General features: G+C 71.2%; 38 protein-coding genes and 1 tRNA gene (1 of these 39 running past the window's edge). 26 read left to right on the forward strand and 13 right to left on the reverse strand.

Annotation, left to right across the window (positions count from 1 at the left end; translation table 11 throughout):
• Positions 1 to 2 precede the first annotated feature (2 nt).
• Positions 3 to 76: transfer RNA gene (locus tag GXP76_RS04930), tRNA-Pro, on the forward strand.
• A 112-nt stretch (positions 77 to 188) separates the two neighbouring features.
• Here the strand turns inward: GXP76_RS04930 and GXP76_RS04935 are convergent.
• On the reverse strand, positions 189 to 419 hold the full coding sequence (locus tag GXP76_RS04935; protein ID WP_242570174.1) for a hypothetical protein: 231 nt from the start codon (positions 417 to 419) through the stop codon (positions 189 to 191).
• 232 nt (positions 420 to 651) lie between these two features.
• On the opposite strand from GXP76_RS04935, the gene GXP76_RS04940 reads away from it, so the two are divergent.
• From GXP76_RS04940 to GXP76_RS04955, 4 genes are all read left to right on the forward strand, one after another.
• Positions 652 to 2,289 carry an amidohydrolase family protein gene (locus tag GXP76_RS04940; RefSeq protein WP_242570175.1) on the forward strand — a complete coding sequence of 546 codons (1,638 nt, stop codon included), beginning with the start codon at positions 652 to 654 and terminating at the stop codon, positions 2,287 to 2,289.
• A gap of 51 nt (positions 2,290 to 2,340) precedes the next feature.
• Positions 2,341 to 3,210, forward strand: a complete 870-nt coding sequence (locus tag GXP76_RS04945; RefSeq protein WP_242570176.1) for a hypothetical protein — start codon at positions 2,341 to 2,343, stop codon at positions 3,208 to 3,210.
• A 47-nt stretch (positions 3,211 to 3,257) separates the two neighbouring features.
• Entirely contained in the window at positions 3,258 to 3,476 is a 219-nt protein-coding gene (locus tag GXP76_RS04950; protein ID WP_242570177.1) for a hypothetical protein, read from the forward strand.
• Positions 3,477 to 3,707: 231 nt separating this feature from the next.
• Positions 3,708 to 4,052 carry a LysM domain-containing protein gene (locus GXP76_RS04955; RefSeq protein ID WP_242570178.1) on the forward strand — a complete coding sequence of 115 codons (345 nt, stop codon included), beginning with the start codon at positions 3,708 to 3,710 and terminating at the stop codon, positions 4,050 to 4,052.
• A gap of 58 nt (positions 4,053 to 4,110) precedes the next feature.
• On the opposite strand, the gene GXP76_RS04960 is transcribed toward GXP76_RS04955, so the two are convergent.
• Positions 4,111 to 5,202, reverse strand: a complete 1,092-nt coding sequence (locus tag GXP76_RS04960) for a hypothetical protein (protein WP_242570179.1) — start codon at positions 5,200 to 5,202, stop codon at positions 4,111 to 4,113.
• Positions 5,203 to 5,439: 237 nt separating this feature from the next.
• Between GXP76_RS04960 and GXP76_RS04965 the strand changes: the two genes are divergently transcribed.
• The 3 genes from GXP76_RS04965 to GXP76_RS04975 are packed head-to-tail and all read left to right on the forward strand — an operon-like array spanning position 5,440 to position 10,793.
• Complete coding sequence (locus GXP76_RS04965) at positions 5,440 to 6,267, forward strand: hypothetical protein (protein WP_242570180.1); 828 nt, start codon at positions 5,440 to 5,442, stop codon at positions 6,265 to 6,267.
• Positions 6,264 to 8,549 carry a bifunctional serine/threonine-protein kinase/ABC transporter substrate-binding protein gene (locus tag GXP76_RS04970; protein WP_242570181.1) on the forward strand — a complete coding sequence of 762 codons (2,286 nt, stop codon included), beginning with the start codon at positions 6,264 to 6,266 and terminating at the stop codon, positions 8,547 to 8,549. The genes GXP76_RS04965 and GXP76_RS04970 overlap by 4 nt, the downstream gene beginning before the upstream one ends.
• Positions 8,550 to 8,558: 9 nt before the next feature.
• On the forward strand, positions 8,559 to 10,793 hold the full coding sequence (locus GXP76_RS04975) for a bifunctional serine/threonine-protein kinase/ABC transporter substrate-binding protein (RefSeq protein ID WP_242570182.1): 2,235 nt from the start codon (positions 8,559 to 8,561) through the stop codon (positions 10,791 to 10,793).
• A 96-nt stretch (positions 10,794 to 10,889) separates the two neighbouring features.
• Here GXP76_RS04975 and GXP76_RS04980 read toward each other — a convergent pair whose 3' ends face one another.
• From GXP76_RS04980 to GXP76_RS04995, 4 genes are all read right to left on the reverse strand, one after another.
• Entirely contained in the window at positions 10,890 to 11,699 is an 810-nt protein-coding gene (locus GXP76_RS04980) for an SAM-dependent methyltransferase (RefSeq protein ID WP_242570183.1), read from the reverse strand.
• A gap of 74 nt (positions 11,700 to 11,773) precedes the next feature.
• Positions 11,774 to 13,426, reverse strand: a complete 1,653-nt coding sequence (locus GXP76_RS04985; RefSeq protein ID WP_242570184.1) for a SpoIIE family protein phosphatase — start codon at positions 13,424 to 13,426, stop codon at positions 11,774 to 11,776.
• 139 nt (positions 13,427 to 13,565) lie between these two features.
• Entirely contained in the window at positions 13,566 to 13,787 is a 222-nt protein-coding gene (locus tag GXP76_RS04990; protein ID WP_242570185.1) for a hypothetical protein, read from the reverse strand.
• Between the two features lie 236 nt (positions 13,788 to 14,023).
• Positions 14,024 to 14,449, reverse strand: coding sequence for a Rid family hydrolase (locus GXP76_RS04995; protein ID WP_242570186.1), 426 nt, complete (start codon positions 14,447 to 14,449; stop codon positions 14,024 to 14,026).
• Positions 14,450 to 14,577: 128 nt separating this feature from the next.
• On the opposite strand from GXP76_RS04995, the gene GXP76_RS05000 reads away from it, so the two are divergent.
• On the forward strand, positions 14,578 to 15,087 hold the full coding sequence (locus tag GXP76_RS05000; RefSeq protein ID WP_374359848.1) for a MarR family winged helix-turn-helix transcriptional regulator: 510 nt from the start codon (positions 14,578 to 14,580) through the stop codon (positions 15,085 to 15,087).
• A gap of 64 nt (positions 15,088 to 15,151) precedes the next feature.
• On the opposite strand, the gene GXP76_RS05005 is transcribed toward GXP76_RS05000, so the two are convergent.
• Positions 15,152 to 16,375: a saccharopine dehydrogenase family protein gene (locus GXP76_RS05005; RefSeq protein ID WP_242570188.1), complete on the reverse strand. Its 1,224-nt coding sequence runs from the start codon at positions 16,373 to 16,375 to the stop codon at positions 15,152 to 15,154.
• 147 nt (positions 16,376 to 16,522) lie between these two features.
• Here GXP76_RS05005 and GXP76_RS05010 point away from each other — a divergent pair, with 147 nt between their 5' ends.
• Complete coding sequence (locus GXP76_RS05010; protein ID WP_242570189.1) at positions 16,523 to 17,224, forward strand: TetR/AcrR family transcriptional regulator; 702 nt, start codon at positions 16,523 to 16,525, stop codon at positions 17,222 to 17,224.
• A 48-nt stretch (positions 17,225 to 17,272) separates the two neighbouring features.
• On the opposite strand, the gene GXP76_RS05015 is transcribed toward GXP76_RS05010, so the two are convergent.
• Positions 17,273 to 19,282 (reverse strand): beta-galactosidase, encoded by a 2,010-nt coding sequence (locus tag GXP76_RS05015; protein WP_242570190.1) that lies wholly within the window; start codon positions 19,280 to 19,282, stop codon positions 17,273 to 17,275.
• A 496-nt stretch (positions 19,283 to 19,778) separates the two neighbouring features.
• Here GXP76_RS05015 and GXP76_RS05020 point away from each other — a divergent pair, with 496 nt between their 5' ends.
• From GXP76_RS05020 to GXP76_RS05065, 10 genes are all read left to right on the forward strand, one after another.
• On the forward strand, positions 19,779 to 21,446 hold the full coding sequence (locus GXP76_RS05020; RefSeq protein WP_242570191.1) for an ABC transporter substrate-binding protein: 1,668 nt from the start codon (positions 19,779 to 19,781) through the stop codon (positions 21,444 to 21,446).
• Positions 21,447 to 21,532: 86 nt separating this feature from the next.
• Positions 21,533 to 22,516 (forward strand): ABC transporter permease, encoded by a 984-nt coding sequence (locus tag GXP76_RS05025; RefSeq protein WP_242570216.1) that lies wholly within the window; start codon positions 21,533 to 21,535, stop codon positions 22,514 to 22,516.
• 6 nt (positions 22,517 to 22,522) lie between these two features.
• Entirely contained in the window at positions 22,523 to 23,425 is a 903-nt protein-coding gene (locus GXP76_RS05030; RefSeq protein ID WP_242570192.1) for an ABC transporter permease, read from the forward strand.
• 64 nt (positions 23,426 to 23,489) lie between these two features.
• On the forward strand, positions 23,490 to 24,587 hold the full coding sequence (locus GXP76_RS05035; RefSeq protein WP_242570193.1) for an ABC transporter ATP-binding protein: 1,098 nt from the start codon (positions 23,490 to 23,492) through the stop codon (positions 24,585 to 24,587).
• Positions 24,584 to 25,726 (forward strand): ABC transporter ATP-binding protein, encoded by a 1,143-nt coding sequence (locus GXP76_RS05040; RefSeq protein WP_242570194.1) that lies wholly within the window; start codon positions 24,584 to 24,586, stop codon positions 25,724 to 25,726. The genes GXP76_RS05035 and GXP76_RS05040 overlap by 4 nt, the downstream gene beginning before the upstream one ends.
• Positions 25,723 to 26,763, forward strand: a complete 1,041-nt coding sequence (locus tag GXP76_RS05045) for a LacI family DNA-binding transcriptional regulator (protein WP_242570195.1) — start codon at positions 25,723 to 25,725, stop codon at positions 26,761 to 26,763. Before GXP76_RS05040 ends, GXP76_RS05045 begins: the two co-directional genes overlap by 4 nt.
• 344 nt (positions 26,764 to 27,107) lie before the next feature.
• Positions 27,108 to 28,709, forward strand: a complete 1,602-nt coding sequence (locus GXP76_RS05050; protein WP_242570196.1) for an FAD-dependent oxidoreductase — start codon at positions 27,108 to 27,110, stop codon at positions 28,707 to 28,709.
• Between the two features lie 14 nt (positions 28,710 to 28,723).
• The gene (locus tag GXP76_RS05055; RefSeq protein WP_242570197.1) at positions 28,724 to 30,895 is read left to right on the forward strand and encodes a glycoside hydrolase family 3 N-terminal domain-containing protein; all 2,172 of its coding nucleotides are present in this window, start codon (positions 28,724 to 28,726) and stop codon (positions 30,893 to 30,895) included.
• Between the two features lie 230 nt (positions 30,896 to 31,125).
• Positions 31,126 to 32,808, forward strand: coding sequence for a right-handed parallel beta-helix repeat-containing protein (locus tag GXP76_RS05060; protein WP_242570198.1), 1,683 nt, complete (start codon positions 31,126 to 31,128; stop codon positions 32,806 to 32,808).
• Positions 32,809 to 33,037: 229 nt separating this feature from the next.
• Positions 33,038 to 34,735, forward strand: a complete 1,698-nt coding sequence (locus tag GXP76_RS05065) for a serine/threonine-protein kinase (RefSeq protein ID WP_242570199.1) — start codon at positions 33,038 to 33,040, stop codon at positions 34,733 to 34,735.
• Between the two features lie 54 nt (positions 34,736 to 34,789).
• Here GXP76_RS05065 and GXP76_RS05070 read toward each other — a convergent pair whose 3' ends face one another.
• From GXP76_RS05070 to GXP76_RS05080, 3 genes are read right to left on the reverse strand one after another with little or no spacing between them, the layout of a single operon-like run.
• Complete coding sequence (locus tag GXP76_RS05070) at positions 34,790 to 35,269, reverse strand: SRPBCC family protein (protein ID WP_242570200.1); 480 nt, start codon at positions 35,267 to 35,269, stop codon at positions 34,790 to 34,792.
• Between the two features lie 29 nt (positions 35,270 to 35,298).
• A complete protein-coding gene (locus GXP76_RS05075) occupies positions 35,299 to 35,919 on the reverse strand; it encodes a transcriptional regulator (protein WP_242570201.1) in 621 nt (206 codons plus the stop codon).
• A complete protein-coding gene (locus GXP76_RS05080) occupies positions 35,916 to 37,061 on the reverse strand; it encodes a threonine synthase (protein WP_242570202.1) in 1,146 nt (381 codons plus the stop codon). The genes GXP76_RS05075 and GXP76_RS05080 overlap by 4 nt, the downstream gene beginning before the upstream one ends.
• A 248-nt stretch (positions 37,062 to 37,309) precedes the next feature.
• On the opposite strand from GXP76_RS05080, the gene GXP76_RS05085 reads away from it, so the two are divergent.
• A complete protein-coding gene (locus GXP76_RS05085; RefSeq protein WP_242570203.1) occupies positions 37,310 to 38,056 on the forward strand; it encodes a class I SAM-dependent methyltransferase in 747 nt (248 codons plus the stop codon).
• A gap of 681 nt (positions 38,057 to 38,737) precedes the next feature.
• Positions 38,738 to 41,467: a LuxR family transcriptional regulator gene (locus tag GXP76_RS35810; protein WP_242570204.1), complete on the forward strand. Its 2,730-nt coding sequence runs from the start codon at positions 38,738 to 38,740 to the stop codon at positions 41,465 to 41,467.
• A 49-nt stretch (positions 41,468 to 41,516) separates the two neighbouring features.
• Here GXP76_RS35810 and GXP76_RS05095 read toward each other — a convergent pair whose 3' ends face one another.
• On the reverse strand, positions 41,517 to 41,780 hold the full coding sequence (locus GXP76_RS05095) for a DUF6059 family protein (RefSeq protein WP_242570205.1): 264 nt from the start codon (positions 41,778 to 41,780) through the stop codon (positions 41,517 to 41,519).
• Between the two features lie 263 nt (positions 41,781 to 42,043).
• Between GXP76_RS05095 and GXP76_RS05100 the strand changes: the two genes are divergently transcribed.
• Entirely contained in the window at positions 42,044 to 43,138 is a 1,095-nt protein-coding gene (locus GXP76_RS05100; protein ID WP_242570206.1) for a hypothetical protein, read from the forward strand.
• Entirely contained in the window at positions 43,135 to 43,752 is a 618-nt protein-coding gene (locus GXP76_RS05105) for a TetR/AcrR family transcriptional regulator (protein WP_242570207.1), read from the forward strand. Before GXP76_RS05100 ends, GXP76_RS05105 begins: the two co-directional genes overlap by 4 nt.
• Positions 43,753 to 43,776: 24 nt before the next feature.
• Here GXP76_RS05105 and GXP76_RS05110 read toward each other — a convergent pair whose 3' ends face one another.
• Entirely contained in the window at positions 43,777 to 45,534 is a 1,758-nt protein-coding gene (locus GXP76_RS05110) for a fatty acyl-AMP ligase (RefSeq protein ID WP_242570208.1), read from the reverse strand.
• 330 nt (positions 45,535 to 45,864) lie between these two features.
• On the opposite strand from GXP76_RS05110, the gene fabD reads away from it, so the two are divergent.
• Positions 45,865 to 53,313 (forward strand): ACP S-malonyltransferase, encoded by a 7,449-nt coding sequence (fabD, locus tag GXP76_RS05115; protein WP_308354098.1) that lies wholly within the window; start codon positions 45,865 to 45,867, stop codon positions 53,311 to 53,313.
• Between the two features lie 127 nt (positions 53,314 to 53,440).
• Positions 53,441 to 57,671: the 5' portion of a beta-ketoacyl synthase N-terminal-like domain-containing protein gene (locus GXP76_RS05130; RefSeq protein WP_242570209.1), read on the forward strand. Its footprint extends 284 nt past the window's final position; only the first 4,231 of its 4,515 coding nucleotides appear in the window; its start codon is at positions 53,441 to 53,443; the stop codon falls past the right edge of the window.

The following is a 57,671-nucleotide window of genomic DNA, read 5'->3' on the forward strand; positions in this document are numbered from 1 at the left end:
AGCGGGACGTGGCGCAGCTTGGTAGCGCACTTGACTGGGGGTCAAGGGGTCGCAGGTTCAAATCCTGTCGTCCCGACTGGAGACAGTCGCAGATCAGGGCCGGTATCGGAGGAATCCGACACCGGCCCTCGGTCATTTTTGGGGACCAGCCTCCTTGACCGGCGTCAGTGGCGCCCCGGGCGAGTGCTTCAGAAGGGTCTTTCGTCTTCGGGGATCCGGACCACGATCGTGGCGCGTTTCTCTTCGGAGTCGGCTCCCTCGCGCGCGGCCCACGGTTCGTCGGAGCGCATCCAGGACGGCAGCCCGGCCGGCAGGTCGGCCTCCGGGATCACGGCCAGGTCGGAGGCGGTGAGTGCTTCGCCGTACAGGTCCAGGGGGCGTTGGGTGTCCGGAGTGACGTCGGCGCTCGGAGCGGTCAAAGCGCTGTTCCGTTGGTCGTGAGGCGTCGCATGGTGGCTTCGAAATCGGTACCGGACGCCGCCGCGCTGTCAGGGAAGGTGGGATGCAGGATGTGCGCGTACGGGCCTCCTGGTCCATACGAGGGATCGATGATGACTCAAAGTAATTCTGTGTGACTTTATGTCATTTTGGCTGTTAGGTGGCGGCACCGGTCAAAACGCCTCCGCGGAGGTCGGGCGAGAGGATGCCTGAATGCCGCCTGGAACCGACGGCCCGACGACGCACCGCTTCGCACTGCGCGGCCGCATCGTCACCCTTGACGACAACGACACGGTGCTCGACGACGGCGTCGTCTACGTCGGCGACCGGGTCATCGACGCGGTACTCCCCGCCGAGGCACCGGCTCCGCCGGGCTTCGAACAGGTGACTCCGGTCGTCACCGGCGGCACCGTGTATCCCGGGCTTATTGAGCTCCACAACCATCTGCCCTACGACGTCCTGCCGTTGTGGAACGTGCCGAAGAGGTACGGCAACCGCTCGCAGTGGGGTGGGAGCAGGAATCCGGCGTATCGCACCCTGGTCACCGGGCCGATGCGGGTGCTCGGAGAGGACCCGGAACTGATGCCCGCCGTGGTGCGCTACGTCGAGGCCAAGGCGCTGATCAACGGAACCACGACCACACAGGGCATCGCCCTGTTCAGCAATGCCGGGGCGCGCCGTATGTACCGCGGAATCGTCCGCAACGTGGAGGCGACCGGCGATCCCGACCTGCCCGAGGCCGGCTCCCGGATCGCCGATGTGGAGGCGGAGGACGCCGAGAAGTTCCTGGCGCGCCTCAAACAGCCGCACCGGCTGCTTCTCCATCTGGCCGAAGGCACGGACAGGGCGGCCCGGGAGCACTTCCTCGCCCTCAAGATCAAGGCAGGCCGGTGGGCGATCACCGAGAACCTCGTCGGCATTCACTGCGCCGGGCTCGCGGCCGAGGACTTCCGGGTCCTGGCCGACCACGGCGCCTCGATGGTGTGGTCACCGCTGTCGAACCTGCTGCTGTACGGGGGGACCGCCGACATCGCCGCTGCCCGCCGGGCTGGTGTGCTCATGGGGCTGGGTTCGGACTGGTCGGTCTCCGGCAGCAAGGGGCTCCTGGGTGAGCTGAAAGCCGCCCGGCTGGCCGCCGATGTCGGCGAAGTGGACCTCACTGACCGCGATCTGGTGGCCATGGCCACCCGGGACGCGGCCCGGATCCTGCGCTGGGAACGCGCCGTGGGTTCCCTGCGGCCCGGACTGCGCGCGGATCTGTTGATCACCGCCGGCACGGCCGACGACCCCTACACGGCACTCGTCCGGGCCGGGGACGCCGACATCCGGTTGGTCGTCATCGACGGCGTCGCCCGCTACGGACTCCGTGACCTGGTCAAGGCGTTGGCCTCCGGCGAAGAACTGGAAAAGGTGTCGGCGACCGGTGCGGGCGGCCGGGTCGTCAACCTCCACGACGCGGCCGGCGATCCCCTGGTCGCCGGCCTGACGCTGGCCGATGCCACCGATCGGCTGACCACCGCCCTGGCCGACCTGCCCGCGCTCGCCGCCCGCCCCCCGCGGCCGGCCCCGCTGACCGGGGCGCTCGCAGGGGGCGTGCGCTGGCAGCTGGCACTGGATGAACTGGCTCCGACCGGGGCCGAGTTGCGCCCACGGCTGGGCCTGTCGGCCGCCGGGCGAACCCACCCCACGGGGCCGGAACCGGGGCCGGCGACGGCAGCGGTCGGCACTCTCACACCCCTCACGCTCGACGGCCTCACCGCCGGCGCCGACAGCTCCTTCGGAGCAGTCCTGGCCCAGGAAATAAACCTGCCCGCCGACTACGGCGCCCGGCTCGCCCAGCTGCTGACCTGACCTTGTCATTCGGCGCGAACGCACCCACACCGACCGAACAGGAGCCCAGTCATGCTCATCACCCAGCTCGCTCTGGTGTCCGAGACCCACCTGATCACCCCCTCGCAGCTCAACCGGGTGGCCGCCGCCCTACAGAAACAGGCGATGCGGGACTTCTCCCCGATCTGGAAGATCCCGGCCAGCGTCGACGCCTTCGACAATCTCGACGACGTCCCGGTGGGCTACTGGCCGATGATCGTCAAGGACGACATCAACCAGGAGGGGGCGGCCGGCGTTCACCTCGACAACAACGGCCAGCCCTTCTCCCTCATCGAGTACAGCGACAGCTGGTCGCTCACCGCCAGCCACGAGATGCTGGAGATGCTCGGAGATCCAGGCGGCAACCGCCTGGTCGCTGGCAAGTCCCTCAAACCCGACCAGGGGGTGGTGGAGTACCTGGTGGAGGTCGCCGATCCGTCCGAGGCGCCGGAGAACGGCTACACCATCAACGGTCTGCTGATGTCGGACTTCTTCACGCCCAGCTTCTACGACCCGGTCGCGGCACCCGGCGTGCGCTACAGCTTCACCGGCAAGCTGGACGGGCCGCGCAAGATTCTGCCCGGCGGCTACATCAGCTGGCACGACCCGGTCAGTGACCACTGGTGGCAGCAGGTCTGGTTCGGCACCGACGAGCCCGAGTTCGTCGACCTGGGCAGACTGACGGCCCGTGCCGGAAGTCTTCGGTCGGCCATCGACTCCCGCACGGGGACGATCTCACGTATCGCCCGCAGTGGTCCGCGGTCCGATCGTTTCGCGGCCGCCCGCTCGTTGACCGCGGCGGCCAAGCAGTCCACGGCCTCCCGGGCCAGTGGGTGGCGCAGCCGGATCGACCGGCTACAGGTCGATCCGGTCATCGAGGGCACGTGGGAAGACGCGGAGTAGGAGAATGAAGCGACGTCGGCATCGGATCGCCTGAGACGGAGGGCACCGTGGCTGAGAACGAGAAGCGCGGCAAGGACCGTGCCGATGAGCTGCGCGCATTGATCGACGAGCTTGAAACCGGTACGGATCGTCCCGACGCTCCCGCCCCGAAAGGCCCCCGCGGGGAGAGCTTGCGCGAGGCCGTTCACCGTCGGATGCGCGAACTCCGTGCTCGTGGGCACGACTCGAAGGAAGAGCCGCCCCCGGACGGCGACGAGTCGACGTGACCGACGAGTCGACGTGAGCTGACGTCGTGACCGTCGGGACAGGCCTCCTGGTCGCCCTCGACGAGAACGGGGTGGATTCGAAAGGGGCGCCCACCAGCCACCCGTACCGTGCCGCCCCGCTCGACGCACGCCGAAGACGCCGGGCGTCACTCACCTGGCCGACGTCGGGCGGCTGAGCCCCGGCCTCCGCCCGACAAGAAGTCTGCTCCACAACGGTCTATCGTTTTAAACATGACGACACAAACGACACATCTCACGCATTACACGGTCCAGCGCGGTGACACGCTCAGCGCTATCGCCGAGATGTTCGGGACAACGGTCGAGAAGCTCGTCAAGTGGAACCGGATCGAGGACGAGGATCTGATTCACCCTGGTCAGCGGCTGATCGTTGCCGAGGACGACTCACCGCAGGACACCATCTACACGGTGAAAGCGGGTGACACGCTCGGCGCTATCGCCGAGATGTTCGGGACGACGGTCGAGAGGCTCGTCAAGTGGAACCGGATCAAGGATCCGGACCTGATTCATCCGGATCAGCGGCTCGTAGTCGCCAAATCGGATACGACAGCGGCATGACCGAGTAATGAGTCCATTCGAGCCTCGCGGCCACCGCGAGGCTCGACGAGTCAAGTTCTCACCCCGCCGAGGTTTGCGTAGCGCGTTTGCGCTTGTCGGCCTGCTTGCTCGGGCCTCCGACGGAGTTGAGTACGGACTGGCCCTGATTGTCGACGAACACGGTGAAGAGCTGCTGGGCATAGCCGAAAATCGCGGCCCAAGCGATGATCTGCGCCGATGAATCGAGCGCCTGGAGACCAGGGACGAACTCTCCACGCATGAGAAGCAGTCCGAGTACGGCCGTGAGCGCACCGGTCGGAAGTTTCAGCAACGCCAGCGCGACGGGAACGTTGTAGGGCGTGGATGTGCCCCTGATACGTCGCAGTGAGGTGGCTGCGGCGACAGTTGCGGCCACGAGCCCTACGAATTCGACGACGAGGTAGTCCCACCGGGATGCCACCGTGGCGTACAGGTCATCGACATCGCCCGGCGCCTCCGGACCCCCTCCGCCGTCGGCGCTCGCGGTGGGACAGACCACTCCCATGCGTTCGGGGTTGAAACAGAGGGGAACTGTCTTCGGTGACAGACCGCCGAGCAGGGCGACCGCAATGGCGACGACCGCCAGAACCGCCGCCATGCCGTAGACGATGCGAGCGAAACTGCGGACCCTGAGGGCCTCTTTCAGATGTCCCTGCCGGGCGACGGTCATCGCGTCGACGAGCACTTCCCGTTGGGCGTCGTCGAGGGTTCCCCCCGCTCGGACCGAGAGGGCGATCTCTTCGAGCTGCACCCTCCGTTCGTCGGTGACAGGAAGATGCTCCCGGACGTAGGCGACCAGGCCGGAGAGCATCGCCTTGACGTCGTCCAGCGGTGACAGGCGCAGCATGAGGTTGTGCGCGGCGTCGTAATGGGTTTGCGCGACCGCCAGGTGGGCCGCCGGGTGTTGCCGAAGGTGATCGTGGCGGAGCTGTTCCCTCGCTTCCTTCAGCTCTTTGAAGGCCTGCGCCGCCAGGGGCTGTGCTTCCGCCGGAACCTGTCCCTGGCCTGCCCTGGTCTCAAGGAGCGCTTCCAGCTCACTCACGCGCGAGCGGAGACTTTCCTTCAGCTCCCAGCTCCCCCTTTCGTATCTGCTCATCCTCCTACGCTCCCAGAAACTCGACTTGTCTCCCATATGCCGACTATGGGCGCTCCCGCCCGGCTCATGCCGCATTTCCCGGCCTGGGACCGGCCCGCGTCGGTGGCGCTCGGGTCACACCGCATGCAACCGGGAACATCCGGAGTCTTGTCCCCATCACCAGGAGAGCCGACCGAGCCGCGTCTGCCGAGAACTGGGCCCGGTTCTTGTGCGTCCCACTGGTTACGATCAGGATGGGGGACCGAAGTGCGTTGTGCGGCAGGGGAGTTCAGGGTGTACGGCAGATCCGGCCGGATACGTCACGGGGCCGCCGGTCTCGCCGTCGGAGTGCTGCTCGCGGGGTGCTCCGGAGGCGGTGACGCCCCGGACACGGACCGGGCGAAGCCCGCGGCGACGGCCTCCGGCGCCAAAGAGGCGAAAGGCGACGGCGCGGCACCGGGGCCCGCGGCCACCACCGGGCTGGACTTCTCTCCCGACGAGAGCCGCGAACCGCGGACCCGGGCCCAGGCCCTGCGGCTGGCCCGCGCCGTCGCGGCCGAGCCCCGGCGGTACGGGGCCGGGTACGTCGAGCGGAACCCGTACGAGAGCGACCCCGGCTCGCTCGCCGTGCTCGACGAGGACTGCGTCTGGCAGCGCGAACCGCTCCCGCCCTCCGTACTGACCAGCTTCACCCGCTACAGCGAACTGCCCGCGAAGGGCGGCAAGGGCCCGATCCGGATCGCCGCCACCGTCGTCGTGCACCGGGAGGTCTCCGACGCGGAGTGGGAGATGGCGCGCACCCTCGAAGAGGCGCTGCGCTGCCCCGAGCAGCAGCTCAGCCAGGACGAGCGGCTCACCGGGCTGCTGTCGGCGGGACTGCCGTTCGGTGTCGGACAGTTCTCCTCCGAGGACTCGATCTCCGAGAGCGGCGAGTACCACAGCGACGCACTCGGCGGCCCCCACCACTACATCTGGGGACAGAGCCGACTGGGCAAGGTCACGGTCTCGGCGGTCGGCAAGGGCTCCGAGGGCCACGCCCCGGAAGAGATCGATACGGCCGTCACGGAGGCGACGGGCGTCATGCTCGCCATAACCGAGGACGAGCTGGAGGGCCCGCGGTGAGCGAGCCGCTGCTGCCCACCGACCCCGCGTCGATCGGCGGCCACCGGCTGCTGGCCCGCCTCGGCGCCGGCGGTATGGGCGTGGTCTACCTCGGCCGTACGGAGTCGGGGGCGCTGGCCGCGGTCAAGGTCATCCAGGCCGAGTACGCGGACGATCCCGGCTTCCGTGCCCGCTTCCGCCGCGAGGTCGACCTGGCCCGCCGGGTGTCCAGCCCCTGGGCGGTCCCCGTCACCGGCGCGGAACCGGAAGCGGCGGAGCCGTGGCTGGCCACCGTCTTCGTCCCCGGTCCCTCGCTCGGCGAGGCGGTCGCCCGCCACGGTCCGCTGCCGGTGCGCAGTGTGCGCGCGCTGGCCAGGATGCTCGCCGGGGCACTGGGCGCGGTGCACGCGGCGGGACTGGTGCACCGGGACGTCAAGCCGGGCAACGTCCTGCTGGCCGTGGACGGCCCCCGGCTGATCGACTTCGGCATCGCCCGCGCGACCGACGAGACCGCGCTCACCTCGACCGACATGGTCGTCGGCACGCCCGGTTACCTCTCGCCCGAACAGGCCGAGGCGCGCGGCGCCGGGGTGGGACCGGCGAGCGACGTGTTCTCGCTGGGGTGTCTGCTGGCGTACGCGCTGACGGGGCGGCCCCCGTTCGGCGGCGGGACGGCGGACGCGCTGCTCTACCGCACGGTGCACGACGAGCCGGACATCGGCGCGGACGGCGCGGACGGCGCGTGGGGCGAACGGGACCCGGAGCTGCGCCGGCTCCTGCTCTCCTGCCTGGCGAAGGACCCGGCCGCCCGGCCCACGGCCGGGCGCATCGCCGCGGAACTGGCCGGGGACGCCACGCCCGAGGACGCCGAGGGCGGTGGCGGCGGCGCCGACTGGCTGCCGGAGGACGTCGTACGGGGCATCGCCGGCCGCGCGGCCGAGATGCTGGCACTGCCCGACATCGAACCGACGGCGGCGGGCGGGCCCGCCCCGGAATCCGGGGAACCGGTGACCGTGGTGACCGGTGCGGACGACAGCGGCCAACGCCCCTCCCGCAGAAGGCTGTTCGCCCTCACCGGCGGCGCGCTGCTCGCCGTCGCGGCCGGTGGCGGGGCCTGGGCCGCCCTGCGGGACGACGACTCCCGCAACGGCGAGGACACGGGCCCGCGCTGGGCCATCGGCGTCCAGGCGGACCTGTCCGGTAAGAGCAGGGCGGCCGGGCAGGCGCAGGAGCGGGGCGCCCGGCTGGCGATCGAGCGGTACAACGCCCGTGAGCCCGGCAAGGACAGACCCTTCGCACTCGCGCTGCGCACCGCCGACGACGGCGGCACCGCGCGACGCGCCCCGGACGCCGCCGAGAAGCTGATCGGCGACCCCGACGTCCTCGCCGTGATCGGCCCGACGAGCGACGCGGCGGCTGAGGCGGTCATGGGCGCGTACGACGAGGCGCTGCTGCCCGTGCTGACCGTCTCGGCCGGCGGCATGATGATGACCCGGGGGCAGCCCCGGTCCCTCGTCCACTGCCGCCCCGGCGACGCCGCGCTGTCCGTCCCCATCGCCGTCCATCTCGCCCAACTGGCCGCGAAGGACAAGGAGATGGGGCGGACGGGACTGCTCCAGGACCGTACGGCGCAGACGTACGCCTGGGAGTCCGCCACCATCACCTCGCTGCTGCTGCGCGATTCCGGCATGCCGGCCTACCCCCGTGTGATCCCGGCCGGTGTCGAGGACATGAAGCCCGTCGTCACCGACATCCTGAAGGCCGGTACGGGCTCCTTCGTCTACGCCGGTTACGCGCCGGGGGCGGCGAAGGTGGCGCGCGAGCTGGCGGCGGCCGGTTTCGACGGGCCCCGGCTGGCGTCCCAGGCCGTGCTCGACCCGGAGTTCCTCCGGCTGGCGGGGGACGCGGCCGAGGGCTGGCTGCTGACCGCCTCGTTCGTGTCCGCCGCCGACACCCCGGAGGCGGCGGACTTCACCGCCGCGTACCGCGAGCGTTTCGGGACCGCGCCGCCGTACTACGCGGCGGAGGCGTACGACGCGGTGAACCTGGTCGTCCAGGAGCTGGTGAAGGGAGCGAAGCCGGCGGCTGCGGCGAAGGAGAACGAGTCGCCCTCTCCGTCGGGTCAACAGCCGCCGAAGAGGGCCGAGTTGGTGGGTCTGCTGCGCAAGAGCACCTACCGGGGGACGACGAAGCGGTTCGCGTTCGACGCGGAGCGGGGGAGCTTCGCCGGGGACGGCGTGTTCCTGTACGAGGTCAGGGACGGCGGCTTCCGCTTCCTGGGACCCGCGCCCACCGGCGCGTAACCGGTGGCCTTGACACCGCCGAGCGGGGCGGTCCACCCCCTCAAGGCGGCCGATCCGCCCGCCGTCGGCGGCTACCGGCTCCTCGGGCGGCTCGGCGCGGGCGGGATGGGCGTGGTGTATCTGGCCCGTTCGCCGGGCGGTGCGCTGATCGCGCTGAAGGTGATCCGTGCCGAGCACGCGGCCGACCACGGCTTCCGTGTCCGCTTCCGCCGCGAGGCCGAGGCGGCGGGGCGGCTCACCGGGCGCTGGGTGGTGCCGGTCGTGGCAGCCGCGGCGCGGGAGCGCGAGCCGTGGCTGGCGACCGCGTACGTCCCCGGCCCCTCACTGGCGGAGGCCGTCGCGCTGTACGGTCCGCTGCCGCCGGAGGCCGTACGCACGCTCGGCTCCCGGCTGGCCGAGGCACTCGCCGAGGTGCACGCGGCGGGGCTGGTGCACCGCGACGTCAAACCGGGGAACGTCCTGCTCGCCCTGGACGGCCCCCGGCTCATCGACTTCGGCATCGCGCGCTCCACCGGCGCCACCGCGCTGACCGAGAGCGATGTGGTGATCGGCTCGCCCGGCTATCTCTCGCCCGAGCAGGCGCGGGCGCGCGCCGGTGAACTCGGGCCGCCCAGCGACGTGTTCTCGCTCGGTTGCGTGCTGGCGTACGCGGCGACGGGGCGGCGGCCGTTCGGCACGGGCTCGGCGGCGGCCGTCCTGTTCCGTACGGTTCACGAGGAGCCCGACCTCGACGGCGTACCGGACGGACTGCTCGACCCGCTGACGGCCTGCCTGGCCAAGGACCCGGCGGACCGACCGGGTCCGGAGGAAGTACGGGCGGCGCTGGCGGCCACCGGCGGGGCGTCGGGGAGCTGGCTGCCGGGCACGCTGACGCGGCTGGTGGCGGAGCGGTCGGCGGCGGTACTTGCGCTGCCGGACCCGGACCCGGCCCCGGACCCCGCTTCCGGGAGTACGGCCGGCTCCGGCCCGGACGCGGTCACGGTCACGGCGGCGCCCGCGGCGGCGACACCCGCACCCGCCTCCCGGCCGTCGCGGCGGCGGGTGCTGACGCTCGCCTCGGCCGCCGGGGTCGTCGCGGTCGGCGGGGGACTGGCGGCATGGGCGGCCTCCCGGCCGACGGGCGGGAGCGGCTCGGGCACGGGCGGGCCCTCCCTGCCGCGCTACGTCCTCGGTCTGCACGCCGACCTCTCAGGCCCCGGCGAAGCGGCGGGCCGCGCCCAGGAACGCGGCGCCCGGCTGGCCGTCGCCGACCACAACGCCCGCGACGACCGGCCCTTCGACCTGGCGCTGCGTGTGCGGGACGACGCGGGCGACGCGCGGCGGGCCGAGACCGTGGCGGCGGCGTTCGTCGCGGACCCCGACGTGTACGCGGTGATCGGACCGACAGGGGTCGCGGGGATCGAACCCGTCGCGGCCCGGCACGAGAAGGCGCTGCTCCCCCTGGTGACCGTCTCCTGCGACAGCGACGCGATCTCGACGGCCGACACGGAGTCGTTCTTCCAACTCCGGCCGGACGGCGACAGCATGAGCATCGGCTTCACCGCCCACCTCCTGCGGGCGCGGGACAAGCGCGGAACGGTCCTCGTCGACGACCGTGCGGCCGGCCGCACGAGCGACCGGCTCGTGGTGGACCTGACGGACCAACTGCCCGACGACGACGGCGCGACGACGACCCTCACCGTGCCCGCGGGCAGCGACGACTTCGGTCCGGTCGCCAGGGCAGCCGCGTCGGCGGACGCCGTGGTGTACTGCGGCACGTCCCCGAGCCGCGCGGCCAGCTGCGCCCGCGCGCTGGCGGAGTCGGGCTTCCGAGGCACCCGTATGGCGCGCGAACCGGTGCTCCGGCCCCCGTTCCTGGCCGCGGCGGGAGCGGCTGCCGACGGCTGGGTGATCGTGACGACGTACACCGACCCGGCGCGACTCCCCGCGGCGAAGGCTTTCGTGACGTCGTACGAGAAGCGCCACGGCCCGCGCACCGGCGAGCCGTTCAGGATCGAGCCGTACGCGCTGGAGGCGTACGACGCGGTGAACTTCATCGCACGGGGGATGCGGGAGCTGGGCGGCACCGGCGTCGAACGGGGCGCGATGGTCAGCCGGCTGAGGGCACTCACCTACCAAGGTCTCGCCAAGCGGATCGAGTTCTACGACTCGACGGGTGCCTTCGTCTTCACGAACGGCATCTTCCTGCACGAGGTGGAGAAGGGCGCGCCGCGGTTCCTGGGCCACTACGACGAGGCGACGTAGCGCGGACTGTTCTCGAACCGGGCCCGGCGAGAACAGCGACGGCGGGACCAGCGGCGAGAACAGCGCCGCGAGAACAACCGGGGCCGGGCCGCCGCTTCAGGGCTTCCTGGCGACCGCCCCGTACATGGCGATGTCGCGGCCTTCGATGCCCTCCTGCTCGGGGCCGGGGCGCCAGGTGTGGACCTGGGTGACTCCCGGCTCCTGCAACTCCAGCCCGTCGAAGAACGACGTGGTGGTGGCGAGATCGCGCAGCTCCATACGCATGTTCTGGCGCCGGTACTCCTCTGCCACCCGGTTGACTTCCTCCGGTGCGAAGTCCGCGGTGCCGATGGTCATCGCCAGATAGCTGCCGGACGGCAGCGGGTCCAGCAGCCGCTTGACCAGACGCCGGTCGTCCGGGGGCAGGATGAAGTGCATGATGCCGATCACCATCAGACCGACGGGCCGGTTCAGATCGATGAGTTCGCGGAAATCGGGACTGTCCAGAATGGCGCCGGGGTCGTGCATGTCGGCGTCCACGTAGGCGGTGGCGCCTTCGGGTGAACTCTGCAGCAGCGCACGGGCGTGGGCGAGGACGATGGGGTCGTTGTCGACGTAGACCACATGTGATTCCGGGGCCACTTCCTGCACGATCTCGTGCAGATTGGGCGAGGTCGGCAGACCGGTGCCGATGTCGAGGAACTGGCGGACACCTCGTTCCTCGGCGAGAAAGCGGGCGGCGCGGTGCATGAACCGGCGGTTCTCCCGCATATGGACGGGCAGGGCGGGCCAGTGCCGGCACATGGCGTCGCCCGCTTCCACATCCACGGGGAAGTGGTCCTTGCCGCCCAGAATGTAGTCGTACACCCGGGCCGAGTGGGCCCGTGTGGTGGCGAGTCCGCTCCGACGGTCGTTCGGCGTGTTCATGCGGCGCCTCTCTGCTGCAAGGACGGCTTGGTCGACGGTATATAGGCGCTGTTGCGGGCGCAAACGAAAGGGGGTCACGGGTCCGGCCGGACCTGGAGGGCGATGACGGCGATGTCGTCCCGGCGGTCCTGGACAGGTGGCAGAAGCCCACGGATCAGGGCCGGCAGGGGTACGCCCTCCCGGGCCAGCGCGTCGGTGTGTTCGCGCAGGCGCCGGAGATTGCTGCCGATGTCCGTGTGCGGCGTCTCCACGAGCCCGTCGGTGTAGAACACCAGGGTGTCGCCCTTCCGCAGGACCGCCTGGAAGTCGGTACGGGGGAAGGTGTCGCCGACACACAGCGGTGGGTCCGGGGCGGTGAGGCCGTGCAGATACCGCGAGGGCGCGCCGGCCGGGATCAGCAGGGGCGGCGGGTGACCGGCATTGGACAGGGTGACATGCCAGATGTCGTGCTCCTGCCGACGCAGGACGGCGTGCACCGCCGTCACCATCGACGGATCGTCGAGGGCCTGCACGACGCGGTCGAGCCGGGTCAGGGTGGACGCCGGGCTGGCGGCCGGACCGCTGTCGTAGGCGAGTCCTCTCAGCATGCTGTTGACACGGCCCATCGCGGTGGCCGCGTCAACGTCATGACCCGCGATGTCGCCGATGGACAGGGCGAGAGAGCCGGCCGAGAGCCTGATGGCGTCGTACCAGTCCCCGCCGACCTCCGCGGCCGAGTCGGCCGGATGGTAGAGCGCCGTGATGGTGAGACCTTCGACGGACGGCGGAGCGGCCAGGAAGGACTGCTGCAGCGCGAGGGCCGTGTCGCGGATGCTCTGCAGTTCCATCGTCCGGCGCAGGGGACCGCTCATCTGCTGGAAGACATCTTGCAGCAAGGCCAGGTCGGCCTCGTCCGGAGGCGGGTTGCCCCGGCAGGTCGCCATGGCCGCCAGCGCGACGGTCCGGCCGTCGACCACGACGGGCAGCAGCGCCACGCTCGTCGCACGGGCTTCCCGCAGCCAGCGGACGGAGGCGTTCGAGATCCCGTCCGCGGGCGGCCCGCCGGGCGGGAAGATCAGCAGACGCGTCTTCTTGCTCTCGATGGCCTGCCGCGCGACCGGCCCCAGCACGAAGTCGGCGTCCAGGGGAGGCAGGGAGGGCAGCCCGGGGGCGAGCCCCACACGTTCCGGCGACCCCGTGGCCGGTCCGCCCTCGGAAGGCCGCACTCCGATCTCGACGCCGTCCCCGACACGGAAGATGGCGACGGCGTCGGCGAGTTCGGGCACGACGGCCGCCGCCGTCGTCAGGAAGGCCTCGGACAGGTTGTGAGCGGCGGGCACCGCCGCCATACGGGCCAGCAGCTTCTCCCGCATACGGGTGCGCCAGCGGTCCTCGGCGTCCGTGGCGGTTCCGACCCACTCCACCTCTCCGTCCTGGTGGAGAACGGGCGCGGCGATGATCTTGATGTGACGGAAACGGTCGGGGACGCCGTCAAGCCGTACTCGTACGATGGTGTTGAGGGGGGACTGCTGCTGATGGGCCCTGCGCCACGCCCGCCGGAACCAGTCCCGGTCCTTCGGATGCACCGCGTCCATCCACGACGTCTCACCGTCGGGTTGCCACAGCTTCTCCGCGATACCGCTGTCCGACAACAGGGTGACGACCCCCTCGGACGACAGCACCCAGACAGACTGCGGCACGGCGCCCACGAGTGCTTGGTACCGCTTGAGGAGACGTTCCTCGTTCACCGCCTCCTCCTCCGCCGGGCGCCAGGGGATTACCGCCACTCATGCACCGATCATCCCTCGCATCCGGAATGTCAGCACACCCTGGCGTCTCCCGCACGGCCACTGACCTTGCCGTTCGGCCTCGGGGCAGGGCCCGCGCTCAGTCGCCGATCAGCCCGTTCAGGGTGGGCACGCTCGCGCCGAGGCCGACGAGTCCTCCGAGGACGGCGCCGGCCGTGTTGCCGGTGCTGAAGTAGGTCAGGACCCCGGCGATCGCCCCGACGAATGCCGCCGTCTGGAGGACGATGGCCGTACGGACGGGCAGAAACGGCTTCGGGTCCCCAGGTCCCGGAACGGGAGGCGGGGTCGGGGCGGTGGTCACGGGAACCCCCTTGCGCAGAGCGGTTGTCGACCTCGTTCCCCTGTCACGCGAGACAGTCACGCAGCGCCTCGGACACGGCCCGGAACTGGCGGGAGCGATGGCTTTCGACATCTCTATCGTAGCTGGCGGACCTCGGTTTCCCCGTGATCGACGCCGTGAGTCGGCGACTTCGGGAAGGCGGACGCGAGTGCGTCCTCGCGGCACCGGGGAGCCTGGCGTCGGCGTCGGGTCATGGTTCAGTTCCCGGAGCCGACGACGGCGGTGACGCGGATCTCCACGCGCATGGCGGCGAGGCCGAGGACCGTCACGCCGGTCTCGGTCCAGATCGGCGCGCGGCCGTCGAGGCGGCGGCGGAACTGCTCGGCCATGACCGCGTTGTGGTCGTCGCCGATGACGTCGTCGCCGGGTGCGACCTTGTGGTACGAGTTGACGTGGATGACGTCCTTCCATGTCGCGCCGACCGTGGCGAGCGTGCGCTCCACGTTGTCGAAGGCCTGGACGATCTCGTCCTCCAGCGAGTCGGGGATGACCAGGTCGTCATCCACCCCGGCCTGGCCGGAGATCTCGACCCGGTCGTCGACGCGGACGGCTCCGCTGTAACCGAGGGCCTGGTGCAGCTTCTCGCCGTAGCCCGGAACGATGCCGAAGGTGACGGTGCTCATGATGCTTCCTCTTCCTGTCCGCAGGGGCGCGTTTCCTCTGGGATGAGTTCACGCGTAAAGTGAGAGTAGCAAGCGATGACTTCAAGCGCAAAGTGATTGCGGACTTTGCCGGACGGGCGGGAAGATCCATGAGCAGTACGGGAGGGTCCATGAGCGGCACGGGCGGACACGAGGGCGACGAGGAGCCGCGATGGCTCGACGAGCAGGAGAAGGCGGCGTGGACGGGGCTGATCTCCCTCGTCCTGCTGCTGCCCGCCAAGCTGGAGTCGCCGCTGCGGCAGGAACACGGCCTCACCCTGTTCGAGTACCTCGTGCTCAGCCACCTCTCCGAGGCCCCGCGGCGCAAGCTGCGGATGGGGGAGCTCGCCTTCCTCGCCAGCGGGTCGCTCTCCCGGCTGTCCAACGTCGTCAAACGCTGTGAACAGCGCGGCTGGGTCGTACGGACGCCCGACCCGGCCGACGGCCGTTACACCCTCGCCGAACTCACCGACGCCGGCTTCGGCATCGTGGAACTGGCGGCGCCCACCCATCTGCGCGCCGTGCGCCGCATCGTCCTCGACTCGCTCAACACGGCCGACCAGAAGGCCCTCGCCCGCGTCGCGGAGAAGCTCCGTATCGTCCCCGACGACTTCGGCTGACGGGCCCCGCGTACGGCGCCCTGCCGGTCCCGGGCCGGCCGGCCCGGGACCGCCGCGAGCGGCGTCAGTTCTCCTCGCGCAGGCCCCAGGGGGAGCCGTACGCGGTGAGGAGTTCGAGGAACGGGCGCGGCGGCAGGGCCTCCGGACCGAGGACCCCGGCGCCGGTCCACGTGCCGTCGGCGATCAGTTCGAGGGCGACGACCGGATTGATGGCGGTCTGCCAGACCACGGCCTGGGAGCCGTACTCGCGCATCGACCACTGGTTGTCGACCACGTGGTAGAGGTACACCTCACGCACGGCACCGTCCTTGACGCCCTTGACCCAGGTGCCCGCGCAGGTCTTGCCGGTCATGCGGTCGCCGAGCGTGGCCGGGTCGGGCAGACAGGCGGCGACCACGTCACGGGGCGAGACCTGGACCGGTCCGTTCCGCCCGGGGACCGTAACCTCGGCGGTGGAGTCCAGTCCCAGCTCGTGGAGGACCTTGAGCTTGGCGATGAAGTCGTCGCCGAGGCCGTACTTGAACGTCACCCGCCGCGCGTCGACCCAGCGGGGGATCAGCAGGACCTCCTCGTGCTCCACGTTGACGCACTCCACCGGGCCGATTCCCTCGGGGAAGTCGAAGACCTCCGGCTCGCTGAACGGCGCGGTGGTGAACCAGCCGCGCTCCTTCTCGTAGACCACCGGAGGATTGAGGCACTCCTCGATGGTGGTCCAGATGCTGAAGGACGGGGCGAAGTCGTAGCCCTCGACGGTCAGGTCGGCGCCGTCCCGGACGCCGATCTCCTCGATCTCGTCGAAGAGTTCGTCGGCCGCGTACCGGGCGAAGACGTCCGACAGGCCCGGCTCCACGCCCATGCCGACCAGGGCCAGGCGGCCCGACCGTTCCCACTCGCCGGCCAGCTCGAACTGCCCGTCGCCGAGCTTCACACCGCAGCGCTCGTAGGGGTCGGTGCCGTGCGGCGACGACAGGGACATCGCCATGTCCAGATAGTGCGTGCCCGCCGCCAGGGCGGCCCGGAACAGCGGCATGACGAACCGCGGGTCGGTGGCGTTGAGCAGGACGTCGCAGCTCTCCTCGACGAGCGCCCGGCGCACCGCCTCCTCGTCAGAGGCGTCCAGGCGCCGTGCGCTGAAGCGGTCCCCGTTCTCCCCCAGCGCGGCGACGGCCGTCTCGGCGCGGGAGAGGTCGTAGTCGGCCACGGTCATATGGGTCAGGAAGTCCCGGCGGGCCGCGATCCGGGTGACGGCGGTCCCGACGCCGCCCGCGCCCACGAGCAGTACACGCATGTCGCACACCTTTCGTTCCCGCAGGCGGGCGCCTGCCGGGGTGCCCCGATGGAACGGGACGGCGCCCGCTATCGTCAACTGTGTTGGCATAAGACCGCCCGACGGGGGACGGTGGACCGGCCGACAGGGAACACGGAGAGGAACGCGATGCCGAAACAGGTGGTGCCGGAAGGGGCGCGACGCAGGCGCCGCCCGACCCGGCGCGGCTCCGTACTGTCCGAGTCACTGATCGTGCACACCGCGCTGCGGGTGCTGAAGGAGCACGGCAGCACCGGGCTGACCGCCCGCCGCCTGGGCGCCGCCCTCGGCGCCGACCCGAGCACCCTCTACCGCTACTTCGCGGGCATGGACGATCTCACCCGGGCCATCGGCGAGGAGCTCATGGGGCGGGCGCTGGACGACTGGACGGCCACCGGGCACTGGCAGGCCGACCTGCGGGCCCTCGGGCTCGCCATCCACGCCTCCTACCTCGCGCATCCGCAGGCCGCCGTCCTGACCGCCAGCCGGGTCACCGGCCGGCCCCGGGAGATCGCGGTGGACGAGGTGATCCTCGGCGTCCTGCGCGTCGCGGGCTTCCCCGACGCCACGGCGGTCCGCGTCTACCACGCCTTCATCGACGCGAGCCTGGCCTTCGCCGCCCTGGACGCCGGATCGCTGGCCCTCACCGACGAGGCCCGCGAGACGGACGAGGAGATGTGGAGCTCCACGTACGCGCGGCTGCCCGCCGACACCCATCCGCACATCGCCGCCACCGCACGGTTGCTGGCCGCCCGTATGACACACAGCGCCTACCCGGTCGTCCTGGACACCCTGCTGAACGACGCGGCGGCGCGGCTCGCGACCGCCTGACGCCGCCGGGCCCGCGCCGCGCCGCTCATGGGGGCAGCGGCGGCGACGTCACCCGCAATCCTCGGCCACCACGGCGACCTCGCCCGCCGGAACGGTGACCGTGCCGGACCGGTGGACACCCGACAGGAGGTCGACTCCCGTCGCGGCCACCCGCGCCGGGTGCCGGGTGTGGTTGACGGCGAAGAGCCAGGTCCCGCCCCCGGGGGCGCTTCGCCGGACGACCTCCACCCCGTGGCCCGCCCCCTGGACCGGGGGCGTACAGCCGGCCCGCGCGGCCCACGAGGGGAGGAGGCGGAGGAGGGACGCGGCATCCGGGCGGGTGGCGAGGTAGCGGACATTCCCGTGACGGACCACGGCCGGGCCGCCCGCGGCCGGTCCGTCGGTGAACCGGGCCTCCACCTCGGTGCCCGGGCCGGGCAGGACACGCTCGGCCCATACGCGGCCGGCCGAGCCGTCGTCCAGCTGGACCACCTGCCCGGCGGCCAGCGGCAGGTACTCGTCCACGCGCAGCCCGAGCAGGTCACGCAGTGCGCCCGGGTACGGGCCGGGGTGGACGCGGTCGTGCGGGTCGGTCAAGCCGCTGAAGGGGCCGACGACCAGATGGCCGCCGCGTGCGGCGTACTCCTCCAGGTCGCGGGCCGTGCCGGCGGACAGCGCGTAGAGCGAGGGAACGAGCAGCAGACGCTGCTCGCCGGGGGCGGGGACCAGGTCGCAGAACAGGCCGAGGGTCCACAGGGCGCGGTGCCAGTCACGGAGCACGCCGGAGTACGTCAGGTCGGAGCTGGGGCGATGGGGCAGCTCCAGGGCCCACTTGGCCTCGTAGTCCAGCAGCAGGGCGATCTCGGCCGGCGGGCAGGTGCTGCCGGCGACATCGGCGAGAGCGGCCACCGTGCCGCCGAGAGCCTTGGCCTCCCGCCAGATCCGGGTGTCCTCGCCGCCGTGGGGGAGCATCGCCGAGTGCCACTTCTCCGGTCCCCGGGTGGACTGGCGCCACTGGAAGAACATGGCGCCGTCGGCGCCCCGGGCGAGGTGGGAAAGGGTGTTGCGGGCCATCTCGCCCGGCACTTTGGCGATGTTGCGCGGCTGCCACTGCACCGCCGAGGTGGAGTGCTCCATGAGCATCCAGGGCCGGCCGTCCGCCAGACCGCGGGTCAGATCGGCGGCGAGGGCGAGATCGGCGCCGCGGTCCGGGTCCTCCGACATGAGGTAGTGGTCGTTCGACACGATGTCGACCTCGCGCGCCCAGCGCCAGTAGTCGGTCAGGCCGAGTTTGCTCGTCATGAAGTTGGTGGTGACCGGGCGGCCGGGGGAGTGGGCGCGCACGATGTCGCGTTCGGCGCGGAAGCAGGCCAGGTGTTCGGCGTCGCAGAAGCGGTAGAAGTCCAGCCACAGACCGGGAGAGAGAGCGCTGGTGCTGGTACGTGGCGGGATCACCTGCTCCCAGTCGCTGTGGCGCATGCCCCAGACGCCGGTTCCCCACCGGTCGTCGAGGGCGTCCAGGTCGTCGCCGTACTCGGTGCGCAGCCAGTCCCGGAACGCGTGTGCGGAGGTGTCGCACCAGCAAAGGGCGTTGCCGTTCGCGTACTCGTTGTTGATGTGCCACATCACCACGGCCGGGTGGTCGCCGTAGCGTTCGGCGAGCCGGCGGGTGATGCGCGCGGCACGGTCCCGGTAGACCGGCGACGACGGGCAGTACGCCTGACGGGAGCCGGGCGCGAGTGCGCGTCCGTCGGCCGTCACGGGCAGCGACTCGGGGTGGGCGTGCGAGAACCACCGCGGCGGCGCGGCGGTGGGCGTGGCCAGATCGACGGCGACCCCCGCTCCGTGCAGAAGCGCGACGACCTCGTCGAGGCCGGTGAAGTCGAAGACGTCCGGCTCGGGTTCGACCCACGACCAGGCGAAGACGCCGAGCGAGACCAGATTGACCCCGGCCTCGCGCATCAGGCGGACGTCCTCCTTCCATGTCGCCCTGTCCCACTGCTCGGGGTTGTAGTCGGCGCCGAAGGCGGGGCGCGGGACGCGGCCCCGGACGAGATGGGGTTCGCCGGGGCGTGGCATGGGTGTGAGCATGCTGCTGAGTCCTGACTTCGAGATGTCGGCGTTATCAGCTCGGCCCCGCGGGACCGTGAACGTCCAAGGAGTGGGCGGCGTGGCGTCGCCTCGTGCGGGCGACGGCGGAACACGCCGGGGGAGGGCCGCGCGACGGGATGGTGCGGGTCGGCGGACGCGCTCAACGTAGGCACGCCGCGTCGGAGTGTCAACGGGCCTGCTTTCACGAGCAGTTGGCTGCCACCCGCCCAAGTCGGACCGTGGGTGGCGGGGTTCGCCGCTGGTGGCGGCAAGTCGCCGGAGCCTGAAGCCCTGTTGGGTCCGTCATCGGACCGTGATGGCCGGAAAATCTTCTCGCCACACCCTTGACCCACCCCTGCAACGTCCGTACGTTTCCCGGTCATACGTAGAAGCAACGGCCCGTTCACTTCTCACGCAACTGCTCATACGTATGAGCATCGCGGTTGCGTCCCGCACCGCCATCACGAGGAGTCAGGAGTCAGCCATGCCCACCAGAAGAGCCTTCATAGTGCGCGCCGCCGCGGCGGCCGTCGCCGTCCCGCTCGGAGCGAGCGCGTGCACCGCGGGTACGGGCGCCGGTGGAGGAGGAGCGGGCGGCGGGGCCGGCGACACGCTCGTGTTCGGCAAGACCGACGGCGGGACGACGTTCGTCCGCAACTACAACATGTTCGGGCCCGCCACCCAGAAGTCGCCCAACGGTGAGCTGATCTACGAGCCGCTGGTGCGGATCGACTACAGCGACGGCGGGAAGGTCAAGCCCTGGCTGGCCGAGAGCATGGAGTTCGACGAGTCGGGGACCACGCTCACCGTGAAGCTGCGTGGTGACGTGACGTTCTCGGACGGCAAGCCGATGACCGCCGACGACGTGGTCTTCTCCCTGGGCATCCCGCTGGAGGACCCCACGTTCAACACCGGCGGAACCACCTACGACTCAGTCGCCAAGAAGGACGCCTCCACCGTCACCGTGCACTGGCCGAGCCCCGCCTTCAGCGAACTCGGGCAGCTGGCCTCACCCCAACTGCCCGTCGTGCCACGGCACATCTGGGAGGGAAAGAACCTCAAGCGGTGGACCAACCCCGACCCGGTGGGCACCGGCCCCTTCACCCTCACGCGGTTCGCACCCCAGCAGGTCACCCTCGGCGCCCGCACCGACTACTGGGGCGGCCGGTTCGCCCTGAAAACCTTCAAGATCATCCCGACCAGCGGCGACTCGGTGAAGGCGCAACTGCTGCGTGACGACGTGGAGTGGGCCCTCGTCGCCTGGAACGGCGCGGAGCAGGAGTACGTCGCGAAGAACCCCGAGCACCACCTGTACCAGAAGTACGCCACCGGCGGCGCGTACTCCCTCTTCTTCAACACCGCCCGGGCCCCCTTCGACAACGTCCATCTGCGGCGGGCGCTGGCGATGACCCTGCCGCGCGAGGACATCGTCACCACGCTCCAGCGCCCCGGCACGGAAGCGGGCCCCACCGGACTGGTCGACGAGATCTACGCGGACCAGATCCTCCCCGAGTACCGGGGCACGGTGCAGAAGATCGACGCCGCGGGAGCACGGAAGGAACTGGCGCTCAGCGGCTTCGAGGTCAGGGGCGGAAAGCTGGTCAAGGACGGCAGGTCCCATACCCCCAGCCTGTCGTTCAACCAGGACTTCGGCTGGGATCCGTACGCCAACATCATGGTCCGCAGCTGGGAGAAGCATCTCGGGATCAAGGTGAAGTCGACAGGTGCCCCCGGCGCCAACCTCTTCGACCAGCAGCAGACCGGCGAATTCGACCTCACCATCAGCACCACGGGCGGCGCCGGAGTCGCCGGCATCTACAGCTCCCTGAGCAGCCGGGCCTACCGCCCGCTCGGTGAGAAGGCCGCCGCCAACATCGGCCGCTGGAAGGACGACGCCACCGACGCCGCGATCGGCAGGCTCCTGGGAACCCAGGACCCCGCCGTGACGACGAGCGCCGGACACGAACTGCAGAAGATCGTCGCCGAACAGGTGCCGTACAGCCCGATCTACAACAGCTACTGGTTCATGGCGATCAACGCCGCGAACTGGACCGGCTGGCCGACCCCCGAGAACTTCTCCTACGTGCCCTTCCCCGGTCTCGGCCCCGACACCACGCTCACCCTGCTGAAGCTGAAGCAGGCCGCCAAGTGACAGCGGTGGCCCCGCCTGCCGCGCCGCCCACCGAGCCGGCCCCGCCGCCCGTACGCCGCGCCCGGGCCCCCCGCCGCTGGGGCTTCCTGGGCCGCCGGCTGGGCTTCTACCTCGCCGCCGCCTGGTCGGCGATCACGCTGAACTTCTTCCTGCCCCGGCTGATGCCGGGCGACCCGTCCGCCGCGATCGTCGACAAGCTCCAGCGCGTCAGCGGTCAGCAACTCCCGCCGAGCACACTGGAGTCGATCCAGAAGGTCTTCGGCAATCCGGACGCCAACCTCGGCCGTCAGTATCTCGACTACCTGGTCCAGCTCGCCCACGGCGATCTCGGTATCTCGATCAGCAACTACCCCACCCCCGTGAGCGATCTGCTCCGGCAGGGCCTGCCCTGGACCCTGCTGCTCGTCGGCACGACCACGGTCGTCGCGTTCGTACTCGGCACCGGCATCGGCGCGCTCGCCGGCTGGAAGGCGGGAGGCCGCTTCGACACCGTCGTCAGCCCGCTCACCACCTTCGTCTCGGCGATCCCGTACTTCTGGATGGCGCTGGTGGGACTGTGGCTCTTCGGCTTCGTGCTGGGCTGGTTCCCGCTGTCCGGCGGATACGACGCCGACCTGCCGATCGGTCTGTCCCCGTCGTTCCTCCTGAGCGTGCTGCACTACGGGGTACTGCCCGCCGCCACCATCGTCTTCTCGGCCTTCGGCGGCTGGCTGCTCGGCATGCGCAACATGACGGTGACCACCGTCCGCGAGGACTACGTGCTGCTCGCCCAGGCCAAGGGTCTCTCCAGCCGCCGGGCGATGCTCCGCTACGCGGCCCGCAACGCCGTCCTGCCGAACTTCACCGGCTTCGCGCTCGCCCTCGGCCACGTCGTCGGCGGCGCCCTGCTCACCGAGGTGGTCTTCAACTACCCGGGCGTCGGATACCTGCTCTTCACCTCGCTCCAGCAGCGCGACTACCCGGTGATGCAAGGAGTCTTCTTCCTCATCATGCTGACCGTCCTGCTGGCGAATCTGCTGGCCGACTCGGTGTACGCCCTGCTCGACCCGCGCATCAGAGAAGGAGGGTGACGGGCGTTGAGTACCGCATTCCTCTCCAGTTGGAAGGTCCGGATCGGGCTCGGCATCCTCGCCCTGTTCTGCCTGCTGGCCGTGTTCGGCCCCTGGCTGGCCCAGAGCCTGCTGGGGCTCGACCCGCGCGCCAACGACACCGGCGTCATCGCCCGGCCGCCGAGCGGTGAACACCTGCTGGGGACCAACCAGTTCGGCCAGGACGTCCTCGCCCAGGTCATCGCCGGCGCCCGCGGCTCGATGTACGTCGGGGTGCTCGGCGCGGTGGTCGGCACGGCCATGGCGATCCTGATCGGAGTACCGGCCGGATACTACGGCGGCCGGATCGACGGCGCCCTCAACTTCCTGACCAACCTGTTCCTCGTCCTGCCCGCGCTGCCGCTCATCCTGATCGTGACCGGCTACCTCCAGGGCACCGGACTCACCACCATCGCCCTGATCATCGGCTTCTTCGGATGGTCCGGCGGGGCACGTACGCTGCGCGCCCAGGCGCTCAGCATCGCGAACCGCGACTTCGTCCGGGCCATGCGGATGCTGGGTGAACGCGGCCGCCGGCTGGTCTTCGCCGAAGTGCTGCCCCATCTCACCGGCCTCATCGCGTCGATGTTCCTGCACGCGATGATCGGTGCGGTGATGGCCGAGGCGGGACTCGCGTTCCTCGGCATCTCCGACTCCTCGGCGATCAGCTGGGGAACGATGATCCAGTCGGCGCAGCAGCAGAGCGCCGTACTGCGCGGCCTGTGGTGGTGGTTCGTACCGCCCGGCCTGTGCATCGCCCTGATCGGTACGGCGGCGGCACTGGTCAACTTCGGTGTCGACGAACTGGCCAACCCCAAGCTGCGGGCCGCCCGCCCCGCGTCGGTTCGCAAGGCGAAGCGTCTGGCGCGAACGGGAGGCGGGGCCCGATGACCGTATGTCCCACGGCCCCGTCGCAGCCGACTCCCGTGATCGTCCAGCCCGGAGGTGAATCCTGATGACCGTTCACATACATCACATACAGACCGAGCGGCGCAGCCCCTCCGCGGCGCCCGCCGGGCAGGCCGTTCTGGAGGTCCGTGACCTGACCGTCGAGTACGCCACCGGCAGCGTCCCCGTACGCGCCTGTGTCGACGTCTCCTTCACCCTGCGCCGAGGCGAAATTCTGGGCGTCGCGGGGGAGTCGGGCTCCGGGAAGTCCACCCTGATCACCGCTCTGACCCGGCTGCAGCGCCCACCGGCCGTCACCACCGCGGGAGAGATCCTCTTCCACGGACGGGACGGCGCGGCGCCCGTCGACCTCGTCACGCTCGACAGCAGGCGACTGCGCCGCTACCGGTGGACGGCGCTGTCCATCGTGCTGCAGTCCGCGATGGACGCGCTGAACCCGGTGATGCGGATCGGCGCCCAGTTCGCCGACGTCCTGCGCGCCCGCGACCGCTCGTTGAGCAAGCGCGAGGCCTGGACACGGGCGGCGGAACTGCTCGCCCTGGTCGGCATCTCCGCGGACCGGGTCCGTGACTACCCGCACCAGCTCTCCGGCGGCATGCGCCAGCGCTCCGCCATCGCGCTGGCACTGGCCTGCGGTCCCGAACTGGTGGTCATGGACGAACCGACCACGGCCGTGGACGTGGTGATGCAGCGTCAGATCCTGGCCCAAGTCCTCAGACTGCGAAAGGAGTTGGGGTTCGCGGTCATCTTCGTCACCCATGACCTGTCGCTGCTGCTCGAACTGGCCGACCGTATCGCCATCATGTACGCCGGCCGCGTCGTCGAGGTGGGTGAGTCCGCCGCTCTCTACAGCGATCCGAAACACCCGTACACCAAGGGGCTGCGGGACTCCTTCCCGCCGCTGCGCTCCCCGCTGCGCACGTTGAACGGCATCCCCGGAACCCCGCCCGACCTGCGCCGTCCACCGGCCGGCTGCCCCTTCCACCCGCGGTGCGCACGGCGCACGGAAGGCTGCGACGAGCGGCTGCCGGCGCTCCTGCCGGTGGGACCCCGGCCCGGCCACGAGGCGGCGTGCCTGCTGAACGAGACCGGTCCCGGGGCCGGCGAAGAGACCGACGACGAGACGGGAGGCGAGAGGCGATGAACGAGTCCCCGCGCGCGGAAGAGCCCGCCGCACAGCCGCAGCCGCAGGCGGTTCGGGCGTCCGAGACGCAGGAGCGGCCGGAGTACGTCCTGGAGGCGCGCGACGTCTCCAAGCACTTCACCGTCCGCGGCCCGCTCGGCCGTACGTCCGTCGTCCGCGCCGTCGAGGACGCGACCGTGTCCCTGAGGCCCGGTCAGATTCTGGCCCTGGTGGGTGAGAGCGGCAGCGGGAAGACCACCCTCGCCCGGATGCTGGCCCGCTTCCACGAACCGACGAGCGGCGAGATCCTGCTGCGCGGTGAGCCCATCGGCGCCGGCAGGCGGGCACAGCGCGCCTACCACTCCGAGGTCCAGCTGATCTTCCAGGACCCCTTCGGATCGCTGAACCCGCTGCACCGTGTCCGCTACAACATCGACCGTGCGCTGCGCCTGCACCACCCCGGTCTGACCGCCGCGGGGCGTGAGCGGCGGATGACGGAACTGCTGGAGCGGGTCAGCCTCACCCCGGCCGTGGAGATCGCCGCGAAGTTCCCGCACGAGCTGTCCGGAGGGCAGCGCCAGCGCGTCGTGATCGCCCGCGCGCTCGCCGTGGAGCCCAAGGTCCTGCTCGGCGACGAACCGATCTCCATGCTGGACGTGTCGATCCGGCTGGAGATGCTCAACCTGCTCCAGCGGCTGCGCACCGAGGACGGGCTCGCCCTGCTGTACATCACCCACGACATCGCCGGCGCCCGGTACCTCTGTGACGAGATCGCCGTGATGTACGCGGGTCAGATGGTGGAGTCCGGGCCGAAGGAGGAGGTGATCTCCTCGCCGCGGCATCCGTACACCAAACTGCTCATAGAGTCCTCGCCGGACCCCGAGCGCGGCGTGGGGGACCGCGACGAACTCTTCGCGGGGGCCGACGAACTGGGTGAGCCGCCCAGTCTGATCGACCCGCCGACGGGCTGCCGGTTCCACCCCCGCTGCCCGTTCGCGATGCGGGAGTGCGCCGTCGAGGCCCCGCCGCGCACGGAGTTGGGCGACGGGCACTGGGCGAAGTGCTGGCTGCACGCCAAGGGCCGGGCCGGAGAACTCGCCGAGACGACACATGCCGCGGCGACCGCCGCCCGGCGGGAGACGCTCCAGGGGGCATCATGACAGCGCGACGGCGCGACAAGGCACCCAGCCAGGCGGACGTGGCACGGCTGGCCGGGGTGTCCCAGTCGGCGGTGTCCCGCGTGATCAGCGGGAACGCGGCGACCGCGCGTATCCCCGAGGAGACCAGACAGCGGGTCTTCGAGGCGGTCCGGGAGCTGGGATACGTCGCCAACCCGGCGGCCCGGGCCATGCGCAAGCAGCGCAACGACCTGCTCGGTGTGCACACGTTCGAGCGCGTCTTCCCGCGTGGCAGCGAGGACTTCTACTTCGAGTTCCTGCTCGGGATCGAGGAGCGGGCCGAGGAGACCGGGTTCGACCTGGTGCTGTTCACCTCTACGGGGTCCGGCGGCGGCGAGCGCAAAATCTACCGGAACGGCACCAATCGGCTCAACCTGGCCGACGGCAGCATCCTCCTCGGTGTCTCCACCGACCGCGGCGAGCTGGCCCGCCTCTGGTACGAGGGATACCCCTTCATCCACATCGGCCGCCGCGAGGTGCCCGGCGCGGAGATCCCGCAGATCATCCCCGACTACCGGTCGGCGAGCGCGCGGATCGTGGAGCGGCTAGCGCGGCACGGCCACCGGCGGCTGGGATACGTACGCGACTGGCAGCAGATGGAGCCGTACGAGGACCGCCGTCTCGGCTACGCGGAGGCCGTCGAGCGGCTCGGGCTGACCCACACCTCCCCCGACTCGGACGGCTCCGTGGCCCTCGACGGAGCCTGGCTCGACGAGGTGGCACGCGGCGGGGCGACCGCGATCGTCGTCGAGTCGGTGGGGCTCGCCCGGTCCCTGCGCGAGCAACTGGCCGTGCGCGGCAGGAAGATCCCGGACGACGTGTCCGTCGCCGTGCTGGAGGCGGCGTCCGCGGACCTGTCGGGGCAGTGGGACTCCCTGGTGATTCCCCGCGTCGAGATCGGCCGGCTCGCCGTGGACCGGCTGCAGGAGATGCTCGACGACCCCGAACTGCGCACCGGCAGCGTGCTGGTGCCCTGCCCGCTGATCACCGGCACGACGATCGCGGACGCGAGCGACTAGGGGGTGTCCGCGAAGTCCCGCCTGGCCCGCGACGCCTGGCACGGCACCTCGCCGCGTTGTCGGACGCGGCCGAGTACGGCAGGTCCATCCACAACGCCGGTCCTCCGCCTTGCGATGCACCGCACCAGACGCCGCGGGCCCCGCCCTGCGGGCGGACGGCGCTACTTCGCGGACACCCCCTAGGACTCTTCCTCGCCGGACACGGCGTAGGGCCGCGCAGCACCCGACGCCCCGAAACCCGACAGCTCCGGACGCGCCGGCTGGTGAGTGGCGCCGTCCGCCGGTCCCGGGCGCCCTGAAACCGACGACCGAACACTTTGACCGTCAGAAGGAAGGCCAGCCCCATGACAGAGATACGAACCGAGATCCTCGTCGTCGGCGGTGGACTCGGGGGCGTGGCCGCGGCCCTCACCGCCGCCCGGCTCGGCCGGACGGTGGTGCTCACCGAGGCCACGGACTGGCTCGGCGGACAGCTCACCGCCCAGGCGGTGCCGCCCGACGAGCATCCCTGGATCGAGGGCTCCGCCTGCCCGCCCGGCTACGCCGAACTGCGCCGGCGGGTACGCGACTACTACCGCCGCAACTACCCCCTCGGACCCGACGCCGCGCGGAACCCGCTGCTCGACCCCGGGCGCGGCGTCGTGAGCCGGATGTGCCACGAGCCGCGCGTGGCCGTCGCCGTCATCGAGGAGATGCTCGCCCCGTGGCGCGCCGCCGGTGCGATCACCGTCCTCACGGGTTACGAACCCGTCGCCGCGCACACGGACGGCGACCGTATCGAGGCCGTCACGCTGTACGGCGCACACGACGGACGCGAAGTCACCGTCCACGCCTCCTACGTCGCCGACGCCACCGAGCTGGGCGACCTGCTGGAACTGGCCGCGGTGGAGCACGTCATCGGCGCCGAGGGCCGCGACGAGACCGGGGAGCCGCACGCGCCCGTCACCGCCGATCCGCTCGACCAGCAGGCCGTGTCCTGGTGCTTCGCCCTGGACCACCGGCCCGGCGAGGACCACGTGATCGACCGGCCCGCCTCCTACGACCACTGGCGCACGACCGTCGCCCCGTTCTGGCCCGGCCCGCAGCTCTCCTTCACCGACATCGTCCCGATCACCCTCGAACAGCGCACCTGGGCGCTGATGGGCGCCGACCGGGAGGCCGGTGAACACTTCGACCTGTGGCAGTTCCGCCGGGTCCTGTCCCGCGACGCGTTCACGGCCGGTGCCTTCGCCTCCGACCTGACCGTCGTCAACTGGCCGCAGATCGACTACTGGGAGGCGCCGCTGCTCGGCGTCGACGCGGCGGCCCGGCAGGCGGCGCTCGCGGCCGGCCGGGAGCTGTCGCTGTCCTTCCTGCACTGGCTGCAGACCGAGGCGCCCCGCCCCGACGGCGGCACCGGCTGGCCGGGCCTGCGGCTGCGGCCCGATGTCACCGGCACCGCCGACGGCCTGGCCAAGGCGCCGTACATCCGCGAATCGCGCCGTATCAAGGCCGAGTTCACCGTCGTGGAACAGCACGTGGGAGTCGAGGCCCGGCCGCCCGGCTCCGGGAGCGAGGTGTTCCACGACAGCGTGGGCCTCGGCAGCTACCGCATCGACCTGCACCCCAGCACCGGCGGCCGCAGCTACATCGACATCGAGTCCTACCCCTTCCAGATTCCGCTGGGCGCCCTGATCCCCGTACGCGTCGACAACCTCCTGCCCGCCAACAAGAACATCGGCACCACGCACATCACCAACGGGTGCTACCGGCTGCACCCGGTGGAATGGGCCATCGGCGAAGCCGTGGGCGCCCTCGCCGGCTTCTGCCTCGAACGGGCCCTGCCGCCCCGCAAGGTCCGCTCCGACCAGACCCAACTGGCCGACTACCAGCGGCTGCTCAGCCAGTCCCTGGGCATCCGGCTGGCCTGGCCGGAGGAGATCCGCAGCCGGCCGCACCACTACTGATGAGAGGACCCGCCATGAACGGCCACGCCCACGAGTCCCGTGTCAAGGAACTCCTGGACCGGATGACCGTCGAGGAGAAACTCGGCCAGTTGCAGCAGCTTGCCTGGGCCTGGGACACCGGGCCGGGCGGCGGCGGCACCGAGGCGGCCGAGACCGCCGCCCGCCAGGGCCTGCTCGGCTCGGTGCTCAACGCCGTCGGCGCCGGGGCCACCAACGCGCTCCAGCACATCGCCGTCGAGGAATCCCGTCTCGGTATCCCGCTGGTCTTCGGCCTGGACGTGATCCACGGCTTCCACACCACCTTCCCGATCCCGCTCGCCCAGGCCGCCGCCTTCGACCCGGCGGTCACGGAGAAGGACGCCGAGGTCTCCGCCCGCGAGGCCCGTTCCAACGGCATCCACTGGACGTTCTCGCCGATGATGGACGTCACCCGCGAGCCGCGGTGGGGCCGGATCGCCGAGAGCAGCGGTGAGGACCCGTATCTGACCACGCGCTACGCGGTGGCCAAGGTGCGCGGCTACCAGGGCGCCGATCTGACCGCCGCCGACCGGATCGCCGCCTGCGCCAAGCACTTCGTGGCCTACGGCGGAGCGGAGGGCGGCCGCGACTACAACACCGTCGACGTGTCCGAGCAGCGGCTGCGCAATCTCTACCTGCCGCCGTTCCGGGCCGCCGTGGAGGCCGGCGCCGCCACCGTCATGGCCGGCTTCAACACCATCAGCGGCATCCCGGCACACGCCGATCCGCACACCCTGACCGGCATCCTCAAGCAGGAGTGGGGCTTCGACGGCGTCGTCGTCAGCGACTGGACCGGCGTCCAGGAGCTGATCGCGCACGGCGCCGCGGCGAACGAGACCGAGGCGGCACGGCGGGCACTGACCGCCGGGGTGGACATGGAGATGGTGTCCACCTCCTTCGTCGACCACGGCCGCGAACTGCTCGCCGCCGGGACCCTGAGCGCGGAGCGGCTGGACGACGCCGTGGCCAGGGTGCTCCGTCTCAAGCTGCGGCTCGGCCTCTTCGAGCGCCCGTACGCCGACGAGTCCGCGGCCCTCACCGGCCCGACCGCCGAGACGCGTGCGGCGGCGCGCGAGGCCGCCGGACGCTGCGTGGTCCTGCTGAAGAACGACGACGGTGTGCTGCCGCTCGACGTGCCGGCGCTGCGTTCGCTCGCGGTCGTCGGCCCGTTCGCCGACTCCGGTGATCTGCTGGGCACGTGGACCCTGCCGGGCGCGCCCGCCTCGGTCCCGGTCCTGCGTGCCCTGCGCGAGGCGCTGCCGTACACGGCCGTCACCCATGCCCCCGGAGTGTCCGCGGAGGGAGCCGACACCTCCGGCATCGCGGAGGCCGTGGCCGCCGCCGAGGCCGCCGAAGCCGTCGTACTCGTGGTGGGTGAACCGTCCGCGATCAGCGGGGAGGCGGCGGCGCGCAGCGAACTCGGCCTGCCCGGCGCCCAGGAGCGGCTGATCGACGCGGTCACCGCGACCGGCACGCCCTGCGTGGTGGTGCTGGTCGGCGGACGCCCGCTCACGATCGGTGCCTGGGCGGACGGCGCGGCGGCGATCCTGATGGCCTGGCACCCGGGCATCGAAGCGGGGAACGCCGTCGCGGACGTACTGACCGGTGCGGTCGGCCCGGGCGGCAAGCTGCCGGTGACCTTCCCCCGGGCCGTCGGCCAGCTTCCGCTCTACTACAACCACGAGCGGACCGGCCGTCCCTACGATCCGGCCGCGCCCGGGGTGAAGTACGTCTCCAAGTACCTCGACATCGCCGACGGACCGGAGTTCGCCTTCGGCCACGGCCTGAGCTACACCACCTTCACGCTGGGCGACCCGCTGCTGAGCCGGGAGCGGATCGGTGCGCGGGAGCTGCGGGAGGGCGCGACGGTGGCGGTCACCGTCGCGGTCCGCAACACCGGCGACCGCGAGGGCGAGGAGGTCGTCCAGCTCTACGTCCAGGATCCGGCCGCGACGATCGCGCAGCCGGTCCGCCGGCTGCGCGGGTTCCGCCGCGTCCGGCTGTCGGCGGGGGAGGAGCGGGAGGTCCGTTTCACCCTCGGGGCCGACGACGTCGGCCACTGGACCAACGACCCCGCCGGAGTCCTCACCGTGGAGCCGGGCGAGATCCATGTCCACACCGGCGACAGCTCGCGCACACGGGCCCGGCGCACGCTCCTGATCACCTGACCGGCGGGAGCGGGGCCGGAACCGGAAGGACCGCCCCACCCGCGGGAACCGTCTCGACCCGGACGGCGAAGCCGTCCGCCGAAGCCCTCCACCGAAGGGAGCGATGCGCCGACCACATTTCCTCAACCGCTCCACGAACCATGCCTCAGCACGAGTCGTCATCTGCGAGGTCCGCGCGTCGTCGCGGTCCCGCAGTGGGGAGAAGCATGAAAGCAAGGACATGTGCGGCAGTGGTGGCCCAGGCAATGCTGGGTCTGCTGCTCGCGGGTGCCGCCACGGGCACCGCGCACGCCGCCGCCGCCACTTACTACGTGTCACCCAGCGGCAGTGACAGCAACACCGGTCTGTCGCCGGACCAGGCCTGGAAGTCGACCGGGAAGGTCAACGGCTTCACGTTCCCGCAGGGCGGCGCGACCGTCTCGTTCCAGGGCGGGCAGACGTTCACCGGCTGCCTGGCCTTCAACGGGGACAAGGTGCCCGGGTCGTCGGCGACGACGCCCTTCAAGGTCACCTCCTACGGCACCGGGCAGGCCACCATCAGGTCCGACTGCACGGGCGACTACTCGGCTGCGGTCGCCGCCGACAACGTCAGCGGCTTCCAGCTCGACAACCTGAAACTGGTCAACGGCGGTACGACCGCGGCCGGTGTCCTCCTGCACAACCAGAAGTCGTCGACGGCCACCAAGAGCATGAAGGTCACCCGCTCCGACATCTCCGGCTTCGCCACACCGAGCGGCAGCAGCAGTACCTTCGGCGGACAGATCATGGTGCTCGGATACGCCGTGAACGCCAACAGCGGACCGCTGGACGACGTGCAGATCCTCAACAACAAGCTGCACGGCGCCAGTGTCACCTCGAACGCCGGGCCGGGCGTCTACGGCTGGGGCTCGGGCGTCAACATCACCAACGTCAGGGTCGAGGGCAACACCGTCTACAACCTCGGCATGGCGGCCCAGAGCACCGGGGCCGCGCTGACCGCCAACGGCTGGAACGGCGCGGTCATCCAGCGCAACCTGGTCCACGACATCGGTGCCAACGTGACCTCGTGCGGTGGCGCCAGCGGCATCATGACGTACACCTCCAACAACGTGAAGATCCGTCACAACGAGGTGTACAAGGTGCAGCCGGTCCCGGCCTTCACGGCCGGGTGCGACTGGGACGGGATCGACCTCGACGGCGGCACCACCAACTCGGTGGTGGAGTACAACTACACGCACGACAACGCCGGCAGCGGTCTGCTCGCCTACACCTCGACCGCCGGCTCGCGGGTGTGGGGACCGAACACCTACCGCTACAACGTCTCGGAGAACGACGACTGGGCGAACGCCCAGGGCGGTCTGCTCGACGTGGTGCCCAACGCGCCGAAGAACGCGCTGTCGATCTACGGCAACACCTTCTTCACCAACAAGGACCAGAGCGCGAACAAGAAGGCAGGCGCCAGCGCCTGCTTCATGTTCGGCTACGCGTCCGGGACCTGGGCCGCCGGCTCGCAGATCAAGGACAACATCTGCTACATGGCCAACAAGGACAAGTACGGCAAGACCGGCCAGCTCTACTACAACCCCAACGGGCAGACCGGAATGACGCTGTCCAACAACCTGTACTACGGGACGAACACCGGCGGTTGGCGCTGGGGCGGCACGACCCATGCCGACTTCGCCGCGTGGAAGGCGGCCGGGCTGGAGACCGGCTCGGTGTGGGGTGACCCCCTCTTCACCTCGCCCGGCGCGGGTGGCGTCTGCTCGTGGTCGCCGACCTCGGGCGCCGGGCCGCAGCCGTGCCCGCAGGCCTACACCCTCAAGTCCGGCTCACCGGCGCTCAAAGCGGGCACGGCCGTGCCCGGCAACGGCGGGGTGGACTACTACGGGACGACCATCCCGGGCACGCCGAACATCGGGGCCGACGCCGGATAGGCCCTGACCGCATCCCATCGGCGGCGGTCGGCATCGGTACGCCCGACGCCCGACGCCCACGGCGACGGGAGCCGACGACGACCGCCGGGCGGGCGGGCCGTGTCACAGCGGCCCGCCCAACTGCCCCTCACCGGACCTTCCTTCACCGCTCGGTCACGCCTCCGACGCGCGGCGGCCACCAACCGCTCCCAACTGCGGCTTTGGCATTGGGAGTTCGTATGATGCCGCAATGGCAAGTCACGGGGATCTCATAGCGGGGCGCTACCGCATCACCAAACCGCTCGGACGCGGCGGCATGGGCACGGTCTGGCGGGCTGACGACGAACTGCTCGGCCGGGCCGTCGCCGTGAAGGAGCTGCACATCGACGCGGGGCTCTCGCCCGCCGAAGCCGAGAACAGGCGCGGACGCACGCTGCGCGAGGCTCGGTCGGTCGCGCAGGTGAAACATCCGGGCGTCCTCGTGCTGCACGACATCGTCCAGCACGACGCGCAGCCCTGGCTGGTGATGGAGCTGATCGACGGCTGCTCGCTCGCCGACCGGATCGTGGAGGAGGGCCCGGTCCCGCCCGCCGAGGCCGCCCGTATCGGTCTCGCGCTGCTGGCCGCGCTGCGCGCCGCGCACACGGCCGGAGTGCTGCACCGTGACATCAAGCCCGCGAACGTACTCCTCGAAGCGGCCACCGGGCGCGTGGTGCTGTCCGACTTCGGGATCGCGCAGGTCGACGGGCAGGCGACGCTGACGGAGACGGGCGCGTTCGTCGGCTCCCCGGAGTACACCGCTCCGGAGCGGATGTCGGGGAAGAGGACCGGCCCCGAGTCCGATCTGTGGTCGCTCGGGGTGCTGCTCTGCGCCGCCGTCGAGGGCGAGTCACCGTTCCGCCGCGACTCGGTGGCGGGGGTGCTGCACGCCGTCGTGATCGACGAGATCAAGGTGCCCGAATCGGCCGGCCCGCTGCTTCCCGTCCTGAACGGACTCCTTGAGCGCGATCCCGCCCGACGGCTCGGTACGGACGAGGCGGAGCGGTCGCTGCGCGGCTTCCTCTCTCAGGAGCGGCTGCCCACCGTCGCCCACACACCGGTGACCCGCGGGCCCGCCGCGCCGCCGCCTTCCGGCGATCCGGTCGTACTCGGCGCTGCCTCAGCCCCGGCCGGGCGTCCCCGGGTCCGTACGGCGCTCCTCGCCGGGGCCCTGGTCACCGCCCTGGCGGTGGGCGGCACCGGCGCGTGGGTCATGACGAGGGACGGCTCCGGCACGGGAACGGAGGCGACGGAGGGCGGCGGATCCGCGGACAAGGTGCGCGAGAAGCTGTCCGAAGAGGCGACGAAGAAGGCTTCCGACGCGCCCGGACCGCTCATCGACGACACCGGGAAACCCACTCGCGCACCCGCCGGCGACGCTTCCAAGGAGCCTTCCAAGGAGCCTTCCAAGGAGCCTTCGAAGGGGGCTTCGAAAGGCACTTCCGCACCGCCCGCCGCCCCGGTACCCAAGGGCTATCGGACGGTCGTCGACCCGACCGGGTTCACGATGGCGGCGCCCACCGGTTTCGTCCGCTCCAACGAGCCGCCCCGCGTCTTCTACAACTCCCCGGACAACGCCTTCCGTATCGGTGTCCACCCCCAGCCGCTGGACCCGAACGGTCCGGTCGCGGTGATGAGGGCGGCGCACGAGAGCGGCCCGTCGGACTACCCCGGCTACCGGAACGGTTCGGTGCGCGAGACCACGCACAACGGATTCCCCGCCGCCGTATGGGAGTTCACCTGGGACGGCGGCGCGGGCGACGGCGGCCCGCGCCACACCTACGACCTGAGCTGGGACGAGGGCGGCAAGATGTACGACCTGTGGGTCTCCGCCCCGGCCGGCCGGGCGGCCGAGGGCGAACGCCACTTCATCGAGGCGCACCGGTCCTTCGCGCGGGCGGGGTCCTGACGCGGTAACAGCGACGCCGGAGCGCCGGAGGGCACACCCACGGCGGACCGCTCGTCAGGATTCACCGGTGCCGGTGCCGGTGCCGGTGTGGCGGGCGAGTTCGGCCGCCAGGCGCCGCATGACCGTCCGGTTCGCGCGGCGCATCGTGGCCCGCACGGCGGGGGCCAGCAGACGGTCGGTGAGCGGAGCCCGAACCCAGGCATAGGTGAACGAGACGCGGCTTCCCCCGCCGGCCGGCAGCGGCGCGATGCCGTAGGTGCCGTGCGCCCGCCGCCGGCCCGCCGCGCTGATGTTCCGCTCGACGATCCGCCGGGGCGGCTCCGCCTCGACGACCTCGATGGTGACGTCGGTCCTCGTACCGCCCAGCGAGGCGGTGACGGTGGCGCCCGACCCGACACCCCGACCGGGGCCGTGGCAGCGCCAGTTGGTCAGGTAGTGGTCGGTGAATCGCTCGTGGTGGGCCATGACGTCGAGGAAGTCGTAGACCTGCTCGGGCGTCTGCGGTACGTCGATCGACACGGTGACAGACCTCATGCACCACATGGTACGAACCAGGTGCCGCGTCACTTCAGGTAGTTGTAGACGGTGGCGCGGGAGACGCCCAGGATCCCGGTGAGTGTCCGGACCGCGTTCTTCACGTCCAGGAAGCCCTCGTCCCGCAGGAAGCGGACCATCCTCCTCTTCTCCGCGGAGTCCAGAGCGTGCGGCGCCCGGCCTCGTTCCGCCGCGAACTCCTCAGCCAGCGAGCGGAGTTCGACGCTCGTACGGGCCCGCAGGGTTTCGGTGACGGACTGCTCCCGTTCCTCGGTGCGGACCAGTTCGCGCAGGCTGCGGGCGACGGTGGCGAACAGTGAGACGTCGAGGTTCAGGCAGATCGCGGCCACGTACTCACCCGCGCTGTTCCTGATTCCGATCGACGTGCTCTTCGCCGGGCGGCCGTCCGGAAACGTGTTGGGGTAGTTCTGGACGACGTTGGGATAGGCGGGGTCCTGGATGCGGGCGATGCCGAGTTCGGTGGCCGGGTCGCCGACGGCACGGCCGGACTCGTTGTTCTCGATCGCGCGGATCGCGTGCTCCGGATCCCGCAGGTCGTGCAGGACGACTTCGCACAGGCCCGGGAACATGCGCCCGACGGCGGTGACGATCGTCTCGGCCTCGCGGAGCAGCAGTTCGTCCTCGGTCATGTGACGATCCTCCCCATCGCCGAGGCGGCCTTCAGCCCCGAGCCGGTCAGGACGACAACCGCCTTGTCGCCGGGGCGGATCGCTCCCCGGGCGGCGAAGGCGTCGATCGCGGCGGCGGCCGACGCGGAGGTCGGTTCCGCGTACAGCCCGATCCCCGCGAGCCGGCGGGTCGCCGCGACGATGTCGTCCTCCGGGATCGCGACGGTGTCCCCGCCCGACCGGCGGATGGCGTCGACGACCTCCGGCAGCCGGATGGGCGACCTGATCGCCGTGCCTTCGGCGACGGTCGGCCCGAAGGCCCCGGCCGGGCCGCCCTGGAAGGCCGCGTGAACGGGCGCGCACCGTTCGGGCTGGGCGACCAGCAGCCGGGGGAGCCGCTCGATGTGACCGGCGGCGAGCAGCTCGCCGAACCCGAGGTCGCAGCCGAGGACGATACTGCCCGCTCCGGCCACCGTGACGACCACGTCCGGTGCCACGAAGCCCAGATCCTCCCAGAGTTCGTACGCCAGGGTCTTGGTGCCCTGGAGGAAGAAGGGATGCCAGTTGTGGCTGGCGTAGGCGGTGGTGCGTGCCTCGCGCATCGCCTGCTCGGAGGTGGCGGTCCGGTCGCCCGGCACCAGCGCCACCTCGGCGCCGTACGCCCGCGCCTGTAGGACCTTCGCCGGGGATGTCCCCTCCGGGACCAGGATCCGGGCCCGGATGCCGGCGGCGGCGCAATAGGCCGCGACGGAGGAGCCGCCGTTGCCGGAGCTGTCCTCGATCACCGATTCCACTCCGGCTCCGGCGAGGAGCGAGACCATCACGCTGGTTCCGCGGTCCTTGAAGCTCCCGCTGGGATTGAACCATTCGAGCTTGAAGCGCACGTCCTGGTCCCCCCAGCGCCCTTCGATCAGTGGGGTGCACCCCTCGCCGAGCGACACCGGCCGGTCGACGGCTCCGGGCAGCGCGGCGCGGTAGCGCCACAGGGAGCGGGTGGACCTTTCCACGCTCTCCGGGCCGATGCCCGGCCGTGGCCCCACGGTGAGGGGCGCTCCGTCGTCGCCCTGCCAGCGCCGGGCGTCGAGCGGGTAGGTCCGGCCGGAGCGCGGGTCGAGATAGACGTCCATGGTCACTCCCCAGAGGTAGACGTACAGTCTAGCCATGGACGAAACGTCCATGGGGTGGAGTGTGTCGGCGGACCTGAGAAATGGAGCCCGTCGAGCCCGGCGGGAAGGCCGCCGTGGCGCCCTCGGCGGGGGCCGTACCGGGCGTGGACGTACGCCTCGGGGGGAGGGGGCCGTCCGCGGTGTACCGGCCCGTCGAGCGCCCGCCACGCCGTTCGCCCCACCCCGTCCGACCTGGTCCTTCGTGGCGCCGGACCGTACTGTCGTCGGACCGGGGAGGGGATCTGATGGACCGGAACATACGCACCGTCGACGATGTGCTGAAGCTGCTGGACGGCCTGTTCGCGCCGGAGGCGGACCGGTGGACGAGCGGCGCCTCCGACTGGTGGGACACCTTCTACGCCGACCGCTCGCGGGAGGTGCCGTTCTTCGTCGGGAAGCCGGACGAGAACCTGGTCTCGTACCTCGACCGGGGCCTGGTCGCTCCGCGGGGCCGGGCGCTCGACCTGGGCTGCGGGCCGGGACGCAACGCCGTCCACCTGGCCGCCGCGGGCTTCGAGGTGGACGCGATCGACCTCTCCCCGGCCGCCGTCGCATGGGCCGGGGAGCGTGCTCGCGAGGCCGGGGCCGCCGTACGGTTCCACCGCGGCGACGCCTTCGATCCCGAAGGGCCGCTGCCGGAGGGACCGTACGACCTCATCCATGACTCGGGCTGCTTCCACCACTTGCCGCCCCACCGCCGCGTCAGCTATCTCGCCCTGGTCGAACGCGCCCTCGCGCCGGGCGGACACCTCGCCCTCACCTGCTTCGCGTCCGGCGCGATGGGGTCCGAACTCCCCGACGCCGACTTCTACCGGCGGTCCGCACTGCACGGCGGTCTCGCCTACACGCCGGACTCCCTGCGCGGGATCTTCGCCGATCTGACGGAGATCGAACTGCGCCGTATGCGCGACGAACCGCCCGAGTCCGCCGCTTTCGGTGAATCCTTCCTGTGGGCGGCTCTCTTTCAAAAGCCGAGGGGGCGTCAGACATAGGCCGATATCAGGCCGATAAGCGGAGCATCACGCGCCGTTCAGGGGGTGACGTGTGCGCCGCGGCCGGGGGGAACCGGGGGTGGACCGTCCCGCCCGTCGGTGACGTTCATCCGCGCGTAACCGGAAGCCGAGGCCGGGCGTCGACAATGGAGTCGAGGGCGAGCGGTGCCCGGTTCGGGGGCGCCCGGAGTGGGTGATTTCTGGTGTGATGTGACGTGTGTGTCACGGCTTGGTGCGAAGGCGGTGCCAATCAATTGCATCGGGAACGGACCGGAATGGGCGGAAGTTCCGATACCGGCGCCGGTGGCGTCGTGAGGAGGTGTGCGGAACGGGAGGCTCGTGCTCCGCAAAGGGGTCTTGGATGAGAGTGAGTCCAGTGGTTATGGTAGCCACTGGCCGGTGGTGAGGGAGGCGGGTACGTGGCATGCTGCCCTACTCGGTAATCGATTTATCGCTTTTGACTCCAAGTTGCCGACGGCGAGGCAATTGAGACCGGCTGTGGACCTTTGAGGTCGGTTCATTTGACTAAGTGGTTGTCGCTGGTGGAGCGTGTTTCCCGCGCGGGATTCGCTCTTTCGGCAGCTTCTGACCAGAGTTGGCGTGAGCGCGTCCTGATGCCGCAGGTTCAGAAGTGTTCGGGGGAACAGGGGGATAGGCGTGATACTCGCCGAACGAGCACGTGTGCTTTCCGAACTTCAGGAATTGTTACAGGATGCCCGAGCGGGTGACGGAAGTGTCGTACTGATCACGGGGCCCGTGGCAGTGGGCAAGACGGAATTGGCGCACTCGCTGGCCCGCAGCGCCGAGAAGGAAAGCCAGCTTCTCGTGCTTCGCGGACAGGCGTCCGCCTCCGGTAAGAACCGGACTGCCGATCTGCTGGAGCAGTTGACGGAAAGTCTTCAGTCGACGAATTACTGGGCGGACGACCAACTCCCGCTCACCCGTCGCGGAGTGGACCGTACTCCGTCCCGCGTCGCGCACGAGATCGCCCGCTGCTCGAAGACGATTCCGCTGCTCATCGTGGTGGACGATCTTCAGCACAGTGATCCCGAGTCCCTCGACGCGATTCTCCATCTCATCCGGCTGTCGCGTACGTCCCGCATCATGCTCGTGCTGGTGGTGGCCGAGGGGTCCCAGCTCCTCATTCCGCTCATTCACGCCGAGCTTCTGCGCGCGCCGCACTGCTGGCGCAAACGACTCTCCCCGCTGTCGCCCGCGGGCGTGGCGGAGGTCGTGACCCGGGCCTTCGGCCCGGACGTGGCGGAGCGGACGGTGGACGACTACTACCGGTACAGCGGCGGGAACCCGCTCGTGCTGCGCGCGCTCATCGAGGAGCAGGGGTCGACGTCGATCCTGCGCCGCGCGGACGGGGAGCCCGCGGCGGCGGAGGCCGTCGGCGAGCTGGAGGCCGGCCAGGTCTCGGCGCTGGCCGTCTTCACCTCGCTGCACCGCGGCGGTGCCGAGACCATGGCGGTGGCCCGGGGTATCGCGCTCCTCGGCGTCGCGGCGTCGGTGGAACTGCTGGCACTCGTCCTGAAGACCGACGTCGACCACGTCGCCGGGCGCGTCATGGCGCTCGAAGAGGCGGGATTGCTGAACGAAGGTCAGTTCCGCCATCCCGGAGTCGCCGAAGCGGTGCTTTCCGACCCGGAATTCACGCAGATCCAAGTGCTCAGGTACGAAGTGGCGAGAGTACTGGAAGCGGAAGGGCACAGCCGGCAAGTTGTTGCCAGGCAACTGGTTGCCTCCAGAGCTGTCACGGAGCCATGGACGGTCGATGTTCTGCGTGAATCCGCCGTGGAGGCGGTGAGTCAGAACGACTGGTCGTTCGCTTCGAAATGTCTGGACCTGGCTCTGCAGGGACAGATGAGTGAGGCGGACAAGGGTCTGCTCATCACGGATCTGCTCCAGGTCCAGTGGAAGCTCAATCCGGCCCGGCTGATCAAGTACTTGCCGGAGTGCTTCCAGCTTCAGCAGACGGGGCACATCCCTGATCTGCGAGTGATCGCCGTGCTCAAGCTGTTCCTCTGGCACGGCCATGTCGACGAGGCCGCCGAAATGGTGCTCGACATAGCGGGCCGGGGTGAAGGGGCCGAAGTCCAGAAGCAGCTGTACGCCTTCCTGGAGTGGGCGCGCATCGGTCATCCGAGACTCCAGAAGCGTGTTCGGGAGGCGAATTGTTCACTTCTTCCGGCGCTCGCGGAATCGGCCGGACATGAACTTCCCCGCCCTGTCGCCGCCCTGCGAAAGGCGTTGTCGGACAGCGACCACGGTGAGGTCGCGGCGATGGTGGAGGACATACTCACGGCGGAACCGGCCGACAGCGACTCGTCGACCTCCGCGCTCCAGGCCCTGCTCTACGCGGACGAACTGGTGCTCGCGGAGAGCTGGTTCGATCGGACGATGCGGGACATGGAGGCGTTCGACTCCATGGGCTCGCGGGGGATCCACTACTCGATCCGGGCGGAGACGGTGCGCAGACGAGGAGACCTCCAGGCGGCGGAGCGGAACGCGGCGACCGCGCTCAGATACATGGCCCCGCGAGCCTGGGGTGTGGCGCTGGGGCTCCCGCTGGGAACGCTGGTGGCCGCCCATGTCGCCCGGGGGAGCCTGGAGAAGGCCCAGGAGTACCTCTCCTGGGTCGTGCCCCGCGGCATGTTCCTCACCGTTTTCGGTCTCAACTACCTGGAGGGGCGCGGACGTTATTTCCTCGCCACCGGTCAGTACGCGGCCGCGCAGCAGGATTTCCTGGAGTGCGGCGAGCTGATGAAGAGCTGGGACCTGGACCTGCCGCCGCTCGTCCCCTGGCGGGTGGGCGCTGCCGAAGCGGCCCTGGCGCAGGGCGACCGGCGCGAGGCCCGGCGGCTCATAGGCAAGCAACTGGAGCAGCCGAGGGCGCAGTCGCCGCGTCTGCGCGGCATGGCGCTACGGGTGTACGCGCCTCTGGTCGGGCGCCATCGCAGGGTGGCGATTCTCCAGGAGGCGGCCGATCTGCTGTCCGGCGCCGACCGGTACCAGCACTTCCTCGCCCTCACCGATCTGAGCCGGGCCCACCAGGGAGCCGGGGACGCGGCCGAGGCGCTTGCCACGAGCCAACGGGCATGGCACGGCGCCGTACGCTGCGGGGCCGAACGTGTGGGCCGGACGCTGTTGCCCGACAGTGCGAGAACCGCTCCGGTGGAACCCGAGGAGCCGCCCGCGGACAGCCAGGACGCGGTCCAGCTCAGCGAGGCCGAACTCCGTGTCGCCAAGCTCGCCGCGGCGGGCGAGACGAACCGGGAGATCTCCGTGAAGCTCTTCATCACGGTGAGCACGGTCGAGCAGCACCTCACCCGCGTCTACCGGAAGTTGCAGGTCTCCGGCCGCGCGGACCTGCGCGACTGCCTCGCCGGCCGGCTGACCTGCGGCTGACGGACGGGAGGACGGGCCGACGGGATCCGGTGGGAGGCCGTCGGCCCGGTCAGACGTCGTAACCGAGACCGGCCCACAGCTCCCGTTCGCCGGGGGACGCGGGCCGGGTCTCCAGCGTGTCCGGATGTCCGGCGGGCGGCCCGCCGCATATCGGTGGAGTCCGGCTCTCCTCCGGCCCGTTCCCGGCCGGGGTCCGGTCCGGTTCCTCGTCCGCGGTCGGCACGGCCATGCCGCCCCACGCGCCCGGGCAGAAACTCAGCCCGAAGATCGCGAACTGCTGGGCGGCCCAGCGGAGGAACGGGAGCATTCCCATGTCTTGAGCCCTTTCGTCGGGCCCGCCGGTTCTCCTTCAGGCACTCGATGCGGTGCCATGCTCGGGCGTGACTCTAAAGCGGGAATTAAGAGGACGCGCCGCTTCCCGCCGATGCCCCCCGGCCGGTCCTCGCGCCCGAACTCGGCGGCGGGCAAAGCCAGTTCGCCGCTTGCCGACGGTGTGACGCACTGGCAGACTCCTCAACAACTGTTGAGCACATGCATCCCATAACTGGGGTTTTCTTCGTCTTGAGGAGTCCTACGGTGCCATCCCCCACAACCGCTCCCGACACCACCGCGCCCCCGCCGGTACCGGCCCCGGACCAGGCCGCCACGCGCCGGATGCTGCTCGGCCCCATGGTCATCGGCCTGTTCCTCGTCCTCGCCTTCGCGGGGCTGATGATCCCGGCGCTCCAGGACCCGAAGCCGCACGACGTGCCCATCGGTGTGGTCGGCCCGGCCGGCACCGGTGACAAGATCGACCAGCAGCTCCAGGCGGCGAGCCCGGACGCGTTCGACGTCACCTCCTACGGTTCCGAGGGCGCCGTCCGGGACGCGCTGATGGACCATGAGATCTACGGCGCCCTGCTGTTCACCGCTCCCCAGCAGCCGCCCACGCTCCTGGTGGCGGGTGCGGCCGGCGACGCGCCCGCGCGGGTCGTGACCGCCGCGTACGAGGAGTTGACCCGCCAGGCCGGCGCCACCGGGAAGATAGAGGACGTGGCACCTCTCCCCGAATCCGACTCACGGGGCGTCAGCGGCCTGCTGCTGAGCATCGCGCTGGTGATCGGAGCCCTCCTCTTCCAGGCGGTCCTCAGCCTGATGGCCGCGCGCCTGCCGGCCCGTAAACGGTTCCTCGCCGGACTCGGCTACGCGGTGATCGCCGGAGGCGTCGGCGCCCTGCTCGCCGGACCCGTTATCGGGGCGTTCGACGGCAGCTTCCCGCAGCTCTTCGGTGTCGCCGTACTCCTCTCCCTGGCTGCCGTCGGTGTCGTCGCCGCCTGCCAGGGCCTGCTCGGTGTGCTCGGCGTGGCCGTGGGCGCGCTCGTGGTGCTGCCGCTCGGCGTCTCCTCCTCGGGAGGGCCGGTGGACTACCACTTCCTCCCCGCCTTCTACTCGACCATCTCCCAGTACATGCCGATGGGCAGTGCCATCACCTCGCTGCGGCGCATCTTCTACTTCGACGGCAACAACGTGATGACTCCGCTGCTGACGCTCGCCGTGTGGGCCGCCGCCGCCTGGATCGTCGCGCTGATCGCGGAGCGCGTACGGCCCTTCCGCCCGGCGGTGCTGGTGGTCCCCGTCTCGCAGCTGCCCCCCGGTTACCTTCCGGACCGCCGGGCCGGGCGGGCGAGTTGACGAAGACCGCCCGGGGCACGGTGCCGGAAGTCCCGCCCACCCGCCGGGAGCTCATCCTCCAGGCTGCCGTCGAACTCTTCGGCCGGCGGGGCTTCCGCGGCACCACGGTCCGTGCCATCGCCGAACAGGCGGGGGTGGACCCGGCCCTGGTGATGCACCACTTCGGCAGCAAGGAGAAGATCTTCACGGTGGTGATCCGGGAGGCGATGCGCACCGACGCGTTCCTCCCGGAACCGGGCGACGCCACCGAGGCCGCCCCCGGACGGAAGCTGCTGCGAGCCTTCCTCGTCCGCTGGGAGGCCTCGGCGGTCAGGCCGTCACCGATGATGGTCGTCTTCCGCTCGGCGATGGAACACCCCGAGGCGTCACGCCTGTTCAGCGAAGTGGCCAGCGGGGAGTTCCTGCTCCCGCTGGCCACCCGGCTGCGCGCCCCCGATCCGCACCTCCGGGCCACGGTGCTCGGGGTCCTGCTGGTCGGACTGGTGACCGGGCGCTACGTGGTCCGCGTCGAGCCGCTGGCGAGCCTGTCACTGGACGCCGTCGTGGATCTGTTCGGACCCCATGTCGACCGGATGATCGGCGACTTGATCACTCCGGAGACGGAGAGCGCCTGACCGGGGACGGTGCGCCGGGCCGCGTCAGGACTTGCGGCCCAGCGTGCCGTTGAGCAGCGACTCCACGACCTTCAGCCGCTGCAGCTTGCCGCTCGGCGTCTTCGGGAGCGATCCGCGGGGCACGATCTCCACCCGGTCGGGCCGCAGACCCGTCTCCTCGGAGACGCTCCGCACGACCGCCTCACGCAGGGCGCCGGCGGCTTCGTCGTCGCCGGCGTGGTGCTTGGACTCGACCACGATGGTCAGCGCCTCCGTGCCCAGCGCGGGGTCCGGGCAGCCCACCGCCGCGACGGCGCCCGGGTGGGTGCCCGCGGCGTTGCTCGCCGCGGTCTCGAAGACGTACGGGTGGTAGTTACGGCCCCCGATGATCACGACGTCCTTGACGCGGCCGGTGACGTAGAGCTGGCCGTCGTCGAGGAATCCCTGGTCGCCGGTGTGCAGCCAGCCGTCGCGCAGGACCTTGTCCGTCTCGTCCTTCTGCTGGTAGTAACCGGACATCAGGGAGGGGCTGCGGAGCAGGATGTCGCCCTGCACCCGGTCGGCCACATCCGTACGGGACTCGTCCACGACCCGTATCTCCGTCCCCAGCACGGGCGTTCCGGACGAGGCCAGCTCCTGGCGGTCGGGGTCGTCCGGACCGGCCTCCACCACCTTGCCGGTGTCGGCCAGGACGTCCCGGCGCACCGTCGTGGTGATCATCGGGTCACCCGGCACGCACATGGTCGCCGCCAGCACGGTCTCGGCCATGCCGTAGCAGGGCATCATGGACGTCGCCCGGTAGCCGTAGGGGCTCAGCCGATCCGCGAACCGGCGCAGCGTGGCCGCGTTGACGACCTCCGCGCCGTTGCCGGCGACCCGCCACGCGCTGAGGTCCAGGCCGGCGAGCTTCGCGTCGGGGATCTTCGTGGCGCACATCTGGTACGCGAAGTTCGGCGCCGAGGTGAAGGTTCCCCGGTAGCGGTGGAGCGCCCGCAGCCACCGTTCGGGCCGCAGCGCGAAGGACAGCGGGGGCATGGAGGCGACGGGGAGGCCGTGGAGGAACGGCGCGAGGTTGCAGCCGATCAGGCCCATGTCGTGATGGAGCGGCAGCCAGGTGACGATCAGTTCGCCCGAGCGGAAGCACCGGTCGCCGATCGACGCGGCGTTGGACATGATGGCCCGGTGCGTCAGAGCCACCCCGCGGCTGTTCCCGGTGGTGCCCGAGGTGAACTGGATCAGGGCCAGGTCGTCCGCGTCCGCCCGTACCGACGTCGGCACATAACCGCCCTCGAAGGGCGGCTCGATGATCTCGACCCCCGCCTCCTGGCACGGACCCGCCACGGCGTCGCGGAAGGACGGTGCGGAGATCACGGCACGCGGCTCGGCCCTGCTGATCAGCAACCGCAGCCGGTCCGACCAGCGCTGACGCCGCATCGTGGACAGCGGGGGCTCCGACACGAAGGGGACGGCGCCGAGCAGGAAGCAGCCGTGCAGGGCAGCGTAGGCGTCCGCGCTGGTGTCGAGACAGATGCCCACCCGGTCACCGGGCCGGACGCCCGCCTCGGCGAGAGTGGTCGCCGCCGCGCCCGCACGCTCGACGAGTTCGGCGGCGGTAAGCCGCACGGTCCGGCCCTCGGACTCCTCGATGTAGCACATCGGCTGGTCCGGGTAGAGCTCCGCGCGCTCCAGCAGGGCGGCGCCGATGGTGGGGGCAGACGTCAGGGCGACGCGCTCCGCCGGCTCGTCGGGCCGGTACTCCGCCCGGTCCTCGTGGACGTCCTCGATCGCTGCGACAGATGTCATGAATTCATCCCTGTGATGTTGCCCGGTGACGTACTCCGCGCGCCGCAGGGTGACGCGGCCGTCCGGAGACAAGGAAAGAAATACTGCCTGGGTGCAGGGCGCGTGAGGTTTCCTCGCGCGGCTCGTGCACGTATTGGCGCCGCTTATCTCGGGGTGACATGCGGCAAGCCTCAACCTTGCGCAAGAGAAAGGTCGCAGTCAAGGAGTTCAACAACACCGGGCGTCAGCTTTAGGGGCGTTTAAGAAAGACGCTAGAGGCTGGCCGGAAACTATGGCCAGTAGTGTCGCCGCGTGCTGTTCGATTCAGCTACCTCGAAGGGTACCCATACTGTGCTCGCTCTAGTCTTTCCCGGTCAGGGTTCGCAGCGTCGAGGTATGGGTGCGCAGCTCTTCGAAGCGTTTCCCGAGCTGGTCGTGCAGGCCGACGAAATCCTGGGATATTCCATCGAAGAGCTTTGCCGTGAGAATCCGGACGGAAAGCTGGAGAAAACCCAGTACACGCAGACGGCGTTGTACGTCGTCAGTGCGCTGAGTTATTTCGAGCACCTTCAATCCTCCGGCGAGATCCCTGACTTCCTGGCCGGACACAGCCTCGGCGAGTACAACGCGCTGCTCGCCGCCGGCGTATTCGACTTTCCCACCGGACTGCGGGTGGTGCAGAAGCGCGGAGAGCTGATGTCGCGCGTGAACGACGGCGGAATGGCCGCCGTCGTGGGCCTCGACGCCGACCGGGTGGCCGAGGTCCTCGCCGCCCCCGGGCTGGAATCCCTGTCCGTCGCCAACTACAACAACCCCGCCCAGATCGTGATCGCCGGACCCCGGGACCGGATCGAGGCCGCCCGGTCGGCGTTCGAGGACGCGGGGGCCGGTCTCTACACCGTCCTGCGGGTCGGCGGCGCCTTCCATTCGCCCCATATGGCCGGAGTCCAGGCGGAGTTCGCCGAGTTCCTGGGCGGCGTCGAACTCGCCGCGCCCACCGTGCCCGTGCTCTCCAACGTGACCGCCCGGCCGCACGGACCCGACGTCGCCGACCTGATGGTCAGCCAGCTCACGCGGCCCGTGCTCTGGACCGACAGCGTGCGCCATCTGATCGGCCTGGGCGTCGAGGACATCCGGCAGATCGGACCGGGGCGCGCCCTCATCGGTCTCGTGCAGGCCACCCAGCGGGACGAGGCCGAGCGCCGCGAGGCGGAGCGGAGCGCGGCCGAGGGCCGGGCGGCGGACACGACCGCCGATCCCGCGCGGCCCACCACCGCACGGCCCACCACCACGCCGACCGCGCCTGCCGCGCCGGCCGAGACCGCAGGGGAGCGGACCCGTACGCTGCGGCTGCGCCGCCCCGCCCGCGACCGCGCCCAGGGCACCGGCCACACCGAGGAACAGCTCACCGCCCTGCTTCTCGCCGATCTGCGGACCATCGTCACCCGCGTGCTGACGGCCGACCCGGGAGCGCTGCGCGCGGAGACCGAACTCAGCGCACTCGGCTTCGACTCCATCAAACTGATCGAGTTCGCCGACCAGCTCCGCGAGGAGTTCGGCGTCGACCTGACGCCGTCGGTGTTCTTCGAGTACTTCACCATCGGCGCGTTCACCGCGCACCTGCTCGCCGAGCACCGCGACACGGTCGTGGCCCGCTACCGGGACAGCGCCGCCGGCGGCGCGGGGGAGACGTCCCCGGCGCCCGCCGAGCCCGGCGGACCTGCCCGGTCCGGCTCCGTACCCGCGCCCCGTGACGGCACCTCCGCCGCGACGCACGGCGCGCCGCCCGCCGCCGGTACCGGATCCGGCGCCGACGCCGTCGCCATCGTCGGGGTGAGCGCCGTCCTGCCCGGCTCCGCGGACCTCGACGAGTTCTGGCGGCACTTGGTCGACGGCACCGAACTGGTGTCGGACACCGCCGCCGACCGCTGGCGGGCCTGGGCCGGACCCGACCGCGCCCCCGGGGCGCGGTCCGCGCTCATCAGGGACTTCGACACCTTCGACTGCCGGTTCTTCGGAATCTCGCCCGGCGAGGCCGAACTGATGGACCCTCACCAGAGGATCTTCCTCCAGACGGTGTGGAAGGCGTTCGAGGACGCGGGACGGCGTCCCACCGAACTCGCCGGCACCCGCACCGGACTGTTCGTGGGGCACGGCTCCATGGACTACGTGGAGGTCCTGTCGCACAGCGCGGCCGGCACCCAGTCGCACACGGCCACCGGACTCGCGCACTCGATCCTCCCCAACCGGATCTCCCACCAGCTCGACCTGCGCGGACCGAGCGAGTCCGTCGACACCGCCTGCTCCTCCTCACTGGTGGCGCTGCACCGCGCCGTGCAGAGCCTGCGCGAGGGCGAGTGCGACCTCGCCGTCGCCGGCGGCGCGAGCATCCTCATGAGCCCCACCCCCTTCGACTCCTTCCAGCAGGCGGGAATGCTCGCCCCGGACGGGCGCTGCAAGACCTTCGACCGCGCCGCGGACGGTTACGTACGCGGTGAGGGCGTCGTCGCCGTCGTACTGAAGTCGCTCGACAAGGCAGTCGCGGACGGCGACCACGTCTACGCCGTCGTGCGCGGCAGCGCCGTCAACCACGGTGGGCGCAGCGCCTCGCTGACCGCGCCCAGCCCGGACGCGCAGGCCGACCTCATCGCCACCGCGTGGCGGCGGTCCGGACTCGACCCGGCCACCGCCGGCTACATCGAGGCCCACGGCACCGGGACCGGCCTCGGCGACCCCATCGAGATCGAGGGTCTCAAGAAGGCGTTCGCCACGCTCTACCAGGACTGGGGCCACACCGGGCGCGCCGAGCCGCACATCGGCCTGGGCTCGGTCAAGACCTCCATCGGCCACCTGGAAGCGGCGGCGGGCCTCGCGGGCGTGGTCAAGATGCTGATGGCGCTGCGCCATGAACGGCTGCCCGCGCTGCGGCACTTCGGCGAACTCAACCCGTTCATCCGCATGGACGACAGCCCGTTCAGGATCGTCGACCGCACGGAGGAGTGGCCGCGTACGACGGACGGTGAAGGGGCGCCGGTGCCACGCCGCTGCGGCGTCAGTTCCTTCGGCTTCGGCGGCACCAACGCCCATGTGGTGCTGGAGGAGTTCATCGCCGCCCCGGCCCCGGACGAGGCGGCGGACCGGGCGGCCGGGCCGTATCTGGTCCCCCTGTCCGCCCGTACCCCCGGCGCACTGCGGGAGTACGCCGAGGCGATGGTGCGCTGGCTGGACGAGCACGCACCCGAGAACGGGGCACCGGCCTTCGACCTGTCCGCGCTGGCCGACACCCTGCAACTCGGCAGGGACGCCATGGACGAGCGCCTGGCCCTCGTGGTCGCCGACGCCGACGATCTGTACGACGGGCTGGTCCGCCATCTGCGCGGCGAGGACGCCGGCACGGCCTGGTACGCGGGCAACGCGGCCGGCGCGGGGGCGCTCTCCGGTGTTCTGCTCAGCGACGAGGAAGGGGCCGCCTATCTCCAGGCCATCCTTGACCGGGGAGCGACGGACAAGCTGGCCCGGCTGTGGGCCGCCGGCGCGGACCTCGACTGGCGGGAGCTGCGCGGCGACCGCCCCGTCCGCCGGACCCCGCTGCCGACCTACCCCTTCGAACGGCGCCGCTGCTGGCCGCAGGACCTCGTACCCCGGCAGCCGGTGACGCCGGCCGCAGTCGCGCCCGTCTCCTTCGCGGGCACGCCCGCCCCGGTGCCCGCCGCCTCCTCCGGCCCGGCCGCCCCGGTGACGGACGAAGAGGTCGGCGCCCACCTCGCCGCCGTGTTCGCCGAGACCCTGAAGTGGCGCCCGGAAGAGGTCGACCCGGGTGTCGCCTTCGACGAGCTCGGACTCAACTCGCTGGTCATCGAGCAGCTCCGGCGTCGCCTGGTGGCCCACTACGGCCCCATCGACAGCACGACGTTCTACGTCTACAAGAACCTCGCCGACCTGACCAGGTACATCGCGGGGAAGGCACGCGCCGAGGGCCTGACACTGCCGCCCACGGCAGGACGAGGGCCGGTCCCCGCCCCGGCCCCGGCCGTCGTTCCCGCGCCCGCCGTCGCGATCGCGCCGACAGCCACCGTCGCGGCCCCCGTCTCCGCCACGGGGGGCACCGGCGGCGGTGACATCGCCATCATCGGCATGAGCGGGCGCTACCCGAAGGCCGCGTCCCTGACCGAGTACTGGAGGAATCTCCTCGACGGACGTGACTGCGTCGGCGAGATCCCCATGGACCGGCCCGGCTACCGGCGCTACGCCGAGCTGGCACGCGAGCGCTACGGCGACAAGTGGTACCGCTGGGGCGGATTCCTCGACGACGTCGACGCGTTCGATCCGCAGTTCTTCCAGATATCACCGCGCGAGGCACGGGCACTCGACCCGCAGGAACGGCTGTTCCTGGAGACCGCGTGGGAGACGCTGGAGGACGCCGGCCACACCAGGAAGAGCCTGGCCGACCCGACCGCGGGCGACGCGCGGGGATCCGTCGGCGTCTTCGCCGGAGTGACCTTCAACAACTACCAGATGTTCGCGGCGAACGATCTGGAGCACGGTCAGTGGCAGCCCATCAGCTCGCAGACCTTCTCGATCGCCAACCGGGTGTCCTACCTGTTCAACCTGGGCGGCCCCAGCCTGACCGTGGACACCGCCTGCTCGTCCTCGCTGTACGCCATCCATCTGGCCGTCGCCGCCATCAGGCGCGGCGAATGCGAGACGGCGCTGGCCGGCGGTGTGAACCTCTCGCTCCACCCCAGCAAGTACATGATGCTCGCCGAGGCCGGTTTCCTGGCCGACGACGGCCGGTGCCGGGCGTTCGGTGACGGCGGCACGGGCTACGTACCCGCCGAGGCCGTGGGCGCGGTCCTGCTCAAACCGCTGGAGCGCGCCCTCGCCGACGGAGACCAGGTGTACGCCGTCATCAAGGGCTCCGCGGTCAACAGCGACGGCCACACCTTCGGCTACAGCGTGCCCAACCCCGTCGCCCAGAGCGAGCTGATCACCGCGGCGCTGGCGGACGCCGGTGTCGCCGCGGAGACGATCAGCTACGTGGAAGCCCACGGCACCGGCACCAGCCTGGGTGACCCCATCGAGATACGCGGCCTCACCGACGCGTTCGCCGCCTCCACCGACGCCCGCCAGTTCTGCGCCATCGGCTCCGTCAAGTCCGGCATCGGGCACGCCGAGGCCGCGGCCGGCATCGCCCAGGTCACCAAGGTGGCGCTTCAGATGCGGCACGGCGAACTGGTGCCCTCCCTGCTGCACTCGGCCTCGACCAACAGCAATCTGGAACTGGAGAGGACACCGTTCAAGGTCCAGCGCGAACGGACCCCCTGGGAGCGGCCCCGCACCTCAAGTCCGGCCGGGGGCGAGCTGGTTCACCCCCGCCGCGCGGGCATCAGCTCCTTCGGCGCGGGCGGCGTCAACGTACACCTGGTGCTGGAAGAGGCACCGGCCGTCGCCGCGGCGCCGGCGCCGGCGCGTGACCTCGTCTTCCCCCTGTCCGCCCGCGAGCCCGAGACGCTGCGCGACCTGGCCGCGCGGATGGCCGACCATCTGCGCGGCCTGCCGGCCGACTCGATCCGGGTGGCCGACATCGCCCACACGCTCCAGAGCGGTCGTGAACCGATGGAGCACCGTGCGGCGTTCGTCGCCGACGACCTCGCCGGGATCCTGAAGGGGCTGGACGAGATCGCTGCGACGACCGGCGGCCCGGCCTCGGTCAGCACGGGGCACTGCGAACCGCGTTCGACCCCGCCGCCCCTGGCGGACGGCGCGTCACCGCGCGAGGTCGCGTCCGCGTGGGTCGCGGGAGCGGCCCCTGACTGGGACGCGTACCTGCGGGGACTGACGCCCCGCCGGGTCTCCCTGCCGACCTACCCCTTCGCCCGCCGCCGGTACTGGATGGCGGACGCCGGACCGACCGCCCAGGCGCCCGTGGCCGCGCCCCCGGCCGTCGCGGCCACGGGAGCCGACGCCCTGCCCGGCGACGCGGGCGAGACCCTGCTGAACCGGCTCGCGAGCCTCCCCGAAGGAGAGCGCAGTCCGGCGCTCGCCTCCTACCTCCAGACCGAACTCGGCCGCCTCCTCGAATTCCCCCCGGACGCCCCGCCGGACCGCCGGCGCGGCTTCTTCGACCTGGGCATGGACTCGGTGATGTCGGTGCGGCTCGGCAACACCCTGGAAGAACTCCTGGGGATCGAGCTGTACACCAGCGTCACCTTCGACTACCCCTGCGTCGACGACCTCACCGGGTTCCTGCTGGAGCAGCTCGACCTCGACACGCCCGAGCCCGCCGCCGAGACCGCCACGCCCACCCGCGTCGAGACCGTGCCCGTCCAGCGCACCGTCCACTACCGGGTGGACTGGGAGCCGGCGGCCGGACCGCCGCGGAACGACGCCCCGCTCACCGGCTCCGTACTGGTCTTCGACCCGGACGGACGGCTCTCCGAACTGGCGCGGGAGCACGCCGGGGACGGCGCGCGGATCGTCACCGTACTCGCCGGCGACACCTACGGCGGTGCGGCCGACTCCTACCGGATCCGGCCGGACCACGACGAGGACTACGCGACACTGCTCGCCGACCTCGGAACCACACCCACGACCGTCATTCACGCCTGGCCGGGCTCCGAGGCCGGTCTCACCTCCGCGTTCCGCCTCACCCAGGCGCTGATGCGCGGCCGCGTGTCGCGCCCGCTGCGGCTGCTGCGCGTCGAGACGTTCAGCGGTGAGCACCCCGACGCGATGGCGGAGGCGTTCGGCGGGTTCGCCCGCTCCGTCCGCCACGAGAACCCGAACCTCGTCTACCAGGCCCTGACTGTCGGCGTCACCGGCGACCCTGCCGAGGACGTCCTGCGCGCCTGCCTCGGCGAACTCGCCTTCGGCGACGGGGCGGAGGCGGAGGTACGGCACGACCGGACCGGGCGCTGGACCCGCCGCCTGCGTGAGCTGGCGCCCGCCACCGGGACGCCCAAGGTCGCCGTACGCGACGGCGGCACCTACGTGATCACCGGCGGCGGTGGCGGCCTCGGCCTCATCTTCGCCGAGCACCTGGCACAGCAGTCCCGGGTACGGCTCCTGCTGCTCGGGCGTTCCGAACTGGACGCCACCCGCCGGGAAGTGCTCGACCGGATCCGGTCCCTGGGATCCGAGGTGGTCTACGCGAGCGTGGACGTCAGCGACGCCGCCGAAGTCACCCGCGTACTGGACGAGACACGAGGACGCTGGGGCCGGCTGCACGGCGTCATCCACTCCGCCGGAGTCCTGCGCGACGCGCTGATACTGAACAAGAGCGCCGGGGAGATCGGCACCGTCCTGTCCGCGAAGGTCGACGGCGCACGGGCCCTCGACGAGGCGACCCGCCTCGACGAACTCGACTTCTTCATGACGTTCTCGTCCCTGGCCGCACTCGCTGGCAACCCCGGCCAGGTGGACTACGCGTTCGCCAGCCGGTTCCTCAACGCCTTCAGTCGCGGCCGCGAGCGGCAGCGCGCACAGGGCGAGCGGTCCGGCGCCAGCATCACCGTCGTATGGCCCTTCTGGCGGGACGGCGGCATGCGCGTCGACGCCGAGACCGGGGGCTTCGTCCGCAGGCGGCTCGGACTGGAACACCTGCCGACGGACGCGGGCGTCGAAGCGTTCGACATCGCCCTGCGCACCGCCGAACCGGAGATCGGTGTGGTGCTCGCCGACCGCGAGAAGCTCGACCGGGTCCTGCGGATCGAACGCCCCGAGGAGAGCCCCGACGACGTCGCCCCCTCCCGCAGCACCGCCGTGGAACTGCTCGACACCTTGGAGGAACTGGGGCTCTGAGAGCCCCGCTGGATCGGGCCGTACCGGCGGGCGACCCCGGACGCCCCCCCCGGGACACGTCCCGGACCCGCCGCCCGGACACGGCCGGCACCGACGAGTACGGCTCCGACCGAGGAGGACACGAGCGATGACCGACGATGTGCTGCTGAGGCGTTCGCTGAACGCCATCCAAGTCCTCCGCGAGCAGATGCGGGAGCTGCGCTCGGCCGCGGAGGAACCCATCGCGCTGGTCGGCATGGGCTGCCGGTTCCCCGGCGGCGCCGACAGCCCCGAGCGGTTCTGGGAACTGCTGCGCGACGGCAGGGACGCCATCACCGACGTACCGCCCGAGCGCTGGTCCGCCGACCGGTTCCACTCCCAGGTCCGCGACGAGCCCGGTACCGCCTACACCCGCAAGGGCGGCTTCCTCACCGAGGACGTACACGCCTTCGACGGGCCGTTCTTCGGCATCACGGACGCCGAGGCACGCGAGATGGACCCCCAGCAGCGCCTCCTCCTGGAGACGAGCTGGGAGGCGCTGGAGAGCGGCGGTCTGCTCTCCGACGACCTCACCGGAGAACGGATCGGCGTGTTCGTCGGTGTCTCCGGCTCCGAGAGCTCCCTGCTGAACCGCCCGCTCGACGACACCGGCCCGTACACCGCGACCGGTGTCGCACCGAGCATCACCGCCGGCCGCATCGCCTACGCCCTCGGGCTCCGGGGCCCCGCGCTGGCCGTCGACACCGCCTGCTCCTCGTCCCTGGTGGCGATCCATCTGGCGGTCGAGAGCCTGCGCAGGGGCGAGTGCACCGCCGCCGTCGCGGGCGGTGCCAGCGCCATGATGTCGCCGGACGTCTTCGTCGCCCTCTGCCGTATGGAGGCCCTGGCCGCCGACGGCCGCTGCAAGGTGTTCGACGCCGAGGCGGACGGCTACGTCCGCTCCGAGGGCGTCGGCATGGTCGCCCTGATGCGGGCCTCCGACGCCGCCGCGGCGCGCGCTCCCGTCCTCGCCCTGATCGCGGGATCCGCCGTGAACCACGACGGGCACACCGCCGGTCTCACCGTCCCCAACGGACGGGCCCAGCGCGAACTCATCACCGCCGCGCTCGCCGCCGCCCGCACCCGCCCGGACGAGGTCGACTACCTGGAGGCGCACGGCACGGGCACCCCGCTCGGCGACCCCATCGAGGTCCGCGCCGCCGCCGAGGTGTTCTGCGCCGACCGGGACCCCGCCACCCCCCTTCTCATCGGCGCGGTGAAATCCAACGTGGGCCACCTGGAGGCCGCCGCGGGAGTCGCCGGTCTGATCAAGACCGTTCTGGCGCTCCGGCACGGCGAGGTGCCGGGCAATCTGCACCTGAACCAGCTCAATCCGCGGCTGCGCGCCGACCGGCTGCCGGTGGACTTCTGCGACTCCGCCCGCCCCTGGCCCGCCTCCGCCGGCCGGCCGCGCGTCGCGGGAGTCAGCGCCTTCGGATTCAACGGCACCAACGCACACCTCGTGGTACGGGAGGCCCCCGCCGCCCGCCCGCGCGAGACGGCCACCGACGACCGCCCGGCGCATCTGCTCGCACTCTCCGCCCGCGACCCGCGCGGACTGCGGGAGTCGGCGCTCCGCCTCGCCCACTGGCTCACCGAACACCCGGACGCCTCGCTGGCCGACGTCTGCCACACCGTCAGCGCCCGCCGTCCCGCGTTCCCGTACCGGACCGCCCTCGTCGCACGGACGGGCGACGACCTCGTGGACCGGCTGCGCGCCGTCGCCGGCGAGACGGCCGACCCGCCCGAGCAGACGACCGGCCCGGTCGCGTTCCTGCTCAACGCCACCGGGGACCGCGCGTGGCGGTCCGCGGCCCGCCTGTACGCCACCTACCCCGCGTTCCGCGACCACTTCGACCGGTGCGACACGCTGCTGCGGCCCACCGCCGGTGAGCCGATCGCCGCCAGGCTGGCCCAAGGACCCTCCGGTTCACCGCTGTTCAGGGACACCGTCGCCCTCGCGTACCAGATCGCGCTCGTCCGCGCGCTCGACGGCTGGCGCGTGAAGGCCGGCGCCGTCGCCGGCTCGGGGCCGGGTGAACTCGCCGCCGCCTGCCTCGCGGGAGTCCTCGACACCGCGACCGCCGGGCGACTGCTCGCGGCGCGGCACACGGACGCGACCCCGCCGCCGCTCACCGAGGCACGCGGTCCGCGCCTGCGGCTGCTCCACGGCCCGCGCGCCGACGCTGTCACCGCCGAGCGGGCGGCCGACCCCCTGTTCTGGGCACAGGAGAGCGAGGGAACCACGGCGCGCGCGCTGACGGCGGCGCTCGCCGACCACGGGTACGGCACGCTGGTCTCCCTCGGCGGCGCCGGCGCCGGGGAAGAAGCCACGCACCACGGCAACGCCGCCGCCCCCGTCCACTGGGCAGTCCCCGGCGACGACGTGTGGGAGGAACTGCTGACGGGCGCCGCCGGCCGCTATCTGGCCGGAGCTGACGTGGACTGGTCCGGTCTCGACCTCGGCCAGGACCGGGCGCGGCTCACCCTGCCCACGTACCCCTTCCAGCGCCGCTCCTACGGACCCCTGGGCACGGCCGCGCCCCCACCCGCACGCGACCCCGGAAGCGGCCGGCCGACCGGTGAACTCGCCCTTCGTACGGTGCCCTCACCACTCGACCAGCGCCAGTTCGACACCGTCGTCAGCCGCGCCCTGCTGCCCGAACTCGCCGATACGGCGGGCGTACTGCACGTCGGCTACTACCAGGAGATGCTCGCCGCCGCGACCTCCGCGGACGGCGCCGGAGACGGCTTCCACGTGCGGGACGTCAACTTCCACCACGCGCTGCGGCTGTCGGGCCGTCAGGAGCGCACCGTTCAGCTCGTCGTGGAACCCTCGGACGACAAGGGCTGGGCCGACTTCGCCTTCTACAGCCGCCCCACGGCGGGCACCGAGTGGGACCGCCATGTGCGCGGCAGCCTGCGACCGGGCCCGGCCGACCGGACCGAGGAGGAGTCGGCGCCCCTGACCCCGGCGGAGCGCGAGCGGATACGCGCGCGCTGCACCGAGCCGGTCGGCGGCGAGGAGTTCTACAAGCTGATGCGGGACCGGGGCGTGGCCCTCGGCCCCTCCGTCGAATGGGTCGAGGAGGCGTGGACAGGCGACGGCGAGGTGCTCGCCAGGCTGCGGCCCGCCGGCGAGGCCACCGTGCCCGCCGGCCGCCCCGGCCGCGCCCTGCCCGCCCACCCGGGAGTGCTGGACGCCTGCGTACAGCTCTACGCCCTGGCCGCCGGACAGGCCCTCGCCGACGACGACCTGTTCATCACCGCCCGTCTGGGCGAGGCCGACGCCGTGAGCGCTCCGGTCGGCGGGCCGCTCTGGTGCCATGTGCGGCTGAGGTCCGCGGTGGGACAACGGCTCGTCGGCGACCACCTGCTCTGCGACGACCGGGGCCGGATCGTCGCCTCCGGCCGCGACACCGAGATCCAGGTGATCAGCCCGCAGGAGAGCCTCAGCCTGCTGGCCGCGACCGACGGCGGGCAGAGCGGCGACCACCCCGGCGAGATCCTCGCCCACTACCGGGCCGTCGCCGCCGCCGACCGCCCCGGGGTGCTGACGGACTTCCTCGCCGAGACGGCCGCGGGCCTGCTGCGGCAGCCCGCCGACGAGATTCCGGCCGGCCGCCCCCTCTCCGAGCTGGGCCTGGAGTCACTGGCGGCCATGGAACTGCGCAAGCGGATCCGCACCGGCACCGGCGTCGATCTGCCGGTCGAACTCCTCGTCGACGGCCCGTCGCTGGACGAACTCGCCCAGCACATCGCCTCGGAGATCGAGACGGACGACGAACCAGAGGCCACCCGGTCCGCACCACGCGCCTACGACCTGGACAGCGCCCGCTGGCTCGGCACCGCCGTACGGGAGACCTCGAAGCTCAGGCTGTTCTGCCTGCCCTACGGCGGTCGCGGCGCGTCCCTGTACCGCGACTGGCCGCGCGAGCTCGACGGCGGCGTCGAGATCTGCCCGGTCCAGCTGCCGGGCCGCGAGGAGCGCGCGGACGAACTGGGAATCGTCAACGTGGACGAGGCGGTCGAGAGCATCGCGCAGGTCCTCAAACCGTATCTGGACCGCCCCTTCGCCTTCTACGGCCACAGCATGGGCGGCCTCCTCGCCTACCGGCTGGCGCACCGCCTCGGCGGGGAGTACGGCCCACTGCTGCGCCATCTGTTCGTCGGCGCGTTCAGCGCGCCCACCGGGGCCGTCAATCCGCTGGACGACCGCATCCTGGCCGTGATGCGGTCCCTCGGGTTCCCGGGCATGCCCGCCCAGCAGGACCTGCTGCGGCTGCGGCGCGAGCGGCCCGGGGAGTACGAGCGGGCCCTGCGCCGGGAGTTCGACGACC

Origin of the sequence: Streptomyces sp. NP-1717 (assembly GCF_022695985.1) — a bacterium.
Classification (GTDB): Bacteria; Actinomycetota; Actinomycetes; order Streptomycetales; family Streptomycetaceae; genus Streptomyces.

Bases quoted from the DNA above. Each gene is read 5' to 3' on its own strand.
- GXP76_RS05055 (WP_242570197.1), top strand. From the start codon at position 28,724: ATGAACGGCCACGCCCACGAGTCCCGTGTCAAGGAACTCCTGGACCGG.
- GXP76_RS04940 (WP_242570175.1), top strand. From the start codon at position 652: ATGCCGCCTGGAACCGACGGCCCGACGACGCACCGCTTCGCACTGCGC.
- GXP76_RS04995 (WP_242570186.1), bottom strand. From the start codon at position 14,449: ATGAGCACCGTCACCTTCGGCATCGTTCCGGGCTACGGCGAGAAGCTG.
- GXP76_RS04980 (WP_242570183.1), bottom strand. From the start codon at position 11,699: ATGAACACGCCGAACGACCGTCGGAGCGGACTCGCCACCACACGGGCC.
- GXP76_RS05070 (WP_242570200.1), bottom strand. From the start codon at position 35,269: ATGAGGTCTGTCACCGTGTCGATCGACGTACCGCAGACGCCCGAGCAG.
- GXP76_RS05010 (WP_242570189.1), top strand. From the start codon at position 16,523: ATGCCGAAACAGGTGGTGCCGGAAGGGGCGCGACGCAGGCGCCGCCCG.
- GXP76_RS05020 (WP_242570191.1), top strand. From the start codon at position 19,779: ATGCCCACCAGAAGAGCCTTCATAGTGCGCGCCGCCGCGGCGGCCGTC.
- GXP76_RS05015 (WP_242570190.1), bottom strand. From the start codon at position 19,282: ATGCCACGCCCCGGCGAACCCCATCTCGTCCGGGGCCGCGTCCCGCGC.
- GXP76_RS05050 (WP_242570196.1), top strand. From the start codon at position 27,108: ATGACAGAGATACGAACCGAGATCCTCGTCGTCGGCGGTGGACTCGGG.
- GXP76_RS04945 (WP_242570176.1), top strand. From the start codon at position 2,341: ATGCTCATCACCCAGCTCGCTCTGGTGTCCGAGACCCACCTGATCACC.
- GXP76_RS05000 (WP_374359848.1), top strand. From the start codon at position 14,578: ATGAGCAGTACGGGAGGGTCCATGAGCGGCACGGGCGGACACGAGGGC.
- GXP76_RS05075 (WP_242570201.1), bottom strand. From the start codon at position 35,919: ATGACCGAGGACGAACTGCTGCTCCGCGAGGCCGAGACGATCGTCACC.
- GXP76_RS05045 (WP_242570195.1), top strand. From the start codon at position 25,723: ATGACAGCGCGACGGCGCGACAAGGCACCCAGCCAGGCGGACGTGGCA.
- GXP76_RS05040 (WP_242570194.1), top strand. From the start codon at position 24,584: ATGAACGAGTCCCCGCGCGCGGAAGAGCCCGCCGCACAGCCGCAGCCG.
- GXP76_RS04955 (WP_242570178.1), top strand. From the start codon at position 3,708: ATGACGACACAAACGACACATCTCACGCATTACACGGTCCAGCGCGGT.
- GXP76_RS05095 (WP_242570205.1), bottom strand. From the start codon at position 41,780: ATGGGAATGCTCCCGTTCCTCCGCTGGGCCGCCCAGCAGTTCGCGATC.
- GXP76_RS04960 (WP_242570179.1), bottom strand. From the start codon at position 5,202: ATGGGAGACAAGTCGAGTTTCTGGGAGCGTAGGAGGATGAGCAGATAC.
- GXP76_RS05005 (WP_242570188.1), bottom strand. From the start codon at position 16,375: ATGCGTGTACTGCTCGTGGGCGCGGGCGGCGTCGGGACCGCCGTCACC.
- GXP76_RS05085 (WP_242570203.1), top strand. From the start codon at position 37,310: ATGGACCGGAACATACGCACCGTCGACGATGTGCTGAAGCTGCTGGAC.
- GXP76_RS05080 (WP_242570202.1), bottom strand. From the start codon at position 37,061: ATGGCTAGACTGTACGTCTACCTCTGGGGAGTGACCATGGACGTCTAT.
- GXP76_RS05065 (WP_242570199.1), top strand. From the start codon at position 33,038: ATGGCAAGTCACGGGGATCTCATAGCGGGGCGCTACCGCATCACCAAA.
- GXP76_RS05110 (WP_242570208.1), bottom strand. From the start codon at position 45,534: ATGACATCTGTCGCAGCGATCGAGGACGTCCACGAGGACCGGGCGGAG.
- GXP76_RS05035 (WP_242570193.1), top strand. From the start codon at position 23,490: ATGACCGTTCACATACATCACATACAGACCGAGCGGCGCAGCCCCTCC.